Origin of the sequence: Streptomyces sp. NPDC059567 (genome assembly GCF_042735655.1) — a bacterium.
In the GTDB taxonomy this organism is placed as follows: Bacteria; Actinomycetota; Actinomycetes; order Streptomycetales; family Streptomycetaceae; genus Streptomyces.
Genome location: NZ_JBHWBS010000045.1, coordinates 1 through 53,467 on the forward strand (window position 1 = coordinate 1; position 53,467 = coordinate 53,467).

47 protein-coding genes are annotated in these 53,467 nt (G+C 72.5%); 18 read left to right on the top strand and 29 right to left on the bottom strand.

The genetic code is table 11. The annotated features are described in order from the left end of the window. The 6 genes from ACFVZW_RS20740 to ACFVZW_RS20765 form a co-directional block, all read right to left on the bottom strand. On the bottom strand, positions 1-805 hold an 805-nt coding region (locus tag ACFVZW_RS20740; RefSeq protein WP_384523290.1), incomplete at its 3' end, for a carboxyl transferase domain-containing protein. After that, a complete protein-coding gene (locus ACFVZW_RS20745; RefSeq protein ID WP_384523292.1) occupies positions 798-2,273 on the bottom strand; it encodes an acyl-CoA synthetase in 1,476 nt (491 codons plus the stop codon). The genes ACFVZW_RS20745 and ACFVZW_RS20740, both read right to left, overlap by 8 nt. Positions 2,274-2,322: 49 nt before the next feature. Further along, the gene (locus ACFVZW_RS20750; protein WP_384523374.1) at positions 2,323-3,510 is read right to left on the bottom strand and encodes a nitrate/nitrite transporter; all 1,188 of its coding nucleotides are present in this window, start codon (positions 3,508-3,510) and stop codon (positions 2,323-2,325) included. A gap of 143 nt (positions 3,511-3,653) precedes the next feature. After that, positions 3,654-5,177 carry a GAF domain-containing protein gene (locus ACFVZW_RS20755; RefSeq protein WP_384523294.1) on the bottom strand — a complete coding sequence of 508 codons (1,524 nt, stop codon included), beginning with the start codon at positions 5,175-5,177 and terminating at the stop codon, positions 3,654-3,656. Between the two features lie 36 nt (positions 5,178-5,213). Further along, positions 5,214-6,257, bottom strand: coding sequence for a rod shape-determining protein (locus ACFVZW_RS20760; protein WP_384523296.1), 1,044 nt, complete (start codon positions 6,255-6,257; stop codon positions 5,214-5,216). Positions 6,258-6,662: 405 nt separating this feature from the next. Next, on the bottom strand, positions 6,663-7,214 hold the full coding sequence (locus ACFVZW_RS20765) for a hypothetical protein (protein WP_384523298.1): 552 nt from the start codon (positions 7,212-7,214) through the stop codon (positions 6,663-6,665). A gap of 122 nt (positions 7,215-7,336) precedes the next feature. On the opposite strand from ACFVZW_RS20765, the gene ACFVZW_RS20770 reads away from it, so the two are divergent. After that, on the top strand, positions 7,337-8,158 hold the full coding sequence (locus ACFVZW_RS20770) for a hypothetical protein (RefSeq protein WP_384523300.1): 822 nt from the start codon (positions 7,337-7,339) through the stop codon (positions 8,156-8,158). Between the two features lie 49 nt (positions 8,159-8,207). Here ACFVZW_RS20770 and ACFVZW_RS20775 read toward each other — a convergent pair whose 3' ends face one another. Next, positions 8,208-8,642 (bottom strand): MarR family winged helix-turn-helix transcriptional regulator, encoded by a 435-nt coding sequence (locus ACFVZW_RS20775; RefSeq protein WP_384523302.1) that lies wholly within the window; start codon positions 8,640-8,642, stop codon positions 8,208-8,210. Between the two features lie 94 nt (positions 8,643-8,736). Here ACFVZW_RS20775 and ACFVZW_RS20780 point away from each other — a divergent pair, with 94 nt between their 5' ends. Both ACFVZW_RS20780 and ACFVZW_RS20785 read left to right on the top strand, forming a co-directional pair. After that, positions 8,737-9,756 carry an NADP-dependent oxidoreductase gene (locus ACFVZW_RS20780; protein WP_384523304.1) on the top strand — a complete coding sequence of 340 codons (1,020 nt, stop codon included), beginning with the start codon at positions 8,737-8,739 and terminating at the stop codon, positions 9,754-9,756. A gap of 63 nt (positions 9,757-9,819) precedes the next feature. Next, positions 9,820-10,242: an organic hydroperoxide resistance protein gene (locus ACFVZW_RS20785; protein ID WP_352189301.1), complete on the top strand. Its 423-nt coding sequence runs from the start codon at positions 9,820-9,822 to the stop codon at positions 10,240-10,242. Between the two features lie 84 nt (positions 10,243-10,326). Here the strand turns inward: ACFVZW_RS20785 and ACFVZW_RS20790 are convergent, their stop codons facing one another. Further along, positions 10,327-12,855 carry a M14 family zinc carboxypeptidase gene (locus ACFVZW_RS20790; protein ID WP_384523307.1) on the bottom strand — a complete coding sequence of 843 codons (2,529 nt, stop codon included), beginning with the start codon at positions 12,853-12,855 and terminating at the stop codon, positions 10,327-10,329. Positions 12,856-12,955: 100 nt separating this feature from the next. Here ACFVZW_RS20790 and ACFVZW_RS20795 point away from each other — a divergent pair, with 100 nt between their 5' ends. Continuing rightward, the gene (locus ACFVZW_RS20795; protein ID WP_384523309.1) at positions 12,956-13,780 is read left to right on the top strand and encodes an EI24 domain-containing protein; all 825 of its coding nucleotides are present in this window, start codon (positions 12,956-12,958) and stop codon (positions 13,778-13,780) included. Positions 13,781-13,787: 7 nt separating this feature from the next. On the opposite strand, the gene ACFVZW_RS20800 is transcribed toward ACFVZW_RS20795, so the two are convergent. The 3 genes from ACFVZW_RS20800 to ACFVZW_RS20810 form a co-directional block, all read right to left on the bottom strand. After that, positions 13,788-14,501 (bottom strand): carbon-nitrogen hydrolase family protein, encoded by a 714-nt coding sequence (locus tag ACFVZW_RS20800; RefSeq protein ID WP_384523310.1) that lies wholly within the window; start codon positions 14,499-14,501, stop codon positions 13,788-13,790. Between the two features lie 48 nt (positions 14,502-14,549). Further along, complete coding sequence (locus ACFVZW_RS20805; RefSeq protein ID WP_384523376.1) at positions 14,550-15,740, bottom strand: pyroglutamyl peptidase; 1,191 nt, start codon at positions 15,738-15,740, stop codon at positions 14,550-14,552. A gap of 128 nt (positions 15,741-15,868) precedes the next feature. Then, positions 15,869-16,438: a TetR/AcrR family transcriptional regulator gene (locus ACFVZW_RS20810; protein WP_384523378.1), complete on the bottom strand. Its 570-nt coding sequence runs from the start codon at positions 16,436-16,438 to the stop codon at positions 15,869-15,871. A gap of 156 nt (positions 16,439-16,594) precedes the next feature. Here ACFVZW_RS20810 and ACFVZW_RS20815 point away from each other — a divergent pair, with 156 nt between their 5' ends. Next, positions 16,595-19,057: a glycoside hydrolase family 3 protein gene (locus tag ACFVZW_RS20815; RefSeq protein ID WP_384523312.1), complete on the top strand. Its 2,463-nt coding sequence runs from the start codon at positions 16,595-16,597 to the stop codon at positions 19,055-19,057. 60 nt (positions 19,058-19,117) lie between these two features. Here ACFVZW_RS20815 and ACFVZW_RS20820 read toward each other — a convergent pair whose 3' ends face one another. Continuing rightward, complete coding sequence (locus tag ACFVZW_RS20820) at positions 19,118-20,050, bottom strand: aldose epimerase family protein (protein ID WP_384523314.1); 933 nt, start codon at positions 20,048-20,050, stop codon at positions 19,118-19,120. 11 nt (positions 20,051-20,061) lie between these two features. Then, positions 20,062-20,961, bottom strand: coding sequence for an SGNH/GDSL hydrolase family protein (locus ACFVZW_RS20825; protein ID WP_384523316.1), 900 nt, complete (start codon positions 20,959-20,961; stop codon positions 20,062-20,064). Positions 20,962-21,222: 261 nt separating this feature from the next. Here ACFVZW_RS20825 and ACFVZW_RS20830 point away from each other — a divergent pair, with 261 nt between their 5' ends. Together ACFVZW_RS20830 and ACFVZW_RS20835 are read left to right on the top strand one after the other, a co-directional pair. Further along, positions 21,223-21,717: a DUF3145 domain-containing protein gene (locus ACFVZW_RS20830; RefSeq protein WP_137989482.1), complete on the top strand. Its 495-nt coding sequence runs from the start codon at positions 21,223-21,225 to the stop codon at positions 21,715-21,717. A 440-nt stretch (positions 21,718-22,157) separates the two neighbouring features. Continuing rightward, positions 22,158-22,583: a hypothetical protein gene (locus ACFVZW_RS20835; protein ID WP_384523318.1), complete on the top strand. Its 426-nt coding sequence runs from the start codon at positions 22,158-22,160 to the stop codon at positions 22,581-22,583. 126 nt (positions 22,584-22,709) lie between these two features. Here ACFVZW_RS20835 and fabF read toward each other — a convergent pair whose 3' ends face one another. From fabF to fasR, 5 genes are all read right to left on the bottom strand, one after another. Further along, on the bottom strand, positions 22,710-23,972 hold the full coding sequence (fabF, locus tag ACFVZW_RS20840; RefSeq protein ID WP_384523320.1) for a beta-ketoacyl-ACP synthase II: 1,263 nt from the start codon (positions 23,970-23,972) through the stop codon (positions 22,710-22,712). Between the two features lie 79 nt (positions 23,973-24,051). Then, positions 24,052-24,300 (bottom strand): acyl carrier protein, encoded by a 249-nt coding sequence (locus ACFVZW_RS20845; RefSeq protein WP_362366823.1) that lies wholly within the window; start codon positions 24,298-24,300, stop codon positions 24,052-24,054. Positions 24,301-24,356: 56 nt separating this feature from the next. Continuing rightward, on the bottom strand, positions 24,357-25,388 hold the full coding sequence (locus tag ACFVZW_RS20850) for a ketoacyl-ACP synthase III (RefSeq protein ID WP_384523323.1): 1,032 nt from the start codon (positions 25,386-25,388) through the stop codon (positions 24,357-24,359). A gap of 17 nt (positions 25,389-25,405) precedes the next feature. Further along, positions 25,406-26,323, bottom strand: a complete 918-nt coding sequence (locus ACFVZW_RS20855; RefSeq protein WP_384523325.1) for an ACP S-malonyltransferase — start codon at positions 26,321-26,323, stop codon at positions 25,406-25,408. Between the two features lie 89 nt (positions 26,324-26,412). Continuing rightward, entirely contained in the window at positions 26,413-27,594 is a 1,182-nt protein-coding gene (gene fasR / locus ACFVZW_RS20860; RefSeq protein ID WP_384523327.1) for a fatty acid biosynthesis transcriptional regulator FasR, read from the bottom strand. A gap of 290 nt (positions 27,595-27,884) precedes the next feature. Here fasR and ACFVZW_RS20865 point away from each other — a divergent pair, with 290 nt between their 5' ends. Next, positions 27,885-28,544, top strand: coding sequence for a pirin family protein (locus ACFVZW_RS20865; protein ID WP_384523329.1), 660 nt, complete (start codon positions 27,885-27,887; stop codon positions 28,542-28,544). A 462-nt stretch (positions 28,545-29,006) separates the two neighbouring features. Here ACFVZW_RS20865 and ACFVZW_RS20870 read toward each other — a convergent pair whose 3' ends face one another. After that, positions 29,007-30,203, bottom strand: a complete 1,197-nt coding sequence (locus tag ACFVZW_RS20870) for an Ig-like domain-containing protein (RefSeq protein ID WP_384523331.1) — start codon at positions 30,201-30,203, stop codon at positions 29,007-29,009. 190 nt (positions 30,204-30,393) lie between these two features. Between ACFVZW_RS20870 and ACFVZW_RS20875 the strand changes: the two genes are divergently transcribed. The 5 genes from ACFVZW_RS20875 (at position 30,394) to ACFVZW_RS20895 (ending at position 36,154) form a co-directional block, all read left to right on the top strand. After that, positions 30,394-31,572 carry a lipid II:glycine glycyltransferase FemX gene (locus ACFVZW_RS20875; RefSeq protein WP_384523333.1) on the top strand — a complete coding sequence of 393 codons (1,179 nt, stop codon included), beginning with the start codon at positions 30,394-30,396 and terminating at the stop codon, positions 31,570-31,572. After that, positions 31,569-33,209, top strand: coding sequence for a murein biosynthesis integral membrane protein MurJ (gene murJ, locus ACFVZW_RS20880; protein ID WP_384523335.1), 1,641 nt, complete (start codon positions 31,569-31,571; stop codon positions 33,207-33,209). Before ACFVZW_RS20875 ends, murJ begins: the two co-directional genes overlap by 4 nt. A 67-nt stretch (positions 33,210-33,276) precedes the next feature. Beyond that, entirely contained in the window at positions 33,277-33,960 is a 684-nt protein-coding gene (locus ACFVZW_RS20885) for a response regulator (protein WP_384523337.1), read from the top strand. A gap of 26 nt (positions 33,961-33,986) precedes the next feature. After that, entirely contained in the window at positions 33,987-35,405 is a 1,419-nt protein-coding gene (locus ACFVZW_RS20890; protein WP_384523339.1) for an ATP-binding protein, read from the top strand. After that, positions 35,402-36,154 carry a hypothetical protein gene (locus ACFVZW_RS20895; protein ID WP_384523341.1) on the top strand — a complete coding sequence of 251 codons (753 nt, stop codon included), beginning with the start codon at positions 35,402-35,404 and terminating at the stop codon, positions 36,152-36,154. Before ACFVZW_RS20890 ends, ACFVZW_RS20895 begins: the two co-directional genes overlap by 4 nt. A gap of 56 nt (positions 36,155-36,210) precedes the next feature. Here the strand turns inward: ACFVZW_RS20895 and ACFVZW_RS20900 are convergent, their stop codons facing one another. After that, a complete protein-coding gene (locus ACFVZW_RS20900) occupies positions 36,211-37,032 on the bottom strand; it encodes a serine hydrolase domain-containing protein (protein WP_384523343.1) in 822 nt (273 codons plus the stop codon). A gap of 52 nt (positions 37,033-37,084) precedes the next feature. Between ACFVZW_RS20900 and ACFVZW_RS20905 the strand changes: the two genes are divergently transcribed. After that, positions 37,085-37,489: a MerR family transcriptional regulator gene (locus ACFVZW_RS20905; RefSeq protein WP_384523345.1), complete on the top strand. Its 405-nt coding sequence runs from the start codon at positions 37,085-37,087 to the stop codon at positions 37,487-37,489. Then, entirely contained in the window at positions 37,486-38,502 is a 1,017-nt protein-coding gene (locus ACFVZW_RS20910; RefSeq protein ID WP_384523347.1) for an aldo/keto reductase, read from the top strand. Before ACFVZW_RS20905 ends, ACFVZW_RS20910 begins: the two co-directional genes overlap by 4 nt. 55 nt (positions 38,503-38,557) lie before the next feature. On the opposite strand, the gene ACFVZW_RS20915 is transcribed toward ACFVZW_RS20910, so the two are convergent. The 7 genes from ACFVZW_RS20915 to ACFVZW_RS20945 all read right to left on the bottom strand — a co-directional run bounded on the left by ACFVZW_RS20915 (position 38,558) and on the right by ACFVZW_RS20945 (position 46,526). Continuing rightward, the gene (locus tag ACFVZW_RS20915) at positions 38,558-39,754 is read right to left on the bottom strand and encodes an acyltransferase (protein ID WP_384523349.1); all 1,197 of its coding nucleotides are present in this window, start codon (positions 39,752-39,754) and stop codon (positions 38,558-38,560) included. Then, positions 39,751-40,731: an alpha/beta hydrolase gene (locus ACFVZW_RS20920; RefSeq protein WP_384523351.1), complete on the bottom strand. Its 981-nt coding sequence runs from the start codon at positions 40,729-40,731 to the stop codon at positions 39,751-39,753. The genes ACFVZW_RS20915 and ACFVZW_RS20920 overlap by 4 nt, the downstream gene beginning before the upstream one ends. Positions 40,732-41,290: 559 nt before the next feature. Further along, complete coding sequence (locus ACFVZW_RS20925; RefSeq protein ID WP_384523353.1) at positions 41,291-41,977, bottom strand: response regulator; 687 nt, start codon at positions 41,975-41,977, stop codon at positions 41,291-41,293. Continuing rightward, positions 41,974-43,239, bottom strand: a complete 1,266-nt coding sequence (locus ACFVZW_RS20930) for a sensor histidine kinase (protein WP_384523380.1) — start codon at positions 43,237-43,239, stop codon at positions 41,974-41,976. The genes ACFVZW_RS20925 and ACFVZW_RS20930 overlap by 4 nt, the downstream gene beginning before the upstream one ends. A gap of 275 nt (positions 43,240-43,514) precedes the next feature. Further along, positions 43,515-44,378, bottom strand: coding sequence for a DUF4429 domain-containing protein (locus ACFVZW_RS20935; RefSeq protein WP_384523355.1), 864 nt, complete (start codon positions 44,376-44,378; stop codon positions 43,515-43,517). A 74-nt stretch (positions 44,379-44,452) separates the two neighbouring features. Further along, positions 44,453-45,664 (bottom strand): alpha/beta hydrolase, encoded by a 1,212-nt coding sequence (locus ACFVZW_RS20940; protein WP_384523357.1) that lies wholly within the window; start codon positions 45,662-45,664, stop codon positions 44,453-44,455. A gap of 229 nt (positions 45,665-45,893) precedes the next feature. Further along, entirely contained in the window at positions 45,894-46,526 is a 633-nt protein-coding gene (locus ACFVZW_RS20945; RefSeq protein WP_384523359.1) for a TetR/AcrR family transcriptional regulator, read from the bottom strand. A 126-nt stretch (positions 46,527-46,652) separates the two neighbouring features. On the opposite strand from ACFVZW_RS20945, the gene ACFVZW_RS20950 reads away from it, so the two are divergent. Together ACFVZW_RS20950 and ACFVZW_RS20955 are read left to right on the top strand one after the other, a co-directional pair. After that, positions 46,653-48,275, top strand: a complete 1,623-nt coding sequence (locus ACFVZW_RS20950) for an MFS transporter (RefSeq protein ID WP_384523361.1) — start codon at positions 46,653-46,655, stop codon at positions 48,273-48,275. Positions 48,276-48,427: 152 nt separating this feature from the next. Continuing rightward, positions 48,428-48,910, top strand: coding sequence for a peptidase inhibitor family I36 protein (locus ACFVZW_RS20955; RefSeq protein WP_384523363.1), 483 nt, complete (start codon positions 48,428-48,430; stop codon positions 48,908-48,910). Here ACFVZW_RS20955 and ACFVZW_RS20960 read toward each other — a convergent pair. Both ACFVZW_RS20960 and aceE read right to left on the bottom strand, forming a co-directional pair. Next, positions 48,891-49,730, bottom strand: coding sequence for a potassium channel family protein (locus tag ACFVZW_RS20960; RefSeq protein ID WP_384523365.1), 840 nt, complete (start codon positions 49,728-49,730; stop codon positions 48,891-48,893). The two genes, ACFVZW_RS20955 and ACFVZW_RS20960, sit on opposite strands and share 20 nt — an antisense overlap. A gap of 66 nt (positions 49,731-49,796) precedes the next feature. Then, complete coding sequence (gene aceE / locus ACFVZW_RS20965) at positions 49,797-52,529, bottom strand: pyruvate dehydrogenase (acetyl-transferring), homodimeric type (protein WP_384523367.1); 2,733 nt, start codon at positions 52,527-52,529, stop codon at positions 49,797-49,799. A 400-nt stretch (positions 52,530-52,929) separates the two neighbouring features. Between aceE and ACFVZW_RS20970 the strand changes: the two genes are divergently transcribed. Further along, positions 52,930-53,352: a DUF3052 domain-containing protein gene (locus tag ACFVZW_RS20970; RefSeq protein ID WP_137989507.1), complete on the top strand. Its 423-nt coding sequence runs from the start codon at positions 52,930-52,932 to the stop codon at positions 53,350-53,352. Positions 53,353-53,467 lie beyond the last annotated feature (115 nt).

Here is a 53,467-nt window from a genome sequence, read left to right on the forward strand (position 1 = left end):
CGGGCTCGCTGGGAGACGTCCCGCCGGACGCGCCGCCGGACGCGCCGCCGGACGTCCCGCCGGACGCGCCGCCGGGCTCGCTGGGAGACGTCCCGCCGGACGCGCCGCCAGACGCGCCGTCGGGCTCGCCGCCCCTCAGCAGCCGCAGCCACAGGGCGAGCGTCGACCGAAGGTCCTCCGGTGCGACGAGCGCGTCCACGTGTCCGTACTCCCACTGGCTCTCCGCCGTGTACGCGGCCGGGTCGGCGTCCTGCGGGCGGACCCGCGAGCCGGCGAAGGCCACCTGGGCGGAGGGGAGGGCGAGCACGACGTCCGCGCCCGCGCCCACCGTGGCCCAGCCGCCGCCGGTGGACGGATCGCGCAGGACCGCGACATGGGGGACGCCGGCGCCCCGCAGCCGTACGGTCGCCTCCGCCACACGCTGGAGCTGGGCCAGGGCGATCATGCCCTCCTGCATCCGGCTGCCGCCCGTCGCCACGAGCGACACCAGCGGGACCCGATCCGCGAGCGCGGTGCGGTACGCGGCGACGAGCCGGTCGCCGGCCGCCTGTCCCAGCGAGCCGCCGAGGAAGCCGAATTCGAAGGCGACCACGACCACCCGTCGACCGTCGATCGTCGCCCTGCCGTGCAGGACGGACTCCTCCTCGCCGGTCTTCGCGGCCGCACGCGCGCGTGAGGCGTCGTATCCGGCCCAGCCGATCGGACCGTCCGGGCGCGGCGAAGCGACGGCGGCCGGGGTCCGCAGCGGGGTGAAGTCGTCGGTGACCAGTGCGATCACCTGACGGGCCGTGAGGCGCTCAGTCATGGAGGGCCTCCGGGAGGGCCTTCTTCAGGAGCTTGCCCATGTCGTTGCGGGGCAGCGCGCGGAGGAAGTGGACGGTGCGCGGGCGCTTGTGCGGGGCGAGGAGCCCGGCGACGTGGTCCGCCAGCTCCTCCGCCGTCGGCGGCTTCTCCGCGTCCGCCGGCACCACCCAGGCCACGATCCGCTCCCCGAGGTCCGGGTCCGGCGCGCCGGTCACGGCGGCCTCCCGCACCGCCGGGTGGTCCAGGAGCGCGTTCTCTATCTCGCCGGCGCCTATCTTGTAACCGCCGCTCTTGATCAGGTCGGTGGCCTTGCGGCCCACGATCCGTACGTACCCGTCGGGTTCACGGACGGCCATGTCCCCGGTGCGGAACCAGTCCCCGTCGAACGCTGCCGCCGTCGCGTCCGGCCGGTTCAGATACGCGGAGAAGAGGTTCGGGCCCTTGACCTGGATCTCGCCGACGCTCTCCCCGTCGTACGCCCCCATCTCCGTGCCGTCCTCCTCCACCAGGCGCAGCCCCACGCCCCGGAGCGGCAGCCCGACGGACCCGGGGCGCGGGCGGGAGCCCACGGGGACGGAGGTGTTCATCAGCGTCTCGGTCATTCCGTACCGCTCGATCACCGTCCGGCCCGTCGCCGCCGTGATCCGCTCGTGGTCGTGGACCGGCAGCGCCGCCGATCCCGAGACCAGCAGCCGGGCCTCGGCCAGCGCCCGTGTCAGCGCCGGATCGTCCTCCAGCGTGTCCGCGATCCGGTGGTACATGGTCGGTACGCCGAACAGCATCGTGCCGCCGCCCGCGCCGAGTTCCCGGGCCACGCCCTCCGTCGAGAACGCGCCGAGGTGGGTGACCGATCCGCCGCGCCGCAGCGGGCCGAGGATCCCCAGGATGAGCCCGTGGACGTGGAACAGCGGCAGCGCGTGCACCAGGACGTCGTCCTCGGTCCACGCCCAGGCCTCCTCCAGAGCGTCGAGGGAGGCGGCGATCGCCCGGTGGGAGAGGACGACGCCCTTGGGCGGTCCGGTGGTGCCGGAGGTGTAGACGATCAGGGCGGGCGACTCGGAGTCGTCCGACCCGCCGGTGGCGGCGAAGGCCGCGGCGACCGGGCCGACGTGCGTCACCGTCGTCTCGACATCGATCCGGGGCAGTTCCGCGAGCCCCGCCGGCAGCACGTCCTCCGGCCCGGCCAGGACCACGCTCGGAGTGCTGTCGCCGAGGATGTGCGCCAGCTCCCGCTCCCCGGTGCGCGGGTTGAGCGGGATCGCCGGTACGTCGGCCAGCAGCGCGGCCACCACCGCGACCGCCGTCCGTGCGGTCGGTGTGGCCCAGACGGCGACCCGCCCCGCGCCTTTGATCCGTGCCGCCAGGGCCCCGGCGGCACCGGACAGTTCCCCGTAGGTCAGGGCGTCCGCGCCGAAGCGCAGTGCGGGTCGGTCCGAGCCGGCCACCAGGGCCGGGAAGAGCGCGCTCAACGGTCGTCCTCCTCGCGTAGCGGGATGCGAGAGGCATTCTTCCCCCGTCTCAGGAGGGGCGCGCTGCGACCTTGCTCACCTCCGGGGAGCCGCCGCCGTCCTCGGTCGGCCGGAGCGTCCGCATCCGCCCGTACGCGTAGACGCAGCCGGCGAGGGCCAGGTCGGACAGGAGCATGAAGCCGATCGAATAGGAGTCCTTGGCGCTGTAGATCGCGCCCATCACCAGTGGTGGCACGAAGCCGCCGAGCCCGCCCATCGCGCCGACGATGCCGGTGACACTGCCGACCTGCGGCTGCGGGGTGACTTGGGAGACCAGTGCGAAGATCGAGCCGCTCGCCGTGCCGAGTCCGGCGGCCATGCAGAGCAGGGCGATCGTGCCGCCCGGATTCAGCGGCGGGTCGAAGGCCTGGACGATGGCGAAGAGGGCGGCGAAGCCGAGCGCGGCGGCGGTGACGAGGGCCGGGTGGATCCGGTCCGAGAGCCAGCCGCCGATCGGCCGGAAGACGACGGTGACGAGGGCGAAACCGGCCGCCTTGGTGCCGGCGTCGGTCGGGTCGAGCTCGTACCAGGTCTTCAGATACGTCGGCAGGTACACCCCGAACGCGACGATGCCGCCGAAGCCGATGGCGTACAGCGCCGACAGCTCCCAGGTCACCCGCAGCCGGCCCGCCTTGCCCAGCCGGGATCCGAGGGAGGCCGTGGGCACCGGCCGGTCGGGGCGGTCGGTGATCAGGAACACGGCGAGGACGGCGTACGCGGCGAGCGCGATCGCGACGACGACGAACGGCAGGTTCTCCCCGTGCTTGGCGATGCGCGGGGTGAAGTAGCCGGAGAGCGCGACACCGCCCATGCCCATGCCGAAGACCCCGAGCGCCAGACCCCGCTTGGCCGGTGGGAACCAGGAGTTGACCAGGGGGATGCCGATGGCGAACGTCGTGCCGCCGAGGCCGAGGAGGAAACCGACGGCGAGCATCGCGCCGTACGAGTTCTTCGCCGGGATCAGCAGCAGCACGGGCACGATCGTGAGCGCCGAGACCAGGGGGAACATCACCTTGGCGCCGTAGCGGTCGGTGAGCGCGCCGGCCGGGATCCTGCCCAGGGAGCCCACCAGGACCGGGACGGCGACGAGGAGCGACTGCTGGAACGAGCTGAGATTCAGCCGGTCTCCGTAGTCACCGGCCAGCGGCGCGATCAGGTTCCACGCCCAGAAGGTGAGCGTGAATCCGATCGTGGCCATGACCAGGTTCCGGTAGGCGGTGCCGGAGGGCTTCTCGAGGGGGTCCACGTGATCAGTCAATGTCGCGCGGCAGGGCGGGGCGCGCCGGATTGGGCCGTACGGGCGGCGGCCACGGCCGGTTCACGGCCGTGGGGGTGCGGCGGCTACGGCCAGTTCACCGTCGTGGGCGGGTGGCCGTCGTCCGCCACCACCAGATGCGGGCCCTCCTGGGTCGCCGCCACCTCGACCGTGATCGCGGCGACCCCCTCCCGGCGATGGGCCGCCGCCAGCGCGCCGCGCAGCACGGCGAGGAGCCGTTCGGCGTCGGCCTCGTCGATGAGCGTGTCGACCGCGCCCGAGAAGTGCACCGAGGGCTGGAAGCCCAGCAGGACCGCCGCGCCGCCCGTCTCGCGCAGCACCCGCCCCCGGAAGGTCGCCGGCGCGTCGGCGGGCGGCTGCTGGAGGGCGAAGATGGTCGTCCGCACCTCCTGGATGGTGGAGTCCAGCTCGTCCACCGCCCGCCCGAGCAAGGTGCTCTCGTCGCTCGACTCCGCCGCTCGCCGCCGCGTCGACTCCAGCATCATCTCGGTGGCGAACAGCCGCTGGACGACGAGGTCGTGCAGGTCGCGGGCGATCCGGTCGCGGTCCTCGTACACCGCCAGCTGCTCGCGGTCGTGCTGCGCGTCCGCGAGGACCAGGGCGAGGGCGGCCTGGGAGGCGAACTGCGAGGCGAGGAGGCGGTCCACCGCCGTGTAGGGGCGCCCGCCGCGCCGCCGGGGGAGGGCGAGGGTGCCGATGAGCCGGCCGCCGCTCTGCAGCGGCAGCATCATCGAGGGCCCGAACCGGGAGCGTACGTGGGTGGTCATCCGTGGGTCGGTGGCCGAGTCCTCCACGAAGACCGGCTCACCGCCGAGCAGTTGCACGAGGACGGGCGAGCCCGGCGCGATCGTCGTACCGACCAGGTCACCCGGGTCGCCGGTCGTCGAGGCGGCCACGATCTCCATCCCGCCCTCCTCGGTGGGCTGCAGGACGACCCCGGCCGAGGCGTCCGCGAGCAGCCGGGCCCGCTCGGCGACCGTCATCAGCGCGTCCTCCGCCGGCTTCCGGGTGAGCAGGGCCGTCGTCACCGCCGCCGCGCCCTCGATCCAGCGCTCGCGCTGACGGGCGGTCTGGTACAGCCGGGCGTTGCCGATGGCGATGCCGGCCTGCGAGGCGAGGACCCGCAGCAGGGCGAGGTCCTCCTCGGTGAAGCTCCCCTCGCGCTTCTCGGTGAGATAGAGATTGCCGAACACCTCCGTGTGGACGCGGATCGGCACACCGAGGAACGAGCGCATCGCGGGATGGCCCTCCGGGACCCCGCTGGAGCGCGGATCGGCCGTCAGGTCGTCGAGCCGCAGCGGCTGCGGGTCGTGGACGAGGACGCCGAGGAGTCCGGTGTGGCCGTCGGGGAGCCGGGGGATGCGCTGTCGCTCGGCCTCCGTCATTCCGGCCGTGATCAGTTCGGTGAGCCGGTGGCGCTCGGGGTCGACGACCCCGAGCGCTCCGTAGCGCGCGCCGGTCAGTTCGACCGCGGAGTCCACGAGGTGCTGGAGCGTGGTCCGCAGTTCGAGATCGGTGCCGACACTCAGGACCGCTTCCAGCAGCATCGGCAGACGGGGAGCCGGGTCGTCCTGGTTTATGAGCGACATGCGCTTATCGTCGTACAAACGGGAGGGATGTGACGATCATTCGGAATCGGCCAGCGGGTCGAGGACCATCGGCTGGATCCTGCCCTCCAGCATCGCGCCCAGCCCGAGGATCGCGCAGACGTCCGGCCGCTCGGCGATGTGCACCGGCATCCCGGTCGCCTCGCGGAGCATCTGGTCGAGCCCCGGGAGCAGGGCGCTGCCGCCGACCATCATGATGCCGCGCTCGGCGAGGTCGGCGACGAGGTCGGGCGGGCACTCCCGCAGGATCTTGCCGATGCCGTCGAGGACGGCGGTCAGCGGGGTGTGGATCGCGTCCCGTACGGCGGCGGTGTCGACGGTCACCGAGCGGGCGAGGCCGGTGGCCACGTCGCGGCCGTGGATCTCGGTGGAGGTCGGGCCCTGGAGGGTCAGGCCGTTGCCGCTGAGGGCGAGTTGCAGCGGGCGGACGGACTGGCTGGGCAGCATCAGCTCGTGCTGGTGGCGCAGGTGCTGGATGACCGCGTGGTCGATCGCGTCGCCGCCCACGGGGATGCGCTCGGCGGTGACGATGGAGCCCAGGGAGAGCACGGCGACCTGGGTGGTCGCCGCACCGCAGACCATGATCATGGTCGCGGTGGGCTGCTCGACGGGGAGTCCGCAGCCCACGGCCGCCGCGATCAGGGTGTCGACCAGCTCGACCCGTCGGGCGCCGAGCCCGACGAGGGTCTCCACGGCGGCGCGCTGGGCGAGCGGGTCGCTGTCGTGCGGGGTGCTGGCGGCGGCGCGCAGCCGGGGCTTGCGGCGCAGTTGGCGACGGAGCTTCTCGCCGAGGAGGTGGCGGAGCATCCGCTGGGCCATGTCGATGTCGACGACGGTGCCGCCGGAGACGGGGCGCATGACGCGGATGTAGTCGGGGGTGCGGCCGGTCATCTTCTCGGCGAGCGCGCCGACGGCGATCAGCGCGCCGGTACGGGTGTTCACAGCGGCGACGCTGGGCTCGTCGACGACGAGCCCGGCGCCCTTGACGAAGACCCGGGTCCGGGCGGCCCCTAGGTCGACGGCGACATGGCAACGACGCAGCTGCTCAAGGCTGACGGTCACGGCAGATCCTCCGGAGTGCGGTGCTGGCACGGGCGAGGGTGGTACGCCGGTTTGCTTCGGCGTTCTGTTCGCATCGTGCGACCCCCACGGTCAAGCCGCGCGCTGGGCTGCGCCGCCCGGGGGTGCGATGCCGTCTGACGGCGGGTCGGCGCGGGGTACGAACTCGGCGCGGCCGGAGCTCGGACCGCTCGTGGCCCGGGGCCCGAGCTCGGCGCGGCGGGTGCGCCGCCGGGCGCGGGCGGACTTGGCTCGGACGCCGTGCGGGTCGCCCGGGACTCGCGGTGCGGGTGCGTCGCCCAGCGTGGCGCCGGGGCCCGTGGGCGGACTCGGTGCGACAGCGGGGTTCGTTCGCCGTTGCGGCACGGGCCGTCGTGGCGGTGCACGGCCACCACCCCGCCCCGGCCGTCAGAGCAGGCGTTGCAGGAGGCCCCAGGTGAATTCGGCGGCTCGGGGGGTTCCGTCGGGGAGGGTGAAGTCCAGGCGGAGGCGGGTGGGGGCGCTGCCGTCCCGCGCCTGGGCCGGAGGGAAGGCGTTGCCGACCTCGGGGAGGGTGCAGCTCCACGGGCGCAGGTCGGCTTCGGTGCGCAGCTCGGGGACGGGGGAGCCGGGCGCGCGGACAAGGCCGCTGCCCCAGACCGCCGTCGGCCTTCCCACGATCACCTGCCAGCGCAGCTCCGGCCAGAGCGGGAGCTCCCACTCCAGGAGCTCGGCGTCCAGCCGGGGGACCGCGCGGCGTGCCACGGGCTCGCCCAGGACGGAGCGGTAGCGGGCCGCCTCGCCAGGGCCTCGGCGGCCGTGCGCCCACGCCTGCCAGCGGCGGTTCGCCTCACGCGACTCGGCCCGCGTCGCCCCCAGTGACCTGAGCGCGTCCTCGACCAGCTCCGGCTGGTGGTCGGCCATACGGCGCAGCAGGACGAGCTGGAACTCGCGTGGCCCGAAAGGCTCGGACGGTGTCATGAGCCCATCCTGCCCGAAGCGGGAGAATCACGACGACACGCCGTCGACCTGGGGTTTCCTCACAGGATCCTCACGTTCCCGCCTACCTCTGGTGTCCTGTCGACACATACTCTGCGGCAGCCATGGACTACTGCCACCAGTGCCGACGGCACCTCAACGGCGCACTCGCCTGCGCCGGATGCGGGACCCCCGTCGAGGAGCTGCGGTACGAGACCCCCCAGCCGGCCGCCGCGCGCGCCGTCGCGGCCCAGCGCGTCGAGTACGTCGAGCCCACTGCGCGTGTGCAGCACGAGGAGCGGGCCGAGCACATCTACGAACTGGACCCGCTCGAACCACCGCGCACGGCCGCTCCCGGCGGCCGGGCCGCCGCCCGCCGTGGCGCGGGGTCGGGCCGGGGCGGTGCCCGTCGCAGCCGGCGGGCGCGCAGCCGCAAGGGGCGCAACGTCCTGGTGGGCACGCTCGGCATCGTCCTCGCGGCGGGCGCCCTGAGCATGGCCAAACTGGCCCTCGAGCCCAAGGACGAGGGCGGCGCCGCCACCGCCGTACAGGAGGAAGAGGTCGTCGAGACCTCGCTGCCGCCGCTGCCCTCGGACAGCGCGACGGCCCCGGAAGGGCCGACCCCGGTCACGGTGACGAAGTCCGCCACCCCCAAGGACTCGGACGCGCCCGCGCCCGGCCACACGGGCATACCCGGCCAGGGCTCCGGCGGTCAGGGCTCCGGTGGCTCGGGCAGTGGCGGCGGCTCACAGGGCTCCGCAGGCGGGCCTCCGGGCGGTGCGCCATCCGGCTCGCCCTCCGCCTCGGCCTCGCAGACCGGCCCCACGCCGACCGGCTCCGGTAGCACCACCGCGACCCCGCCCGGCGGTTCGCCGACGACCGCCACGCCCAGCCCCACGCCGTCTCCGACGCCGACGTGCACGTGGATCATCTTCTTCTGCGTCTAGGGCGTGTCCGGTGGACGCGCCCCAGGGCTCCCCGAGTGCGGGGAAGGCGTCAGCCCGCGTCCTCGCCCAGCATCCGCTTCAGCAGGTCCCGCAGCAGCGCGCGCTCGTCCGCCGTGAGCCGTCCGAGCGGCTCGCGCGCGAAGTCCAGCGAGTCGCGCAGCCGGCCGGCGGTGTCCAGGCCCTCCGGGGTGGGCGCGGCCAGCTTGACGCGGCGGTCGGCCGGGTCGGGGCGGCGCTCCACCAGGCCGCGCGATTCGAGCCGGTCGATGATCCCGGTGACGTTCGACGGCTCGCACTTCAGCTTCTGGGCGATCTTCCGCATCGGGACCGGCTCCAGGGTGAGCAGTCCGAGGACCCTCGCCTGGGCGCCGGTCAGCGCGTGCTCCGCGGCCGCCTGCTCGTACTCCGCGTAGTACCGCGCCACGACCGTGCCGATCAGCTCGACGACTTCGCGGGTGAGGGGGTCTGAGGGTGAGGTGGCCATGGGCTCCATCCTACCCAGATACTTGACAACATGAAATATCCAGGAGCATGGTTGTTTCAGGTAGTGAAACATTCTGTTCCAGGAGGCCGTACCGATGTCCGTAATCCCCGCGTCCAGCCGTGAGTGGCACCTCGTCGCCCGTCCGCACGGCTGGCCGACCCCCGCGGACTTCGCGCTCCGTGAGACCCCCGTCGCCGAGCCCGCCGAGGGCCGGATCCTGGTCAAGAACCTGCACTTCTCGGTCGACCCGTACATGCGCGGCCGGATGAACGACGTGAAGTCGTACATCCCGCCGTTCAAGCTCGACCACCCCATGGACGGCGGCGCGGTCGGCCAGGTCATCGCGTCCAACGCGGAGGGCTTCGCCGTCGGCGACCACGTCCTGCACGGCCTCGGCTGGCGCGAGTACGCCGACGTGCCCGCCCAGCACGCCACCAAGGTCGACCCGGAGCTGGCCCCCCTCTCCAGCTACCTCGGCGTCCTCGGCATGACGGGCCTCACCGCCTACGCCGGTCTCTTCGAGGTCGCCTCCTTCAAGGAGGGCGACGCGGTCTTCGTCTCCGGCGCGGCCGGCGCCGTCGGCGGCCAGGTCGGCCAGATGGCGAAGCTCAAGGGCGCCTCCCGGGTCATCGGCTCCGCCGGCTCCGACGAGAAGGTCAAGCTCCTCATCGAGGAGTACGGCTTCGACGCCGCCTTCAACTACAAGAACGGCCCGGTCAAGGACCAGCTCCGCGAGGCCGCCCCGGACGGCATCGACGTCTACTTCGACAACGTCGGCGGCGACCACCTCGAAGCCGCGATCTCCTCGCTCAACGTGCACGGCCGCGCCACCATCTGCGGCATGATCGCGCAGTACAACGACACCGAGCCGGTGCCGGGCCCGCGCAACATGGCCGTGATCATCGGCAAGCGGCTGCGCCTCCAGGGCGTCCTCGTCGGCGACCACTACGGCCTGCAGCCGCAGTTCGTCCAGGAGGTCGGCGGCTGGCTGCGCTCCGGCGAGCTGAAGTACAACGAGACCGTCGTCGAGGGCATCGAGAACAGCGTGGACGCCTTCCTCGGCCTGCTCCGCGGCGACAACACCGGAAAGATGATCGTTTCGGTGACCGGCTAGTCTTCCCTCAGCCGTCGCGATCGTGGGCGCGAGTCGCGGCGAACCAGCAGAAGGAAGACCCGCATGTCCATTCAGCAGTCCGACGTCCTGTACACCGCCGTCGCCACCGCCGAGAACGGGCGCGACGGCCGTGTGGCCACCGACGACGGTCAGCTCGACGTCGTCGTGAACCCGCCGAAGGCCATGGGCGGCTCCGGTGCCGGCACCAACCCCGAGCAGCTCTTCGCCGCCGGGTACAGCGCCTGCTTCCAGGGCGCGCTGGGCGTCGTGGCCCGTAACGAGAACGCCGACATCTCGGGCTCGACGGTCACCGCCGAGGTCGGCATCGGCAAGAACGACGACGGCTTCGGCATCATCGTCAAGATCTCGGCGACCATCCCGAACGTGGACGTCGAGACCGCGAAGAGCCTGATCGAGAAGGCTCACCAGGTCTGCCCGTACTCCAAGGCGACCCGCGGCAACATCACGGTCGAACTGGCCGTCTGATTTTGCGCGTACGCTTGATGTGGGCCGCACCCCGACCGACCGGGGTGCGGCCCTCTTGCGTCGGCGCATCCGTCAGCGCACCGGTCAGCGCGTCAGCAGAGCCCGGCCGACCTGCGCGAACGCGCCCTTCGGATGGTTCCGGAAGAGCGGCTCCGTGCCGAACAGGACCACCGGCGCACCGTGCGCCGCCGTCCCGCTGACCACCGACGCCCGCCCGGCCGCGTCACCCGGACCACCCCGGCCGTCCGCGCCGGGCCGCCAGTGCCCGGAGACGAGCGGATCGGCCGCCGCGTAGGACTGCTCGGTCCGCACCCCCGCTCCCAGCCCCGTGAACCACATCGGCGCGTAGACGAAGCTGTGCCCGGGAGCGCCGCCCGTGATCGCGCCGCCCGCGTTGCGGACCGTCACGACCCCGTTCGCGTCCCCGTTGCCCGCCACCGCCGTGGCCGGGAGCAGCCCCGCCGCCGCGTTGAACGCCGCGCCCGCCGAGCCGATCCCCACCACACCCGCACCGCTCGCCCGCAGCGCCTCCCGCGCGGCCGGGGCGAGCTTCCCGTACTCCAGGCCCCGCGACACGAACAGCACGTCGGCCGTCGACCAGTCGAAGCCCGCGTTCAGGATCTCCGTCGAGACCGGGACGACCTCGAAGCCCATCTCGCGCAGTGCGAACAGCTCACCGGCCGTCACCGAGGCGGCGACCCTGGTCCGCGCCAGCGGCGCCGCGCCCCGCTCCTTCGTGGCCCGGAACACCACCCCGTACCGGTCCGCGAGCACCCGCGCCGCGCCTCGCGCCGACGCCGGCACCACCGCCGCGCCGTCGGCCGTCCGGCGCACCTTCACCCCCTGCGCCAGCAGCGTGTTCACCGCGGCCAGCTCCTTCGGGTCGTCGAGCCGCAGCAGCAGGTCCCCGAAGGGCGCGACCGAGCCCGTGGGGGCCGCTGCGTGGACCGGACGCACCACGCGGGGCACCGGACCGTGCTCGATCCTGCGCACCGTCGCACCCCACAGCAGCCCGAGGCTCCAGCCGGAGATGTCGTACATCGTCGACACGTCCGCGCTGATGTCGCGGCCCTCCGCCAGGATCACGTTCGCCATACCGCGCTTGGGCTGGCGCATGTCGACGACGTACGAGCCGTCGACGGCCCGCCCTACCCGCACGTCGTTGGCGACCAGATGGTCCACGAGCCGTGCCGCGGCCACCGCCGAGGCTTGGGACCGCCCCGCCGGAATGACGTACGCGCGCGGGAACGTGGTCGTGTACACGTCCTCCGGACCGATCCCCGGCACCCCGGGCACCGTCTCCTCGGAGACCGGCCGCTGCGCCTCGCCCGCCGCGCCCCGCCGGAACGTCTCGATCTGGTCGGCGAGCACCGACGCGCGATGCGTGTCCGTGTGGTCGAGCGTGGCGCGCATCGCCGCGCCCGCGATGTCGACGTTGATCGCCGCCCGGCGGCGCAGCTCCGCCTCCGGCAGCGTGTCGTACGCCTGGTTGTTCACCGTCATCGGGAACTCGATGGTGTGCGCGGCCACGGCGCCCTGGAACGGCATGTACTGCGGGGTGAAGATCGGCGGCCAGTCGTCCCAGCCCTCCTGTTCGTCGCGGAAGGGGATGACCGCCGGGCGGACCCCGTCCTTCGCGGGCGTGTAGCCGAGTCCGTTGACCGCCTTCTCCATGCCGAGCGCGTTGGCGTAGGCGTTCTTCAGGAACAGGTCGTACTCGTAGTTCTCGCCGTGCGGCGGGGTCGTCGGCTCGATCAGCGTGCCGTTGACGTACCCGTGCAGATCCAGCATCACGGCCGGCTGCTTGTCGATGGCGATCCGGCGGATCGCGCGCGCCTCGGGCTGCGAGGCGGTGATGAAGTCCCGGTTGAGGTCGAAGCCGTTGCCGTTGGCGCGGGTGCCGGCGATCCGGCCGTCCGGGTTGGCGGTGACGTTCAGATAGACCCGGGTCCTCGCGAGCAGCCCGGCGGTCTTGCGGTCGGTGGCGGTGGCCAGTTCCTCGATGAGCTCCAGGGCGGCGTCCGTGCCCTCCCACTCGTTGCCGTGGATGTTGTTGTTGATGAAGACAGGCGTCTTGTACGCGGCCTTCAGCCGGGTGTCCTTGGCCGCGGAGGCGGGTGCGTTCTCGATCCGCTCGCGCATCCGCTCCTGCTCGCGGGTCTCGCGGGCGCTCTCGGGGGCGGTGACGGTCACCAGATACAGCTCGTGGCCGCCGGCCGACCGCCCGGCGACCTCGACGCTCACGCGGTCCCCGAGCTTCTGCAGCGCGTTGAGACGCGGGGCGAGGGAGTGGTACGGCGCGAGCCCCAGCTTGATCGACTTGTCGGCCGGGTCGACGGGCGGGACCGCGAGGTCCGTCCGCCGCGGAAAGCCGTCGCCCGTGCGGAGCGGGGTGTCGGCCGGGGCGGGGGAGGTGCGTGCCGCGAACGTGCGCGGCGGCGCGGCCGCGGTGTCACGCCCGGCCCCTTCGCGTACGGGACCGGGCTCGGACGCGCTGCCGGGCCCGTGCGCGAAGGGGCCGGGCGCGGCGCTCGCGGGCAGCGCGGTGAGGACCAGCGCGCCGAGGAGCGCGCCGCAGACGGTGGTGATCAGGACGGGTCCGGGTTTCGCCATACGTACGCAACCTCCGTAAGTGATCAGTACGCAGGGGTCTACCCTGTCGTGCCCCGGACAACAAGAGGGCCTTCGGCGCGGGCCCGATAGGGTGATCCTCATGCGTGATTTCGGGGCCGGTCTCGGTTATCTGGTACAGGGTCAGAAGTGGGTGGGCCGGCACGGCCGATGGTTCGGGTTCGGGCTGCTGCCCGGTCTCGTGACCCTCGTGCTGTACGTCGGCGCGCTCGTCGGCCTGGGCTACGGAGCCGACGACCTGACGGCCTGGGCGACCCCGTTCGCCGACGACTGGTCCTCGCCCTGGCAGGGGCTCCTGCGCACCACCCTGACCGTCCTGACCTTCGGCTTCGGGCTCTTCCTCGCGGTCGTCACCTTCACCGCCGTGACCCTGCTGGTCGGCCAGCCCTTCTACGAGTCGCTGTCCGAAGAGGTCGACCGCACCGAGGGCGGCGAGGTCCCCGAGTCGGGCCTGCCGCTCTGGCGCGAGCTGTGGATCTCCGCACGCGACAGCCTCAAGGTCGTACTGCGGGTCGCGTTCTACGGCGTGCTGCTCTTCGCCTGCGGCTTCATCCCCGTCGTCGGTCAGACCGTCGTGCCGGTGATCGGCTTCTGCGTCTCCGGCTTCTTCCTCGCCGAGGAGCTGTCCGCCGTCGCCCTCCAGCGCCGCAGCGTCGAGCTGAAGGAGCGGCTGCGGATGCTGCGCGGCCGCCGGATGCTGACCCTGGGCTTCGGCGTCCCGCTGACCCTGGCGTTCCTGGTGCCGTTCGTGGCCGTGTTCCTGATGCCGGGCGCGGTCGCGGGCGCGACGCTGATGGTCCGGGACCTGCGCGGGGAGAACGCGGACGACGCCGAGCCGGCCGCGGCCCCGGCCTCCGCGGCGCCCGCCCCCGTCCCGACGCCGGGCAACCCGTACCGAAAGGCATAGCGGGGGCTCAGCCGACCTCGGCGAGCGCGTACCCCGCCTCGATGCTCCCCGCGTCGGCGAGGCGCTCGCCGTCCGGGCCCCAGGCTCCGGCGGCGCCGCAGGCCACACCGTCCTCGTTGGCCCCCAGCGCGTTGCCGAGCACCACGTACAGGCCGAAGTCCCGGGCCCGTACCGGATAGACCTTCTCGAACGAGTCGTTGTCGGCGGCCAGTACCGAGCTCGCCAGATAGACCGTGCAGCCGTCGGCGGCGGCCCGCCGCGCGAGCTCAGGGAACCGGTTGTCGTAGCAGGTGGCCGTCGCGAACCGCACTCCGTCGAGGGTGAAGCGGCCGTCCGTCCCGCCCGGCGCGAAGACCTCCTGCTCGACGCCGTACAGATGCCGCTTGTCGTAGCGGGTGAGCAGCGAGCCGTCCGCTCCGATCACCAGCGAGGTCACCCCGGTGCCGCCGTCGGCGGTGCGCACGGGGCCGTTGACGACGGCCGCCGCACCGGCCGCGCGGCAGGCCTCCCGGACCGGTTCGAGGCGCTCGTCGTCCTCGGAGAGCACCAGCGCCGGGGTGTCCCGGACGAGGCTGGGCTCGTAGCCGGTCAGGCAGAGCTCGGCGAAGACGACCAGCCGTGCGCCGTCGCCGCCCGCCGCCCTGATCAGCCCGGCGATGGTACGGACGTTGGCGTCGATGTCCCCGGCGACCGGGGCGAACTGCGCTGCTGCGACGATCATGGCCCCCATCATCTCGCGCGCCCCCGCCGACGGGGAACCCCGGGACGGCTACCGAGAGGCGGCCACGGCGATGATCGTCCGGACCTGGGCGATGATGTCCAGCCGGTTGCGGACGAACTCCGGGTCGGTGACCGTGCCCGTCGCCGGGTCCGTGTTGCCCGCGCCGAACTGCAGCACCGGGGTGTGGACATGGCCGCCGGGCAGCTCCCGCAGACCGAGCCGGTCGCGCAGCAGGGTCGCGCGGTAGGCGATCTCGTTGGAGAGGTAGTCCCCGCCGCCGCCCGAGCGCGCCGTGGAGCCCGGCGTCGGACCACCCGGGCGGGATACGGGAGTGCTCGACCCGGCCGGGATCTCGGTCACCGCCGTGTTGTCGTACACCGGGAAGCGCCCGGTGCTCGCGGCGACGATCGAGGCGTACGGGAGGGTGGTCGTCGTCCACTGGGGCTGGGTGGCGGGGTCGGTGACCGGGACGGTCTCCGTCCGCGAGAGGTTCTCGTTGTCGGGGAATCCGCCCCGCCAGGCACCGTTGAACCGCTCGATGTCGAAGCGGCCGATCCGGCCCTGGCTGACCGTGGTGACGAGGTCGGCCTTCGGCAGCTGGTCCCGGAGCGTCCGCTCGACGGTGCCCTCGGCGAAGTCCTGCCAGCGGACCGGGAAGACGGCCGTCTCGATCCGTGCGAGGCTCCCGTCGGCCGTGCGGATCCAGGTGCCGTCCAGGGCGAGCGCGGTGGCCCCGGACGGGTTGCTGATCCGCACGTCCCGGTCGAGCGTGAACGGGTCGAACCCGGTCATCAGGATCCGCTTCACGCCCTTGCCGACCGGGAAGCGGATCGAGTCCTGGCCGCGGGAGGAGCGTTCGAGCCGGTCGAGCAGCCGGGCCCGACCCTCGTCGGAGAGCGCGAACTCCGGATGCCAGGAACGCAGTTCCCGGGTCAGACCCAGCCGCGCCCAGTACAGCGGCCGATCGTCGTCCTTGCTCAGATCGCCCCGTACGCGATGCCCCTGCGCCCGGTCGACCGCGTCCCGCCAGAGCCGTTCCCCGTGCCGTACGACCGTCCGTTCGGCCTCCTGGTACGACTCGGCGCCGACGAGCGCGCGGGCGAACTCCGGTGCCACGGAGTCGAATCCGGCGCGCCGCAGGATCTCCTGGGGCGCGGCGCGGTCGAGACGGGCCTCCTCGGCCGTGCGCGAGCAGCCCGCGTCGGCGTCGGCGGACGCGGGGGGTGTCGCCACGACCAGCGTGGCCGTGATCAGGGCGAGGCCGAGTGAGGCATGGCGTATCCGGGACAGCACAGCGAGCCCTCCGTCGGGTCGGGAACCGGCCCGCGCAGTATCCCGACTCACCTGCAACTCCCGCTACAGGGCCCTCACTTGTCGCTGCCGTACAGGAGGCGCAGAAAGTCCCGGAACGCCTCCGGCATGTCGACCGCCGCCGGGTCGAGCAGCCACTGGTACTGCAGCCCGTCCATCACGGCCGTCAGGATCGGCGCCGCCCGCTCAGGGGTCAGCCCGCTCGGCAGCCGTTCGCCGAACTCCATGCGCAGGACGTTCGCCATCTCCTCGCGGACCTGGGTGTAGCGCTCGGTGAAGAACGCGCGCGCCGGATGGTCCTCGGTCACGCTCTCGCCGAGCAGGGCCGAGAAGGTCTGCACGATCCCCGGCCGCATGGCGTTGTACTCGACGAGCGAGTCGATCAGATCGAGCCGCCAGCCCTCGCGCGACCCGGCCCCGCTCGTGTCCCACTTGTCGCGCTCCGCGAGGACCGCGACGAGCAGGGCCTCCTTCGTGGGGAAGTAGTGCAGCAGCCCCTGCTGCGTCAGGCCGACGCGCTCGGCGACGGCGCCGAGCGACGCGCCCCGGTAGCCGCGCTCGGCGATCACTTCGAGGGCCGCGCCCACGATGTCCGCCCGCCGCTCCTCGCTCCTGGCCCGCACCATCGCCATGGCCCCCTCTCCCTGTCGCAGCCTGCCGGAAGTCCTTTCCCCCAGGACCGTACGGCATCTTAAGATTACGAAACGATAACGTAACCTACCGCTCTACAGGTAACCGGTCCACCATGGGCGCCACAAGGACTTCAACGAGGAGGTACGGCCATGGCGGAGAACAGCGCGGAGACCGTTCGGGAGCAGGCCGTCGAGGCGGCGCTCGGCAAGCTCGACCTGGACACCAAGGCGCGGCTGCTCGCCGGCCAGGACATGTGGTCGCTCCCGGCCCTGCCCGAGATCGGGCTGGCCTCCCTGGTCATGTCCGACGGACCGATCGGCGTCCGGGGCGTCCGCTGGACCGCCGACGACCCCTCCATCGCCCTGCCGTCCCCGACCGCGCTCGCCGCCGCCTGGGACCCCTCCCTCGCCCGCCGCGCCGGCCGGCTCCTCGCCCAGGAGGCCCGCCGCAAGGGCGTCCACGTCCTGCTCGCCCCCACCGTCAACCTGCACCGCACACCGCTGGGCGGCCGCCACTTCGAGTGCTACTCCGAGGACCCGTACCTCACCGGCGAGATCGGCACCGGCTACGTCCAGGGCGTCCAGGACGGCGGCGTAGGCACCACCGTCAAGCACTTCGTGGGCAACGACGCCGAGACCGACCGCTTCACCGTCGACAACACGGTCGCCCCGCGCCCGCTGCGCGAGCTCTACCTCGCGCCCTTCGAGGCCATCGTCAAGAACGCCCGTCCCTGGGGCATCATGACCGCCTACAACCAGGTCAACGGCGTGACCATGACCGAGCACCACGAGCTCGTCAACGAGGTCCTGCGCGGTGAGTGGGGCTTCGACGGCGCCAACGTCTCCGACTGGATGGCCGCCCGGTCCACCAAGGGCGACATCGAGGGCGGCCTCGACGTCGCCATGCCCGGCCCGCAGACCGTCTACGGCGAGGCGCTCGCCGCCGCCGTCCGCGCCGGCGAGGTCGAGGAGTCGGCCGTCGACGCGGCCGTACGGAACGTGCTGCGGCTCGCCGCCCGCGTCGGCGCCCTCGAAGGCGCCCCGCCGGTCGTCACCGAGACCCCCGACGCCATCGACGGCGACGCGCTCGCCCGCGAGATCGCCCACCGCGGCTTCGTCCTCGTACGCAACGAGAACGAAGCGCTGCCGCTGGCCACGGGCGTCACCGTCGCCCTCTCCGGCGCCGGCGCCCGCGACGCCCGCGTCCTCGGCGGCGGCTCCGCCCAGGTCTTCCCCGACCACACCGTCTCCCCGCTCGACGGCCTCACCGCCGCCCTTCCCGACGGTGCCCTCACCTTCACCGTCGGCGCCGACCCCAGCGACGAACTCACCCCCGCCGACCAGGGCTTCACCCTCCGCGCCGTCTGTCGCGACGCCGACGGCACCGTCCTCGGCGAGGGCACCCTGCCCAACGGCCAGGTCCAGTGGATCGGCGACGACCTCCCGGCCGGCGTCACCCACGAGGCCCTCGCCTCCATCGAGGTCACCGGTACGTTCACCCCGCGCGAGTCCGGCGAGCACTCCTTCGGCACCCGCGGCCTCGGCGCCTTCACCCTCGCCATCGCCGGCGAGACCGTCTTCGACGGCCTCCAGGCGATGGGCCAGGAGACCGACCCCTTCGAGGCGTTCTTCGGCGCCCCCGTCGAGCGCGCCAAGGTCGCCCTCACCGCGGGCGAGACCATCGAGGTGTCGCTGCTCCACCCCCTGGACAAGGAGTTCGCGGCCCCGCTGCCGGCCGTCATGTTCTCCTTCGTCCACCTCGGTCCGCGCCGTGACCCCGACGAACTGATCGCCGAAGCCGTCGAGGCCGCCCGTGCCGCCGACACCGCCGTCGTGGTCGTCGCCACCACCGAGCGCGTCGAGTCCGAGGGCTTCGACCGCAAGGACCTCGCCCTCCCCGGCCGCCAGGACGAACTCGTGCGGGCCGTGGCCGCCGCCAACCCCAACACCGTCGTCGTCGTCAACGCCGGCTCCCCGGTCGAGATGCCCTGGCGCGACGACGTCGCCGCCATCCTGCTCAGCTGGTTCCCCGGCCAGGAGGGCGGCGCCGCGCTCGCCGACGTCCTCACCGGCGCCGCCGAGCCCGGCGGCCGGCTCCCCACCACCTGGCCCGTCGCCCTCGCCGACGTCCCCGTCACCGAGGTCACCCCGACCGACGGGAAACTCGCCTACACCGAAGGCGTGTTCATCGGCTACCGCGCCTGGGACAAGGAAGGCGCCACCCCCGCGTACGCCTTCGGCCACGGCCTCGGCTACACCACGTGGACCTACGACTCCCTGGAGGTCACCCCGGAGACGGCGAGGGTCCGGATCACCAACACCGGCACCCGCACCGGCCGCGAGGTCGTCCAGATCTACCTGGCGCCGACGGACACCGCGTCGAGCGGCCCGCAGGACACGACGGTGAAGCGCCCGGCGCGCTGGCTGGCCGGCTTCGGCTCCGTCGAGGCGGGCGCCGGCGAGTCCGCCGAGGTCGAGATCCCGCTGCCGCGCCGCGCCTTCGAGATCTGGGACGAGGAGGAGAACGGCTGGGCCGTCGTCCCCGGTACGTACGAGGTCAGGGCCGCACACTCGCTCGCCGACGCGCGCCTGACGGCCACGCTGGAGGTCTGACCTCCCATGATCAGCCCCGGGGCGGAACCTGACATCCGTCCCGGGGCTTCACTCCACCGTTCAGCGCGTCCCGAACCGGAAGACGGTGGTCGAGTCGTACACCTCACCCGGGCGCAGCACCGTCGACGGGAACTCCGGCCGGTTGGGCGAGTCAGGGAAGGCCTGCGCCTCCAGGGCGACCCCGCCCAGCTCCGGGCCTGCGTACACCTGAAGCCCGGGCTCGGTGGTCTCCACCGTCACCGTACGGCCGCTCCCCGGCGCGTACAGCTCGGCGACCGCCGAACCCTCGCCGTCCAGGACGAAGTTGTGGTCCAGCGGGATCGTGAGCGGCCGGCCCGCGCGGAAGTCCAGCTCCGTGCCCGCGACCTCGGCGAACGCTCCGGTCGGGATGCCCGTCCCGTCGGTCGGCGTGAAGCGCGAGGCCGCCACCCGCAGCTCCTGAAGCCCGTCACCCAGTTGCCAGTACGAGTGGTTCGTCAGCGCGACCACCGTCGGCGCGTCCGTCTCCGCCCGGTAGCCGATCCGCAGCGCCCCGTCGGCGTCGAGCGCGTACGTCACCGAGACCTCCAGGCGGCCGGGGAAGCCCTCCTCGCCGTCCGGGCTCACCCGGGACAGCCGTACCCCGGACTCGACCTCTTCCGCGCCCCACACCCGCTTGTCGAAGCCGCGCTCCCCGCCGTGCAGACAGTTCGGTCCGTCGTTGCGGGGCAGCCGGTGGACCGCGCCGTCCAGAGTGAAGGCCCCGCCCGCGATCCGATTGGCGTAACGCCCCACCAGAGCGCCGAAGTACGGCTCCGGACGCTTCAGATACCCCTCCAGATCGGGGAAGCCGAGGGCCACGCCATCCGGGACACCGTCCCGGTCCGGCGTCTCGACCGACTGCACGATGCCGCCGTACGTCAGCACCCGTACCCGCACGGCGCCCCGCTGGAGCGTCCAGCGCGTGACGTCCGTACCGTCGACCGAACCGAAGGGCTCACTCGTGATCCTCATGATCCGGAACCCTACGCGGGCGGCTCCGGAGCCGTCACCTGCCGATGCGCGATCTCCGCGAGCCGCGCCTGCCCGTCCTTGCTCGGGTGGAACCAGTCCCACGGGCTGAGCTGCCCGCCGTCGAAGCGGAAGCCGAACACCGCGCCGCCGTCGTACCGGCAGCGCGGGTCCTTCGCGCAGACCTCCTTCAGGACCGTGTTGTACGCCACCACCCGGTCCCGCACCCGCGTCCGGCGCTGTTCGGCCGGCGCGCTCAGATCCTCCGCGTCGGCCAGCATCGAGGCGCAGATCCCCAGCTTCCAGACCTGGCGGCCCATCGGGCTGTCCTTGCCCTGCGACCACAGGCGCTTCAGGTCCGGCACGCTCGACACGTACACCTGCGCCTTCGGCGCCGTCTTCCGCAGCTCGGCGAGGGACGCCTCGAAGTCCGCCCGGAACTCCTCGACCGGGGTCATCAGTTCGGCCCGGTCCCGGCAGGCGTCGTTCGCGCCCATCATCACCGTCACGAGCTCGGGCCTCTCGGCGGCCGCCCGTGCCATCTGGGCCGGGAGCTCCGCCATCCGCGCCCCGGTCCGCGCCAGGTTCCAACTGCGAGCGGCCGTGCCCTGCGCCCCGAGGAGCCGCAGGGCGAGGCTGTTGACGGTGGCGTCCGTGCCGGTCGCCCAGGAGACCTCCGGGCAGTCCGCCAGGACCGAGCAGGCGTCGAAGGCGCGGGTGATGGAGTCGCCGACGGCCGCGACGGAGGCGGGGGAGCGGTCCCAGACGGGCGTGGGCTTCGGTGTCGGCCTGGGCTTCGGAGTGGCGGTCGCCGCGGGGCCGGCCGTCTCACACCCCGTCAGAGTGCCGGCGCCCAGCAGCAGTGCGGCCGCGGCGGAGGCGACGGTGGTGCGAAAACGTTGTCTGCCGCGCATCCCTCGGCCCCTCCTCCGGCGTCTGTTCGGCGTCCTGGCGAGTGAAAGCTTGGTGTCCACCCACCCCCGGACCGACCGTACGTCACCCCAAGGGCGGTGCGGCACGGTAGCTTTTCCCCCGTCGAACCAGAGGCACCTTTGCCAATCGGCTCCGGTAAATTACATCACGTCACATGCTGTCCCTTTTGTGGAGTTTTACTCCCGATGCTGTTTACTGAGGCCGCTGGGAAAGGCGAACCTCGTCCCACACTGGAGGTCCCGGTGACGACACGTGGAGTCCTGTACGTTCACTCCGCACCGCGCGCGCTGTGCCCGCACGTCGAATGGGCGGTCGCGGGTGTCCTCGGTGCGAGAGTCCAGCTCGACTGGATCCGCCAGCCGGCGTCCCCCGGCACCTGGAGAGCCGAGTTCTCCTGGCAGGGCGAGACCGGCACCGCCTCCAAGCTCGCCTCCGCCCTGCGCGGCTGGCAGATGCTCCGCTTCGAGGTCACCGCGGAACCCTGCCCCACGGCCGAGGGCGAGCGCTACAGCGCCACGCCGGAGCTGGGCATCTTCCACGCCGTCACCGGAATGCACGGCGACATCCTGATCCCGGAGGACCGCCTGCGCGCCGCACTGGCCCGCTCGGTGCGCGGCGAGACGGAACTCGAGGCGGAGATCGCCAAGCTCCTCGGCAAGCCCTGGGACGACGAACTGGAGCCCTTCCGCTACGCCGGCGAGGGCGCCCCCGTCCGCTGGCTCCACCAGGTGGTCTGACGCGGGTTGATTCCGCCACGGGGGGCGCGCAGGGGGCGCGCCCGGGGTGGGGGTTGTGGTGGCGCGTGCACGCGCGGCGGCCGAGAGGGCCGTCGTTCTGCTGTTGGTGGCGATGTGGGCCGTCGAGGCGGTGCTGATCGCCGGGTTCGTGTTCCTGGTGGTGACCGAGGCGCCCGCGGAGTGCGGCGGCGACGACTGTCCACCGGGGTTCGTGGGCATCATGCTCACGGCCATGGGGCTGGGGCTCTTCGCGGCGCTGGTGATGCCGGTGATCCTGGAGTGGCTGCGCCCGGACGACGAGGCGTCACCTGGGGCGGGCACGGAGGGGGACGCCGAGAAGAACGGCGGTCCCAGGGACGGACGGCGGACGGTGGCCTCCGTCCTCCGCGCCTCTCTCGGCGCTCTCGCGATCCTCGCCGGGCTGGCAGACGTACGGGTGGATGCGCGGCCCGCACGTGGAGGTCGCCTGGCAGGCTCCCGCCGACGCCGGCCCGGCCGATGCGCGGGTACTCGGCGTGTGGGACCTCGGCGGAGGCGTCACCCGGATCCGCGCCGACGGCCTCACCGCCTACGGCACCCGGGACGGCGGCGAGCGCCGGCGCACACCCGCCCCGGCCCGGGAGTCCGTCTGCGCGCTGAGCGCCCGCACCGAACAAGGGATGGGCCTGGTCGCGTACGGCCGGCACGGGAAGCCCTGTGCGGTGCTCGCCGCCGTACGGACGGACGACGGCCGGACCGTGCGGCGACAGCCGGTCGGAGGCGCCGGCGTCATGCTGCCGGGGCTCGCCCTCGGCGGAGGCACCGTGGTCGCCGCGGAGGACCGGGTCGTACGGGCCCGCTCCACCGAGGCGGGCAGCGAACAGTGAAGCGGCCGCTGGCCGACAACTGCCGGATCGTCGCCCCAGGCACCGACGCCGCACCGGCCATGGCCCTCTGCTGAACGCCGAGAGGCCCACCCCGGGTGTGGGGTGGGCCTCGCAGGTGAGTGTGGATCAGACCGTGCGGAACGCCAGGACCACGTTGTGGCCGCCGAAGCCGAACGAGTTGTTGATCGCGGCGATCGTGCCCTGCGGCAGCTCGCGGGGCTCGTCGCGGACGATGTCCGCGTCGACCGCCGGGTCCAGCTCGTCGACGTTGATCGTCGGCGGGGCCAGACGGTTGTGGAGCGCCAGGACCGTCGCGACGGTCTCGATGCCGCCCGCGCCACCCAGGAGGTGACCCGTCATCGACTTCGTCGCCGAGATCGCGACGTGGTCCAGGTCGTCGCCCAGCACCTTGCGCAGCGCCTTGATCTCCGCGACGTCACCCTGCGGCGTCGACGTCGCGTGCGCGTTGAGGTGGACGACCTCGGAGGGCTTGAGGTCCGTCGAGTCCAGCAGGTTCTGCATCGCCGCGGCGATGCCCCGGCCGGTCGGCTCGGGCTGCGCGATGTGGTGGCTGTCGGCCGACAGACCCTGGCCCAGCACCTCGCAGTAGACGCGGGCGCCACGGGCCTTCGCGTGCTCCTCGGACTCGAGGATCACCACGCCCGCGCCCTCGCCGAGCACGAAGCCGTCACGGCCCGTGTCGTACGGACGCGAGGCCTTCGTCGGCTCGTCGTTGTTCTTGGACATCGCCATCATGTTGGCGAAGGCCGCGATCGGCAGCGGGTGGATCGCCGCCTCCGTGCCGCCGGCCACGACCACGTCGGCCCGGCCGGTACGGATCATCTCGACGGCGTAGCCGATCGCCTCGGCACCCGACGCACACGCGGAGACCGGGGTGTGGACGCCCGCCCGGGCGTTCACCTCCAGGCCGACGTTGGCGGAGGGGCTGTTCGGCATGAGCATGGGCACGGTGTGCGGGGAGACACGGCGAACGCCCTTGTCCTTCAGCACGTCGTACTGGTCGAGCAGAGTCGTGACACCGCCGATGCCGGAGGCGATGACGGAACCGAGCCGCTCGGGCGCGATGCTCTCGTCCTCACCTGCCGGGGCGGTGTAGCCCGCGTCGGCCCACGCCTCGCGGGCCGCGATCAGCGCGAACTGCGCCGAGCGGTCCAGCTTGCGGGCGAGCGGGCGGGGCAGAACGTCGCCCGGGTCGACAGCGGCGAGCGCCGCGATCTGGACGGGCAGTTCGGCGAATCGTTCGCCCTCGAGGGGCTTGACGCCGGAGCGTCCCGCGATCAGACCTTCCCAGGTCGATGCGGAGTCGCCACCCAGCGGTGTGGTTGCGCCGATACCGGTGACGACCACGGTGCGATTGGTCGAGCTCACAGGAATTCTTTCTCCACGTGTGTGATGGTCGAAAAACGGCGCCACCGCCGGGTGGCTGACCGAGTCAGCAGGGGCCGAATCAGCCCTGGTGCTTCAGGATGTAGGCGGTCGCGTCGCCGACCGTCTTGAGGTTCTTGACGTCCTCGTCCGGGATCTTGACGTCGAAGCGCTCTTCGGCGGCGACAACGACCTCGACCATGGACAGCGAGTCGACGTCGAGGTCGTCCGTGAAGGACTTCTCGAGCGCGACGTCCTCGGTCGGGATGCCGGCGATCTCGTTCACGATCTCGGCGAGACCTTCGACGATCTCTTCCTGGGTGGCGGCCATGGTGGCGCTCCTTCTGTGATTGCTTAGGTAAGGGGCTTCCGGAGGACCCGGAGTGCCTAGGGGAGGGTAACGACCGTCGCGGCGTAGACGAGACCCGCCCCGAAGCCGATGACGAGCGCGGTGTCGCCGCTCTTCGCCTTCCCGGTCGCCAGGAGCCGCTCCATCGCGAGCGGAATCGAGGCGGCCGAGGTGTTGCCGGTGGTCTCGACGTCACGGGCGACCGTCACGTGCTCCGGCAGCTTCAGAGTCTTCACCATCGAGTCGATGATCCGCATGTTCGCCTGGTGCGGGATGAAGACGTCCAGGTCGTCCGCCGTGATTCCGGCGGCGTCCAGCGCCTGCTGGGCGACCTTCGCCATCTCGAAGACGGCCCAGCGGAAGACCGCCTGACCCTCCTGCGTGATGGCGGGGAACTTGATCTCGCCCTGCTGGTTGAGGGGGAGCTTCGAGACGTCGCCCACCTGGAACTCGTTCCACGGGACGGTCTGCTTGATCGTCTCGGACTTGTCGCCCTCCGAACCCCAGACCGAGGGGCCGATGTGCGGCTCGTCGGAGGGACCGACGACGACAGCGCCGGCGCCGTCGCCGAACAGGAAGGCCGTCGCGCGGTCCTCCAGGTCCGTCAGGTCGCTCAGCCGCTCCACGCCGATCACGAGGACGTACTCGGCCGAACCCTCGACGATCATGCCCTTGGCGAGGGTCAGGCCGTAGCCGAAGCCCGCGCAGCCGGCGGAGATGTCGAACGCGGCAGGCTTGCCGGCGCCGATCTTGTCGGCGATCTCGGTGGCGACGGCCGGGGTCTGCTTGAAGTGCGAGACCGTGGAGACGATCACGGCGCCGATCTGCTCCGGGTCGATCCCGGCGTCGGCGATGGCCTTGCCGGAGGCCTCGACCGACATCGCGGCCACGGTCTCCTCGGCGGACGCCCAGTGGCGGGTGGCGATGCCGGAGCGCGAGCGGATCCACTCGTCGGACGAGTCGATCTTCTCGAGGATCACCTCGTTCGGCACGACCCGGGTGGGGCGGTAGCCGCCGACACCCATGATCCGTGCGTACGGGGCGCCCTTGCTGGGCTTGATCTTCGACATGCTCTACGGCTCCTTACTCAGGCTGCAGTGTGCTCGGCGACGAGCGTGCGGGCCGCGTCGAGGTCGTCGGGGGTCTTCAGGGCGACGGTGGGGACGCCCGGCAGGGCGCGCTTGGCGAGACCGGTCAGGGTGCCGCCGGGGCACACCTCGATCAGCGCGGTGGCGCCCAGCTCCTTGAAGGTCTCCATGCACAGGTCCCAGCGGACCGGGTTGGCCACCTGGCCGACCAGGCGCGCGATGACCTCCGCGCCCTCCGTGACGACCCGGCCGTCCTTGTTGGAGACGTAGCGCACCGTCGGGGCGCCCACGGTCAGCTCCTTCGCGGCGGCCTCCAGCTTCGCCACCGCGGGCGCCATGTGGTGCGTGTGGAACGCGCCGGCGACCTTCAGCGGGACGACCCGGCGGACACCCTCGGGCTTGTCCGCCTCCAGGGCGGCCAGCTGCTCCAGGGTGCCGGCGGCCACGATCTGGCCGGCGCCGTTGACGTTCGCCGGGGTCAGGCCGAGCTTCTCCAGGTGCGCGACGCTCGCCTCGGGGTCGCCGCCGAGCAGCGCGGACATGCCGGTCTCGGTGATCGCGGCGGCCTCGGCCATCGCCAGACCACGCGTCCGTACGAGACGCAGGGCGGCGGTGTCGTCGAGGACGCCGGCGAACGCGGCGGCGGTGATCTCGCCGACGCTGTGACCGGCGACGGCGCCGGGGGAGAGGTCGCCGAGCGCGGCGGCGGACAGCAGTCCGGCGGCCACGAGCAGCGGCTGGGCGACGGCGGTGTCACGGATCTCGTCCGCGTCCGCCTTCGTGCCGTAGTGGGCGAGGTCGAGCCCGATGGCGTCGGACCAGGCCGCGAGGCGGTCGGCGGCACCGGGGAGTTCGAGCCAGGGGGTCAGGAAGCCGGGCGTCTGGGCGCCTTGGCCGGGAGCGACGAGTACGAGCACCCTCACACTCTCTCTTGGGGACGGCTCTGAGCGCCCGTGGGGACTAGGACGAAGAACCGTCAGGGGAATTGTTGGTGTTCGACAAAAGTCTAGGACTGCGAATCTCCGTCGGCCAAGCGCCCCAGGATCAGGGCGATCCGCAGCGTGAACGCGGAGCGGACATCGGAGGGTGACCATCCGGTGACGTCTGTCACACGTCGAAGCCGGTAGCGCACGGTGTTGGGGTGGACGAAGAGCATCCGTGCGGCGCCCTCCAGGCTGCTCGCCTGCTCCAGATAGACACTCAGTGTTTCCAGGAGCGCCGAGCCCGCTTCCTCCAGCGGTCTGTAGATCTCCTCCACCAGTTGCTCGCGGGCCGAGGGGTCGGAGGCGATGGCGCGCTCCGGGAGAAGATCGTCCGCCAGAACCGGGCGGGGGGCGTCCTGCCACGCCGAGCACGCCTTGAGTCCGGCCGCGGCGGCCTGCGCGGAGCGGGTCGCGGCGAGCAGGTCGGGCACGACGGGGCCGGCGACGACCGGCCCGGCGGCGTACGGGCCGATCAGGGCCTTCGCCACGGCCAGCGGGTTGTCGTTGCCGCCGGCGATGACGACGAGCCGGTCGCCGAGGACACCGGTGAGGACCTGCAGCTTGGCGTGGCGGGCGGCGCGGCGGATCGCCTCGACGGTCAGCTCGCTGTCGCCGTCGGGGGCGGTGCCGAGGACGACGCAGACGTGCTCGGGGGAGTTCCAGCCGAGGGCGGCGGCCCGGGAGACGGCGCCCTCGTCGGCCTCGCCGGAGAGGACCGCGTTGACGACCAAGGACTCCAGGCGGGCGTCCCAGGCGCCGCGGGCCTCGGCGGCCTGGGCGTAGACCTGGGCGGTCGCGAAGGCGATCTCGCGGGCGTAGACGAGGAGCGCCTCGCGGAGGATCGACTCGTCGCCGGGGGCGGCGACCTCATCGATCGCGGTCTCCATGACCTCGATGGTGGTGCGGACCATCTCGACGGTCTGGCGCAGCGTGATCGCGCGGGTCAGCTCGCGGGGCGCGGTGCCGAAGACGTCGGTGGAGATGGCCTGCGGGGTCTCCGGGTGCCGGAACCACTCGGTGAACGCGGCGATACCGGCCTGGGCGACCAGACCGATCCACGACCGGTTCTCGGGCGGCATCGCCCGGTACCACGGCAGCGTCTCGTCCATGCGCGCGATGGCGTTGGCGGCGAGCCGCCCGGAGGACTGTTCGAGGCGCTTCAGGGTCGCGGAGTGAGGATGGGAGGCGTTCGTCGGTTCAGACACGGACTAAGGGTGCCTCATCGAGCCAGGGGCATGCGGCTCCGGGTGCGACGATCCGTCCCACCGGGTCCCGCCGGTCCTCTCGTGGGCACCACCCGACCACCGGCCCGCACGGGTCGCGCAGCATGCCCGGGCGCGGGGCCGGGAACGGTACCGGGGGTCGTGGGCCGTGCACGGGTGCGGGGCCGGGAACGGTACCGGGGGTCGTGGGCCGTGCACGGGTGCGGGGCCGGGAACGGTACCGGGGGTCGTGGGCCGTGCCCACGGCCGGGGGCCGGGGATACCGTGACCCTGTGATTCGTATTCAGCGCGCCGCCGACCGCTACCCCGGTGGTGACCCCGCGGCCGGGATCGAGAGCCGCCACGCTCTCTCCTTCGGCGCGCACTACGACCCCGACAACCTCCGCTTCGGCGCGATCCTCGCCTGCAACGAGGAGCGGCTCGCTCCCGGCGCCGGGTTCGACGAGCACCCGCACAGTCACACCGAGATCGTCACCTGGGTCGTGGAGGGCGAGCTGACCCACCGTGACTCGGCCGGTCACACGACCGTCGTCCGCCCCGGGGACGTCCAGCGGCTCAGCTCGGCGGCGGGCGTGCGGCACGAGGAGCGCAACGACGGGGACGTGCCGCTGGTCTTCGTCCAGATGTGGCTCGCACCGCTGGAGCCGGGCGGTGACCCCTCGTACGAGATCGTGCGGGGCATCGCCGACTCCACCCCGTACGCGCTCCCGGAGGCGGCCTCGATGCTCCATGTCCGCCGCCTGGAGTCCGGCGAACGCACCGCCGTCCCGGACGCGGACTTCGTCTACGCCCACGTGGCGCGCGGCACGGTCCGCCTGGCAGGCGAGGAACTGTCCCCCGGCGACGCGGCCCGCATCACCGCCGCCCGCGACCTGGCGATCATGGCCACGTCGGACGCGGAACTCCTCCTCTGGGAGATGCCCGGCCCCTGAGCCGCCCCGGGGCCGGCCACGGCCCGGCAGGGCGGGCGTGCTCCCCCTGCGACATCGGCGCGGCCGCCCCGGCGGGGCTCGCGTGCCTTCACGCCGCCGGGCTCGCGTATCCCCACGCCCCGGGCGCGTGCCCTCACGCCGCCGGGCTCGCGTACCCTCACGCCCCCGGGCGCGTGCCCTCACGCCGCCGGGCTCGCGTACCCCCACGCCCCCGGGCGTGTACCCCCACGCCGCCGGGCTCGCGTACCCCCGCGCGGCCAGGGCGCGGTCCTCACGCCGCCTGGCGCGTAACTCCAGCCTGCCGGGCATGAACCTCCACGTCGCCGGGGGCTTGGACACTCACGCCCCCGGGCACGTACCCCCACGCCCCCGCGCGGCCGCCCCGGCGGGCGGCCGGGCCCGCGCACCGCAGTCACCGCCCCCGCTCCCCGTCGGAAGTCACCGCCCCCGCTCCCCGTCGCGTCAGCGGCCCACCGCGCTCTTCGCGCGCCATGCCTCCCAGCTCACGTTCCACGCCCCGTAGCCGTTCCCCTCCGCCACCGTGCCCTTCGTGTCCGCGCCGCGGATCTCGAAGGGGTCGCCCGGGCGGACCTGGGCGTAGAACCAGGCCGCGTCGGCGTCGCTCATGCCGATGCAGCCGGAGCTGCGGTTCGCGCGGCCGAAGTACTTCGCGTTCCACGGCGCCGCGTGGGCGTACATGCCCGACCACGTCAGCCGCATCGAGTGGTCGACCATCTTGTCGTAGGCGTCGCCGAGCCCGACCGTCTCCGAGTTCATGTTGATCGTGCCCTCCTTCGCCATCAGCACCGCCGTCCCCCGCCACGACCGCTTGTCGCCTCCGGGCGTCCCGCCCGACACGGGAATCGTGCGCACCTCTCGCCCGTCCCTCTCCAGCACCAGCTTCTTCCGGTCGAGGTCGACTTTCACCACCTGCGCCCCACCCCCGACCGTGAAGCCCGTGCGGTAGTCCCGCACGAACCAACCCCCGCCCGAGTCCGTCCCGTTGAGCGTCGCGTCCAGCGTGACCTTCGTACCCGGCTTCCAGTACTCCCGCGGCCGCCAGTCCACCCGGTCCTTGCCCGACCAGTCCTTCAGCCAGCCCCAGGATCCGACCGTCCCGTTCGACGTCGTCACCTTGAGCTGCTTCTCCACGTCCGCCTTGTTGGTCACCGGCCGGTCGAAGACGATCGAGAGCGGATGGCCGACCCCGACCGTGCTGTTCTTCCCGGGCGCCAGCGTCACCTTGTTGACCTGCGCGGCCTTCGCCGTCGAGAACGTCGACCGGGTCGTCGTCTGCTTGCCCCCGGCCGTACGGGCCGTCGCCTCCACGCGGTACGACGTGCCCGGCGCCGCCTTGCGGTCCGAGACCCACGACGCCCCGCCCGTCGCGGTACGGCCCGCGAGCACGCCGCCGTCCGTGTCCACGACCTTCACCGTCGTCAAGGTGCCGCCGGTGGCCGTCACGGTCACCGTCCGCCCGGCCGCCGGGGTCACCACGGTCACCTTTGCCGGCACGTCCGGGGCATCCGGGGCCTTCGTACCGTCCGTCGCGCGAGGCGCGCCCGCCGCCCCCGACGAACAGGCGGCAAGCGAGCCGCAGAGGGCAAGGGCCGCCAGTGCCGGGCGTATTCGGGTGCGGGCACGGGTGCGTACGGACATCACGGAAGCCTCCGGAAAAGATGTGGGATGCCCGGACTGTAGGCCGCCGAAAGCACGCCGAACGCTTTGTGACAAGGGCTGGAGAGAAACGGTCATCGTCCGGTCACACGCGACGCGCGGCACGGTCAAGGACCGCTGTGAGGCTCCTGTGCGCCCCACGACCGAGGGGCGGAACAAGGAGGCTCACGTTGTGTCAGCCCTGCTCGTGACGGCCGCACTCCCGCGGACCACCCGGCTGGAGCCCGTCACCCCCCACGCGTACCGGACCTTCCTCGCGACGGCGGGCGCGGGGCACGGCCCCAGCTTCCTCCAACTGCCGTCCTGGGCGGACGTCAAGGACGGCTGGCGTCCGCAGTTCCTCGGCTGGGGGCCGGGAGACGGCACGCTCACCGGTGTCGCCCTCGTCCTGCTGCGCCCGTTCCCCGGCACCCGCAAGTACTTCGCCTACCTCCCCGAAGGGCCCGTCGCCGACTGGTCCGACCCCGACATGGACGGCTGGCTCACCCCGCTGCTCCAGCACCTCAGGGCCGCCGGCGCCTTCGCCGTACGCATCGGGCCCTCGCCCGCCTTCCGCCGCTGGAACGCCCGCACCCTCAAGGCGCACACCGGGCCGGGCCGCCGTCTCGCCGACGTCCTCGCCGACGACGTCGACCCCCTCGGCACCGCCGTCGCCGAACGGCTCCGCTCCCGCGGCTGGCGCCGCTGCGGCGGCGACTCAACCAGCGACTCCGACGGCGCCGACGCCCAGCCCCGGCACGTCTACCGGGTCCCGCTCGCCGACCGCACCACGGACGACCTCTGGAACGGCCTCAACCAGGAGTGGCGGCGCAACGTCCGCAAGGCCCGCAGGTCCGGCGTCGAGATCGTCGTCGGCTCGGCCGCCGACCTGCCCGAGTTCTACCGGCTCCTGGGGATCACCGAACAGCGCGACGGCTTCCGGCTCGGCCGCTCCCTCGCCTATTACGAGCGGCAGTACGCGGTCCTCAACGCCGAGGAGCCCGGCCGGATGAGGCTCTACCTCGCGCGCCACGAGGGCGAGACCCTCGCCGCCCACACGATGATCACGGTGGGGCGGCGGGTCTGGTACCAGACCGGCGCCTCCGCCGACCACCGCCGCGAGGTGCGCCCCTCCAACGCCCTGCAGTGGCGCATGATGCTCGACGCCCACGCCGCCGGGGCCGACGTCTACGACATGCGCGGGATACCCTCCACTCTTGATCCGGACGACCGCGCCCACGGTCTGCTGCGCTGGAAGCTCGGCACGGGCGGGCAGGCCGTCGAGACGCTGGGGGAGTGGGAGACACCGTTGGGCGGCACGACGAACCACGCGCTGTACCGGGCGTTCCAGGCGTATCTGGCCCGCCGATGACGGCGACGCTCACGGAGTCGAAGCCGCGCACACCCTCGATGCTGCGCAGCGGCGCGCTGATGGCCGCCGGATCGCTGGTCTCGCGCGCCACCGGCTTCGTCCGCTCGGCGATCGTCGCCGCGGCCCTCGGCATCGGAGGGATCGCCGACGGGTACGCGGTCGGCAACTCGATCCCCACCATCGTCTACATGCTGCTCCTGGGCGGAGCCCTCAACGCCGTCTTCGTGCCCGAGCTGGTCAAGGCGGCCAAGGAACACGAGGACGGGGGCGTCGCCTACACCGACCGTCTCCTGACGGTCTGCGTCCTCGCGCTGCTCGCGCTGACGGTGGGCGCGGTGCTCGCCGCGCCCGCCATCATCGACGCGTACACCGACTACACCGGCGCCCAGGAGTCGATGACGGTCGCCTTCGCCCGGTACTGCCTGCCGCAGATCTTCTTCCTGGGGCTCTTCACCCTGCTCGGGCAGGTGCTGAACGCGCGGGGCAGGTTCGGCGCGATGATGTGGACTCCGGTCCTCAACAACGTCGTCGTCACCGCCGTCTTCGTGCTGTACCTGGTGACGGCCGACGGCAGGGCGCTGACCGGCCGGGAGACGGCGCTGCTCGGCTGGGGCACGACGGCCGGCATCGCGGTCCAGGCCCTCGCGCTCCTCCCCTCCCTGCGGGCGGCCGGCTTCCGCTGGCGCCCGCGCTTCGACTGGCGGGGCAGCGGACTCACGACACCGCTGCGGTCGGCCGGGTGGCTGGTGCTGCTCGTCCTCACCAACCAGGCCGCGTACTGGGTGACGACGAAGCTGGCGACGGCCGCGGGGACGCGGGCGGAGGAGCTGGGGGCGGGCGGGGGCTTCGGCTTCGCCGCGTACAACAACGCGTATCTGCTGTGGGCCGTGCCGCACGGCATCGTCACCGTCTCCCTGATGACCGCCCTGCTGCCCCGGATGAGCGGGGCGGCGGCGGACGGCGACCTGGCGGGGGTGCGGAAGGACGTCTCGTACGCGCTCCGGAGCAGCGCGGCGGCCGTCGTACCGGCGGCATGCGCGCTGTTCGCGCTCGCGGTGCCGGTGATGAGCGTCGTCTTCGAGCACGGCGTCACCGGCGCCGACGACGTCCGGGCGATGGCCTGGATCCTGATGGCCTTCGCCCCGGGCCTGATCGCCTTCTCGGGCCAGTACGTCTGCACCCGCGCCTTGTACGCCCTGCGCGACACGCGCACGCCGTTCCTGCTGAACCTGGTGATCACCGGCCTCAACGCGGGCCTGTCCCTGACCGCGTACACCCTCCTCCCGCCGACGTGGGCGGTGGCGGGCGTGGCGGCCGCGTACTCCCTGGCGCTGTGGGTGGGCTGGGCACTGACGGCGTACGTGCTGCGCCGACGACTGGCCGGGACCGAGACGGGCCGGGAGCGGGCCGGGTCCGCGTTCGCGCGGCTGCTGGTGGCGGCCGTACCAGCGGCCGCTCTCGGACTGCTCGTCGCCCACGCGACCGCCCCCGCGGGCGCACCCGCGGCGGGCGCCGCCGGCGGCCTCACCATCCTCGCGGTCTTCGCCCTGCTGGCCCGCCCGCTCAAGCTCACGGAGGTACAGGCCCTCCTGGCGGGCGCGAGCCACCGCCTGCTCGCCCTCGCCCGACGCCGCTGACGCACCTCCCCGCGCTCCCCCCTGTCCGGTGGGCGAGCCCTCCGACCCACCTTGGGATACTGCTCGAATGCCTCGCGTGCTCCTCATAGAAGACGACCCCTCCGTCCGCGAAGGGGTCGAACTCGGGCTCCGGCGCCGTGGGCACGAGGTGCGGACCGCCGCGACCGGGGAGGCCGGGCTCGCCCTGCTCGGGGAGTTCCGGCCCGATCTGCTGCTGCTCGACCTGATGCTGCCCGGCATGAACGGCGTCCAGGTCTGCCGCCAGGTCCGCGAGACCAGCCAGCTGCCGATCATCATGCTCACCGCCCGCGGCGACGACTTCGACGTCGTCGTCGGCCTGGAGGCCGGAGCCGACGACTACATCGTCAAGCCCGCCCGTACCGAGGTCATCGAAGCCCGCATCCGGGCCGTGCTCCGGCGGATCGAGGAGCCCGGCGCCGGGCGGCCCTCCGTCGAGTTCCACGGCGAGCTCGCCATCGACCGGGTCGGCCTCACCGTCGCCAAGTCCGGCGAGCGCCTCGCCCTCGCCCCCTCCGAACTCAAGCTCCTGCTCCATCTGACCGCCGCCCCCGAGCAGGTCTTCAGCCGTCAGCAGCTCCTCGAACACGTCTGGGAGCACAGCTACCACGGCGACGCCCGCCTCGTGGACGCCTGCGTCCGCCGCCTGCGCAACAAGATCGAGGACACCCCCGGCGCCCCCCGCTACATACAGACCCTGCGCGGCTTCGGCTACCGCTTCGGGCCGCTGTGAGCCGCCGCCGCGCCCTGCGACGCCGCATGAGGCCCTTCGGGCTCCGCACCCGGCTCGTCCTCGCCTTCCTCCTCGTCGCCGCCGTCGGCTGCGGCACCACCGCCGCCCTCACCTACCGCGCCGCCCGCAACGCCATCCTGGAACAGGCCCAGAACACCGCCGTCTCCGCCTTCCGCGAGCAGGTGGACAGCGTCAGCGTCGACCTGCCGCTCAAGGCGGAGTCCCTGCGCGGCGACCTCCTCCGGATCGCCCGGCAGGGCAAGCCCCGCCCCTGGCGCGTCTACGCCGAGTACGGGAACGTCAGCGTCTCCTCCGGCGACCGCCCCAGATCCACCGTCATCACGCCCGAACTCCGCGCCCGCGCCAAGGACTCCGCCCACGGGAGCTTCCAGCGGGTGGTCAAGAACGGCAAGCCCTACCTCGCCATCGCCGTCCCCACCGTCTTCAGGGCGCACACCCCGGCCACCGCCGTCCACCGCACCGGAGTCGTGCTCTACGCCGTCATGGAACTCGACGAGGAGGAGGCCAACGTCGAGGCGATGGTCCTCGCCGCCCGCGACGGAGCCCTGCCCGCCCTGGCCATCGCCCTGATCCCGGCCCTGCTCGCCGCCCGCAGCGTGCTCCGGCCGGTACGGGAACTGCGGCGCGCCGCCGACTCCATGGGGCGCGGCCGGCTCGACACCCGTATCCATGCCAAGGGCAGCGACGAACTCGCCGACCTCGCCCACGCCTTCAACGAATCCGCCGCCGCGCTCGAACGTTCCGTCGTCGAGCTCCGGAACGCCGAGGCCCGCGCGCGCCGCTTCGCCTCCGACGTCTCCCACGAGCTGCGGACGCCGCTCGCCGGGATGCTCGCCGTCACCGAGGTCCTCGACGAGGACGCCGACGGCCTCGACACCGACACGGCAAGGGCGGTACGGCTCATCAGCGCCGAGACCGGCAAGCTCGCCGTGCTCGTGGAGGACCTCATGGAGATCTCCCGCTTCGACGCGCGCGCCGCCGAACTCCACGTGGACGAGGTGGACGCGGCCGACAGCATCCGCAAGACCCTCCAGCACCGCCACTGGACCGACCCCGCCCTCGTCCGCGCCGAACTGCCCGTCGGTGTACGCGCCCGGCTCGACCCGCGCCGCTTCGACCTCGTCGTGGCCAACCTCGTCGGCAACGCGCTGAAGCACGGCGCACCGCCGGTGACCGTGCGGATGTGGGCCGAAGCCGACTGGCTGGTTACCGAGGTCGCCGACCAGGGGCCGGGCATCGCCGAAGCGGCCCTGCCGCACGTGTTCGACCGCTTCTTCAAGGCGGACCCGGCCCGTGCCCGCTCCGCCGGAAGCGGACTCGGCCTCGCCATCACCCTGGAGAACATCCGGCTGCACGGCGGCACCGTCACGGCCGCGAACCAGCCCGACGGCGGAGCCGTCTTCACGGTGAGGATCCCGCGATGAGGCGCGCGATCCGAATCGGCGCGCTCGTCGCGGGCGGGCTCGCGCTCGCGGGCTGCGGCATACGGCAGAGCGACGTCGTGGAGGTCGGCGGACCGGCGACCGTCGCGGTCGCCCCGGGCGAAGGCGGCCGGATGCTGCTCTTCTACGTCGACACCGACGGCAGGCTGATGCCGGTCGCCCGCGAGATCGGCGGACCGATCGACGGCTGGGAGGAATACCGGATGCCGTTCGGCAAGCCGCCGCCCACCTACCCGCTCGGCAGCGGGATCGTCGGCTCCAGGGCGCTCGCCGCGCTGCTGGAAGGCCCGAACAAGGAGGAGAAGGCGGCCGGCCTCGCCACCCGGCTGCCGGGGCCGGGCGGGTGGACGGACAAGGAGATTCCGCAGATCCTGCCGGAGCCCGACACGACCGACGTGAACGGCGAGCGCACGCTACGGATCCGGCTCCCCTTCAGTGTCGGCGAACTGGACGGTGCCGCGATCCGCCAGCTGGTGTGCACGGTCGCCTACAACGAGGAGACCGACGGCCTGGCGTCCGTCGTCCTGACGGGACCGGGCGGCGCACTCCCCGCCGAGCGCTGCGACGACGTCCGGGTCGGCTCCGCCGTGAGGGACGCGTCCGACGGCCCGGACGACACGGAAAGCGCCACGCACGGTACGGGTCGGACGGGCACGGGCGGCACTGGCCCCTCGGGCGCCACGACGCCCTCCACGACGGCGCCCCCGCCGCGGCATACGCCTACGCCCTGAGCTCCGCGCCGCTACGCCTTGGTTCCGCCCCGACCCACGCCCCGACCTGCGCTCCGCTACGCCCTGAGCTCCGCGAGCACCGCGTCCGTGAACGGCGGCCATGCGTCGACCGCCCACGGCCCGAAGGCCCGGTCCGTCAGCGCCACGCACGCGGCGCGCGCGTCCGGGTCGATCCACAGGAACGTGCCCGACTGCCCGAAGTGCCCGAACGTACGCGGCGAGGACGAAGCCCCCGTCCAGTGCGGCGACTTGGAGTCCCGGATCTCGAAGCCGAGTCCCCAGTCGTTCGGCCGCTGGTGGCCGTAGCCGGGCAGGATGCCGGTCAGACCGGGGTACGTCACCGTCATCGCGTCGAGGACCGTACGTGCGTCGAGCAGCCGGGGCGCCTGCACCTCCGCCGCGAACCGCACCAGGTCGTCGACCGTCGAGACGCCGTCCTTGGCGGGCGAGCCCTCCAGCGACGTCGAGGTCATCCCCAGCGGCTCCAGGACGGCCTGGTGCAGATACTCGGCGAACGGGATGTCCGTCGCCTTGGCGACATGGTCGCCGAGCGCTTCGAACCCGGTGTTGGAGTAGATCCGGCGGGTGCCCGGCGCGGCCATGATCCGCTGCTCGTCGAAGGCCAGACCCGAGGTGTGGGCCAGCAGATGGCGGACGGTCGCGCCCTCGGGCCCGGCGGGCTCGTCGAGGTCGATCGCCCCCTCCTCGTACGCGACGAGGACGGCGTAGGCCGCCAGCGGCTTGGTGACGGAGGCGAGGGGGAACCGCTGTCCGGTGGGGCCGTGGGACCCGGCCAGGGTGCCGTCCGCGCGCACGACGGCGGCTGCCGCGGTGGGGACGGGCCAGTTCTCGATCATCGCCAGGCTCTGCAGGAACATGTGACCGAGCCTACTTGCTTCGAGTGCACTCTAGGGTTCTAGCGTGGAGGCCATGAGCGTGATCGAGAGCAGCGCCCGCTACACCATCAGCGAGGTGGCCGCCCTGACCGGGCTGTCGGCTCACACCCTGCGCTGGTACGAGCGGATCGGGCTGATGCCGCACGTCGACCGTTCGCACACCGGCCAGCGCCGCTTCTCCCAGCGCGACCTGGACTGGCTGGCGTTCGTCGGCAAGCTCCGGCTGACCGGGATGCCGGTCGCGGGGATGGTGCGGTACGCGGAACTGGTGCGGGAGGGCGATCACACCCGGGACGAACGGCGCGAGCTCCTGGAGAGCACCCGCCGGGACGTCCTCGCCCGGATCACCGAGCTCCAGGACGCGCTCGCCGTGCTCGACATCAAGATCGGGCACTACGGAACCATCTGCGGACCCACAAGCGGAGGCACGACCTCATGACCACCAGGATCGACACCGTACGGCTCGGCGGCCAGGACGGACCCGAGATCGGCGTCCAGGGCTTCGGGGCCATGGGCATCAGCGAGTTCTACGGCGACACCGACGAGGCCGCCGCCCGCGACACCCTCGACGCGGCCCTGGAGGCCGGCGTCACCCTGATCGACACCGCGGACGTCTACGGCAGCGGCGCCAACGAGGAGTTCCTGGCGCCGTTCGTCGCCGCGCACCGCGACGAGATCACCCTCGCCACCAAGTTCGCCATCGAGCGGCGCGCCGACGACCCGCACCACCGGGGGATCCGCAACGACCGCGCGTACATCCGCCAGGCCGTGGAGGCGAGCCTGCGCCGCCTCGGCATCGAGACGATCGACCTCTACTACATGCACCGGCGCGACCCGGAGGTCCCCCTCGCGGAGTCGGTCGGCGCGATGGCGGAGCTCGTACAGGAGGGCAAGGTCAAGCAGCTCGGCCTGAGCGAGGTGACCGGCGCGGAGCTGCGCGAGGCGTACGCGGTGCACCCGATCGCCGCCCTCCAGTCGGAGTGGTCCCTCTTCTCCCGCGACGTGGAGCGCAGCGCGGTGGGCGCGGCGGCCGAGCTGGGCGTGACCTTCGTGCCGTACTCCCCGCTGGGCCGGGGCTTCCTGACGGGCGCCTTCGCGGACGCGTCGAAGGACCTGTCGGGCGGCGACTACCGTCAGTACCAGCCCCGCTTCACGGGCGAGAACGCGGCGAAGAACGCGGCGCTCCTGGAGCCGGTCCAGAAGATCGCGGCGGCGCACGGGGCGTCGGCGGCCCAGATCGCCCTGGCGTGGGTCCAGCAGCGAGCCTCGGTCCACGGCCTGACGGTCGTCCCGATCCCGGGCACCCGCAAGCGCACCCGCCTGGAGGAGAACGCGGCGGCGACCCGAATCACCCTGACCGAGCAGGAACTGGCGGAGCTGGAGCCGATCGCGGCCCAGGTTGCGGGGGACCGCTACCCGGACATGAGGTCCACGTCGGCGGCGCGGGAGTAGCCGGAGGGGTCCCCGTCCGGGGCGTCCGGGTGTCCCCCTCGCGGGGGCACCCCCCTCACGCCAGTCCCAGGGCGAAGACCGCGAAGCCCGCCGCGAGGAGGCCCGCCGCGGTGCGTCGGGTGCGGCCCGTACCCGTCCACGGGGACTCGAAGCCGCGGGCGTACCGGCCGATCAGGACCAACAGGCCCGCGAACAGCGGCATCCAGGCCAGCCGGGCGAGGATCCAGCCCACCGAGTCGGGCGCGCCGACCAGGCCCGGGACCTCGCCGACGTAGGCGGCCGGGATCGCGGCGGCGAGCATCGCCGTCTGGTGCCAGCACAGGATGGTCATCGCGGACAGGTTGACGACGACGACCGGCGCCCACAGCGCGGGCCGCTTCAGCAGCTTGCCGAGCCGGTCGCGGAGCAGGATCGCCGCGCCGCTCTGCGCGGCGGCCAGGGCGAGGACGAGCAGCGACGGCGGGTGGGAGTTGGTGCGGGCCTCGCCGGGGACGCCGACCATCGACGCGGGGTAGCCGAAGGCGAGCAGCAGGGCGGCGAAGAGCGCCGCGCCGCCGAGCAGCAGCCCCCAGGCGTGCCGCCGGGTGACCCGGCCCTCGCCCCAGGAGACACCGAGCTGGTAGGCGAAGAGCCAGCCGGGCAGGATGTTGAGCAGGCTCAGCCAGGACGGCACGGCGTCGGCGTACGGCCCGTAGCGCAGGAAGTCGACGACGGCGACCGAGGCGAGCAGCGGGGCCGCCGCCCACACGCCCGCCCGGCGGGCGGCACGCACGCACAGCGGGGTCAGGGCCGTGACGACCGTGTACACCCCGACGAACCAGAGCGGCTGGATCACGAGCGTGGAAGCCGTCCGCAGCGTGTCGCCCGGCACTCCGAACCCGTAGTGGAGGAGCGGCAGCAGCACCGCCCAGACGGCCGTGACCCCGAGGACGGGCCGGCCGAGCCGGGCCAGGCGCCCCTTGAGCCAGTCGCCGGTGGAGCCCTTCCGCTTCCGGTACGAGAGCACCGAGGCGTAGCCGCCGACGAGGAAGAAGATCCCCAGCATCTGCAGGATCCAGCTGACGGGGGCGAGTCCGCCGAAGGTGCCGAGCGGGCTGGCGTTGTGGATCGCCCCGTCGGAGGAGAGCGTGAACCCGCCGAGCAGCCAGTGCCCGGTGGGCACGGCGAGCAGAGCGAGGGCGCGCAGCCCGTCGATCGCCCGGTCGCGGTGGACGGGAGTGCGGGCCTCGATGCGTTCGACGAGCGCGTTCATCGGACATCCCCCTGGGCGATGGCGGCGAAGGTACGGAGGGACTGCGTGCCGGGCGCGAAGTAGCCGTTGTGGCCACGGGCGTCGTCGGCGGGGACGCGGCGGGCACCGAACGCGGGGTCGGCGGGGTCCTCGCCGTGCCCGAGGCCCACGAACGAGACGTTCGGGACCTTGTCGATCCAGTCGGACGGGTCCTTGGCGGCCCACACGCGGGCGGAGGTGCGCAGATCCCCGACGTTCGCGGCGCGCATCCCGGGGGAGCCGAAGACGACGAGGTCCTTGGCCTTGAGGTCCTGGGCGGCCAGGCCGCAGACGACGGAGCCGTAGCTGTGGCAGAAGACCGACGGGGCGGGGACTCCGGTCGCGGCCAGTCCGTCGGTCAGCCGGGTCAGCCGCTCCGCGCCGGCTTCGGCGAGGTCCCCGGTGGCGGCGTCGAGGCCGACGCCGACGGGGGTGGTGTAGCCGGCCCAGGAGATGACGGCGGTGCGGCCGTGCGTGGCGCGGCGCAGGGCCTCGGCCATGTCGGTGAGCGGCCGTACGTTCCCGGCGTCGATGTCCGAACCGGGCACGATCACGGCCACGCTCTCGGCCTGGGCCAGGTCGCCGTGGACGAGGACGATCTGGCCCCGGCCGCGCGGGTCGGAGGCGAGGACCTGCTGTCCGGCGTACTGGGCGCCGAGGGTACGGGCGTTCGCCTCGTACCGCAGTCGCAGCGGAGCGCCGTCGAGGTTGCCGACGACGGAGGGGTGCTCGCGGACGAGCCCCTGCTGCCGACCGGGCGTCAGGCCCTGGAAGAAGGCGGCGACTTGGGAGGGCGAAATCCGCTCCGGGTCGGGCAGTCCGTCCGCCCGCCAGGCCTCCGTGCCGACCGGGGCCCCGGTGACGGCCTGCTGCCCACTCGCGGAAGCCCAGCCGGCCGTCCCGGCGATCACCGTCGTGGCGAGCGCGGCGGCGACCAAGGTCCTCGTGTAGCGGCGCATGTGGGGGCCCTCCCTCTTCGTGTCTCTCGTCCGTGGCGAGAGGAAGGTAGGAAGAGGACGGGTGACGACACGTCACACCGGGGGGCCAACTCCCCGCTGATACCGGGGTAGGGGGTGGACGAGGGGCAGGCACCAGGCCAGGGGTGGGGATTTCCCCCGGTGGGGCGGGGGCGTCGGGGAGGGGCTGCCCCCAGCGGGTGCAGGGGAAGCACGGTGGATCCGGCCTGCCCCATGGGCGGCCTGCGCGGCGGCCCGCCCGCCCCCAGAACCGCCCCGCGAGCCTTCAGGGAGGGGCCCGCGGCGGCGAAGCCCGAAGGCAGAGCCGGCAGACCGACCACCCTCGTGCACAGCGCCCCGCCTCGCCGGAGGCGAGGGCGCCGGCGCGGCGCGAGCCGCCACTCCGAGCGTGGGGGCCCGCGGGCCTGCCCGGGCTTCCCGCCGGGTGGGGCCGGTCCCGACCCATGCGAGTCGGCAGTGCCCCCGGGGGCCCGGGGGCCTGCCCCCGGTTTCGGGAAGGGGCGGGGTGGGGGAGAGGTCCGCGCAGTGGACCCCGTCCGCGTCAGCGCCCCGCGTCCCCCGGCGTCACCAGCCCCGACTCGTACGCGAAGATCACCGCCTGCGCCCGGTCGCGCAGATCCAGCTTGGCCAGCACGCGCCCGATGTGCGTCTTGACCGTCTGTTCCGCCAGGACCAGCCGCCCCGCGATCTCCTGGTTCGAGAGCCCCCGCGCGATCAGCTCAAGGACCTCCGTCTCACGCGGCGTCAGACCGTTGAGACGCAGCGCCGCCCGGTCCGCCCGCGGCGCCGGCTTCGACGCGGCGAAGTCGGCGATCAGCCGGCGCGTCACCGACGGCGCGAGCAGCGCCTCGCCCGCCGCCACCACCCGTACCGCCGCGATCAGATCGGCCGGCGGCGCGTCCTTCAGGAGGAAGCCCGACGCGCCCGCGCGCAGCGCCTCGTACACGTAGTCGTCCACGTCGAAGGTGGTCAGCATCAGCACCTTCGGAAGGTGCGTGACCCCCACCGGCGGGTTCAGGATCTCCCGCGCCGCCGCCAGCCCGTCCATCTCCGGCATCCGTACGTCCATCAGCACCACGTCCGGGTGCGTCGACCGCGCCACCTCCACGCCCTGCTTCCCGTCCGGCGCCTCGCCCACCACGTCGATGTCGGCCTGCGCCGCGAGGAGTGCGGCGAACCCCGCCCGCACCATGGCCTGGTCGTCGACGATGTTCACGCGGATGGTCAAGACACGTCCTTCGAGGTCAGCGGGGTCTTCGAGGTCAGCGGGAGCCGGGCCGCGACCCGGAAGCCGCCGTCCGGCAGCGGCCCGGTGTCCAGCGTGCCGCCGGTCAACCGTACGCGCTCCCGCATCCCGATCAGCCCGTGTCCTGTCCCGTCCCCGCCCTCGAGGGGCGAATGGCGTCCGGCGACCGGGGCGTTGACGACCAGGACCGTCAACCAGCCGTCGTCCGAACGGATCGAGACCCGGGTCTCGGCGCCCGGCGCGTGCCGGACCACGTTCGCCAGCGCCTCCTGCACGATGCGGTACGCCGACAGATCCACCGCCTGCGGTACGTCGCCGAGGTCGGCCGCCAGCGACAACTCGGCCGGTACGCCCGCCCGTACCGTCGCCTCGATCAGCTGCTGCACCCGGTCGAGGCCGGGCTGCGGGGCCCGTTCGCCCTCCGTGCCCTCGCTGCGCAGCACCACGAGAAGCCGTCGCATCTCGGCGAGCGACTCCCGCGCGCTCGCGGCGATCGAGGTGAACTCCTCGCGCGCCGCCTCCGGAAGGTCGGGGATCCGGTACGGCGCCGAGTCCGCCTGGACCGTGATCACGGACATGTGGTGGGCGACGACGTCGTGCAACTCGCGCGCGATCCTGGCCCGCTCCTCGAGGAGGGTGCTGCGTGCCCGTTCGGCGGCGCTGCGGCGCTCGGCGTCCCCGCGTTCGCGGAGCGCCGCGGTGAGGAGCAGGATCCCTCCGCTCAGCACGAAGAGGAGGATGTGGATGCCGTCGGCGTTCTTCGGCGAGACCGCGGTGAGGACGAAACCGGCCGCCCCGGTCGCCAGCCACACGCCGAGCAGGGTCCGGCGCGGTTCGCGCAGCCCGAGGGCGAGCATCAGGGCGAGGTAGCCGACCACGATCATCGGCGTCCACGGCCAGCTGCGGCCGTCGACCCCGCCCGGGACCAGCATCACCAGCGCTCCGGCGACATCGGCGACGCCGATGATCCACCACGCCTGGAGCGGGCGGGTCACGGCGAGCAGCAGCGGCGCGGTCTGGGCGGTGGCGAGGGCACCGGCGAGAGCGCCGTTGACCTGGTAGTCGTTGAGGAGCACCGTGACGGTGACGGGGAGCAGCGAGGCGACGAAGGCGACCGCGATGGCGTAGGGGAGCATCCTCAGCCAGCGCGAACGCGCATCGGCGAGCAAGGGGGCGCTCGGCTCCGTCGGGGTCGCGAGGGCGGTACCGAAGGACCGCATCACTCCTCGGACGGGTGCGAGCATCCGGGCGACGTGGCGGTCGGCTCCGAGGGAGCGTGTCTTGTTCATGGCCCGCCCAGGTTAGGCAGCGGGACACCCGGGGGGCGTCATACCGAGGACTCGGTCGGGGGGTGATACCCGGGTATGACGGCAGGGGCAGGGGCAGGGGCAGGGGCAGGGGCAGGGGCGAGGGGCGGGGGCGGGGGCGACGGCTAGGGCGAGGGCGAGCGCGCGCTCCGGGGCGGTGCCTGCCGAGGCCACTCAGGGGCGAGCCCGCCGCCGCCCCGAGTGCCGCCCCCTCACAGCTCCGCCAGCAACTCCGCCTTCTTCGCCGAGAACTCCTCGTCCGTCACCAGACCCGCCGAGTGCAGCTCCCCCAGGTGCCGGATCCGCTCCGCGACCCCCGCCGGGTCGCGCAGCTCCGCCTCCGGGAGCGCGGCCGTCCGGCCCGCCCCGCGGACCGCCGCCAGGACCGCCGCGGCGAACGGCAGGGACTCGTGGACCGGGCCGTAGCCGAGGCCGAAGACGACGGCCGCCGGGTCGCGGTCCGCCTGGGCCGGCCGGGGCTCCCCGGACCGGGGCAGCAGGCGCAGGTACCCGTCGAAGACGTCCGGCGAGCGCCACTCGACCCCGCTGAGCTCCCGTACCGGAAAGGTCTGGTCGCCCGCCTTCCACTTCTCCGAGGACGCACCCGTCCAGAACCAGCGGAACGACACCTGCGACGTACCGTCGAAGCTCGCCTTCCCGTCGTACGCCTTGAAGGACTGCGGCCCCTGCGGCGCCGCCACGAGGAAGCCGTCCGACGGCCCGTCCGACAGTCCGTCCTCCGGCGTGAGCATCGCCCGCAGTTCGTCCCGGTAGTACTCCGCAAGCGTCTCCCGCTCGGCCGGCAGCACCAGTCGGTACGGGTCGCTCCCCTCCTTCAACTGCCCCGCGGCCGCCTCCATCAGAGGATCGGCGCCCGGTCTCGGCACCGCATGCAGCACGACCGTGCCCCGCTTGCCCGGGGCCAGCGTCACCTGCGTCAACGCCTCGTGCGGGATACGGCGTTCACGCAGCGTCTGGAACAGCTTCGGTGTGCGGATCCCCCGATCGAAGCGGATGACGACGGCGTCGCTCTCGAACTCCCAGGTGGCATGAATTCCGGCCAGCACATCACCCATGTGCCTCATCGTATGCGGCGTGCGCCCGCGCGTCGCCCCTGTGCGGGGGGCCGAACTGCCGTGCTCTACGCGCGTCAGACGCCTTCCGCGCCGGAGATTCCGTTGCGGCAGGCGCTGTCGACGCTCGCGCAGGCCAGGCTCTGGTACGCACCAACGCCTATCGCCGCGAAGTTGCGGAGGCTCTCGGTGCCCGGCTCGAAATAGCCGGTGTGGCCGCTCGCGCCGGCCGCCGAGAGCAGCCGCGCGCCGAACTCCGGCTCCACCGGGTCCGCCCCGTGCCCGACCCCGCCGACCGCGAGGTGCGGTACGTCCTGGATCCAGTCGTCCGCGTCCCGCATCGCCCACACACGGGCCCGGGTGGACAGTTCGGCGGCGCGTTCCACCCGCATCCCGGGGCTTCCGGCGACGGCCACGTCGGTCACCCGGGAGGGCAGCCGGGCGGCGGCGACCCCGCAGAGCACGGAGCCGTAGCTGTGGCAGAAGAGGCTGACGCGGGAGGCGCCGGGCAGGGCGGCGGTCATGTCGACGAGCCGTAGCGCGCCCGCCGAGGCGAGACGCCCCATCGCGGCGTCGATGCCGACGCCGACGGGCGCCGTGTAGTCCGCCCAGGCGATGACGGCCGTACGGCTTTCTGGGGCGGCCCGGCGTTGCGCGGCGTAGAGCGACTGCGCCATGCCCGCCGGAGCCGTGTACCTGCGGCTGGTCTTCTGGAAGGTCAGCAGATTGGTGTCGACGCCGGGCACGATCACCGAGACCCGCCGCGCACGCTCCAGATCGCCGAGCACCTCGGCCGTCCGGCCGCCGCCGGTCGGGTCGAAGGCGAGGATCTGGCGGTCCTGACGCATCAGCGAGGTGAAGCGGTGCGCGCGTCGCAGTGCCTCGTGCCGGCCGTCGGCGCTGAGCCTGGGGTCCTCGACCCTGTCGCGCTCGGAATCGAGGGCGCGGGCGAGGGCGAGCCGGTTGGCGCGGTAGCGGAGGGTGACCGGGGCGCCGTCGAGATTGCCGACGACGAGCGGGTGCGCGTCGGCGAGGAAGGTGCCCTGTGCGGGGCCTATCGAGTCGAAGAACGCGGCGATCGTACGGGCGGGGGCGGCCGGGTCGGGCAGGGCCCGTTGGCCGATCCTGCCGTGCAGCCAGGAGGCGAGCGCGGCCTGCCGCGACTCTCCTGGCCCGCGCTGATGCTGGATGGTCGTCCAGCCGGTGGTCGCGAGGAGCACGAACACCACGGCCAGCGCGAGCGTCATGCGCCAGACGGTGAGGGTGGGGGAGGAGTCGAAGGAAGTCACTGCGCCACACCCTAGGAGACGGGTGCGGGGCACCGGGCGGGCGAGTGACGTGGATCACCTGTGAGGTGGGGCGTCGTGACGTTCCGTGCGCGGGGGCGTACGCCTCGCACGTCCGGACTCAACGGCTCCGCAGCGCGTCAGGACCCATCGCCTCGGGCCATACGTCGCGTCAGGACCCATCGCCTCGGGCCACGCGTACGGAGTCATCGGCTCCGCCATGCTTACGCGGTCACCGGCTCCGCCACTCCGGTTCGAGAGCCGGGCCGAGGTGGTCCAGGTAGTACTCGGTCATCTCGCGCATCCCCTCCAGCGTCGGGTCCTGGCCCCGGCCCCAGAGCTGACCGGTCACCTTCATGACGCCGCTGAACGCCGCCACCGCGATCCGTGGGCGCGGGTCCTCGTCGACGTCCAGGCCCTCGCGCTCGGCGATCAGTCGGGCGATGGCCTCCTCCATCTCGCTGGAGCGGCGCAGGTGGACGGCGAGCAGCGCGGGCGTCGACTCGATCATCTGGAAGGTCCGCAGATACAGCTCGAGGGGGACGACCTCCATGATCGCCTCGCCGATGGTGTCCCAGGACGCGAGGACGGCGTTGCGCATCGCGTCGAGCGGGCCCTCCTCGGCGGGCCGTTCGGCCAGCGCCTGGACGAAGCGTTCCTCCACCATCTGCTGGACGGCGAAGGCGGCCTCCTCCTTGGAGGAGAAGTAGCGGAAGAAGGTGCGCTGGGAGACCTCGACCGCGTCGGCGATCTCGTCGACGGTGGTCTGCTCGTACCCCTGGGTCGTGAACAGCTCGAGGGCGACGCGCAGCAGCGCGTCCCGTGTGCGCTGCTTCTTTCGTTCCCGCAGACCGGAAACCGTCACCGCATGGCCCTCTTTTCGCCACTTTCCAAGGCTTCGTGCAGCTCAGGGTACCTGTGAGCTACGTGACAGTTACCGGCGCGTGAATCGCTTTGTCAATTGTCAGCGACTGACATTAGCCTCAGCCGCATGACTAGTCAGACCACCGTGGAAAAGGCCCCGCAGGGTCAGGGGGGTGACCGGAGCCCCGCGCCGGTTCCGGCGAAGGGCCTGCGAGGCCACCCTTGGCTGACGCTGTTCGCCGTGGCGGTCGGCGTGATGATGGTCGCGCTCGACGGCACGATCGTCGCCATCGCCAACCCCGCCATCCAAGCCGACCTCGGCGCCACCCTCGACCAGCTCCAGTGGATCACCAACGGGTATCTCCTGGCGCTCGCCGTCGCCCTGATCACGGCCGGCAAGCTCGGTGACCGCTTCGGCCACCGCCAGACCTTCCTGATAGGCATCGCCGGCTTCGCCGCCGCCTCGGGCGCGATCGGCCTCTCCGACTCGATCGCGTTCGTGATCGCCTTCCGCGTCCTGCAGGGCCTCTTCGGCGCCCTGCTGATGCCGGCGGCGCTCGGCCTGCTGCGAGCCACGTTCCCCGCTGAGAAGCTCAACATGGCCATCGGCATCTGGGGCATGGTCATCGGTGCCTCCACCGCGGGCGGCCCGATCCTCGGCGGCTTCCTCGTCGAGCACGTCAGCTGGCAGTCCGTCTTCTTCATCAACGTGCCGGTCGGTGTCCTCGCGCTGGTGCTCGGCCTCGTGATCCTCAAGGACCACCGCGCCGAGAACGCCCCGCGCTCCTTCGACGTCCTCGGCATCCTGCTGCTCTCCGGCGCGATGGGCGCGCTCATCTGGGGCATCATCCAGGCCGGTGCGGACTGGGGCTGGGCGAGCGGCAACACCTGGGGCTGCATCGGTGGCGCGATCCTGCTGTTCGCGCTCTTCGCCCTGTGGGAGGCCAAGGTCAAGGAGCCGCTCATCCCGCTGGGGATGTTCCGCTCCGTGCCGCTCTCGGCCGGTGTGGTCCTGATGGTCCTGATGGCCTTCGCGTTCATGGGCGGCCTGTTCTTCGTGACCTTCTACCTCCAGGGCGTGAAGGGGCTCGGCCCGATCGACGCCGGACTCCACCTGCTGCCGCTGACCGCGATGATGATCGTCTCCTCGCCGCTGGCGGGTGCGCTGATCACCAGGTTCGGCCCGCGGATCCCGCTGGTCGGCGGCATGGTGTGCACCGCGGCCGCGATGTTCGGCATGATCACGCTCACCGAGGGCACCGGGACGCTCGCGATGTCCCTCTGGTTCGCCCTGCTCGGCCTGGGTCTCGCGCCGGTCATGGTCGGCGCCACCGAGGTGATCGTCGGCAACGCCCCGCTGGAGCTCTCCGGCGTCGCGGGCGGACTGCAGCAGGCCGCGATGCAGGTCGGCGGCGCGCTCGGTACGGCCGTGCTCGGCGCGGTCATGTCCTCCAAGGTCTCCGGCGAGTTCGCGGGGAACTGGACGGCCGCCGGAATCCCGGGCCCGCCCGCGCCCGGTCTGGAGCAGGCCGCCGAGTTCGGCATGGTCCCGCCGGAGCTCGCGAAGGCGCCCGGCATGACCCCGGACCTGCTCGACCGGATCGGCGGCGTCATCCATGACACCTTCATGGACGGCATGGGCCTGGCCTTCACCGTCGCCGGTGTCGTCGCCGTCATCGCGGCCGGCGTCGCCACGCTCACCAAGCGCGGCGCGAACGCGGAGGCGGGTTCGGGCGGCGCCCACATCTGACATCCGCCTGGTGAAACGACAGCCCCGCCGGACCAGGTCCGGCGGGGCTGTCACCTCTTCGGGTGAACCGACCTTTGGCCCCTTCCCAACGCGCTGTGATCTCCGTCAGAGTTCTGATTACAGAGAGTTACGGAATCGGGGGGTTCACCGATATGTACACGAAGCACGTCAGCTGTCAGGTCCGCCATCACACACACCACCGCGTAGGCCGCCACGCACTCCAGCGCGTCGTTCTGGCCGTACTGGCGGCCACCTTGCTCACCGCCCTGCCCGCCCTTCCCGTGGCGGCCGCACCTCAGGCGGCTCACCCGGCGCAGGCCGCCTCGTCGGCTCAGGCCGCTCCGCCGCCCAAGCTCGGGGCCTGTGCGCCCGGTCAGTTGTGCCTGTGGCCCAGGGCGGACTTCCGGGGCACGGGATGGACGCACGAGCTGGCCGACACGGACATCGAGAGCTGTGTCGCCCTGCCGCCGGGCGCGAGCGCCCAGGCGCTCGCCAACCGCACCGGGCGGCCGGTCACGACCTACCAGTCCGCGGAGTGCGCCGAGACCGGGGAGTTCGAGACCTATCCCGGGCGCGGGACCTGGGTGCCCCAGAGTCCGTACCAGGTCAGAGCCTTCAAGATCTGGGAGAGGTAGGGACCTCGCCCTGCGGCGGCACCGAGGCCGTCGAGGAAGCCGGCGCGGGGCCCGGCGCGGCGGCCGGCACCGAGGCCGACGCGGGGCTCGACGCGGGGCCTGGCACCGAGGCCGGCGCGGAGAGCCGCGCGACCTCGCCACGCAGCTCCTGGACCTCCCGGGTCAGGGCCTCCAGGAGTTCCGTCTGCCGGCGGTCCTGCGCGTCGTCACGCTCGAAGCGGGAGATGAACCAGGCCGCGATGTTGGCGGTCACCACACCGAGCAGGGCGATCCCCGAGAGCATCAGGCCCACGGCGAGGACGCGGCCGAGACCCGTGGTCGGGGCGTGGTCGCCGTAGCCGACGGTCGTCATCGTGGTGAACGACCACCACACCGCGTCGCCGAGCGTCTTGATGTTGCCGTTCGGAGCCGTGCGCTCCACGTGCAGCACGGCCAGCGAGCCGAACATCAGCAGCCCGACCACCGCGCCCGCCACGTAGGTGGTGAGCGTTATCTGCGGGGCCATCCGGGCCCGGCGGCCCACCAGAAGGAGCGTGGAGACCAGTCGCAGCAGCCGCAGCGGCTGCACGAGCGGGAGCAGGACAGCGAGGAGGTCGAGCGGATGTCCGCGGACGAACTGCCACTTTGCCGGGGCCAGCGTCAGCCGTACGGCGTAGTCGACGGCGAACGCACCCCACACCACCCACTCCATGGCCAGACACAGCTCATGGACCCGGCGATCGGCATCCGGCGCCACGATCGGAATGGCGTACGCAATGCCGAACGCCACTGCCAGGACCAGCAGTGGCGTCTGGGTGCGCTTCTCCCAGCGTTCCTTCATGCCGGGAATCGTATGGCGGGTGCGGGGGCCCATTCGCCCTCGCACCCGGGCCACACGGATGTGCCGTTACGCGTCGCCTCCGGCGGGGCCCGGGTCCGCGGCCGCCACGTCGAGCAGCTGGTAGCGGTCCACGGCCTGCTTCAGGACCGACCGGTCGACCTTGCCCTCGCGGGCGAGCTCGGTGAGGACGGCGAGCACGATCGACTGGGCGTCGATGTGGAAGAACCGACGGGCCGCACCCCGCGTGTCCGCGAAGCCGAAGCCGTCCGCGCCCAGCGAGGTGTAGGTGCCCGGCACCCAGCGGGAGATCTGGTCAGGAACGGAGCGCATCCAGTCGGAGACGGCGACGAACGGGCCCTGGGCCGAGGCCAGCTTCCGCGTCACGTACGGGACGCGCTGCTCCTCGTCCGGGTGGAGCAGGTTGTGCCGGTCGACCTCGACGGCCTCGCGGCGCAGCTCGTTCCAGGACGTCGCGGACCAGACGTCGGCCCGTACGTTCCACTCCTCGGCGAGGATCCGCTGCGCCTCGACCGCCCATGGCACGGCGACACCGGAGGCCATGATCTGCGCGGGGATCGCGCCGGCCTCGCCCGCCTTGTAGCGGTAGATGCCCTTGAGGATGCCCTCGGCGTCGACGTTCTCGGGCTCGGCCGGGTGCTGGATCGGCTCGTTGTAGACGGTCAGGTAGTAGAAGATGTCCTCGGCGTCCGGGCCGTACATCCGCTTCAGGCCGTCCTGGACGATGTGCGCGATCTCGAAGCCGAAGGCCGGGTCGTAGGCGACACAGCCCGGGTTCGTCGAGGCCAGCAGGTGCGAGTGGCCGTCCGCATGCTGGAGGCCCTCACCGGTCAGCGTCGTACGGCCGGCGGTCGCACCGAGCACGAAGCCGCGCGCGAGCTGGTCGGACATCTGCCAGAACTGGTCGCCGGTCCGCTGGAAACCGAACATCGAGTAGAAGACATAGACCGGGATCAGCGGCTCGCCGTGCGTGGCGTAGGCGGAACCCGCCGCGATCAGCGAGGCCGTGCAGCCGGCCTCGGAGATGCCGTCGTGCAGCATCTGGCCGGTCGGGGACTCCTTGTACGCGAGCAGCAGCTCGCGGTCCACGGCTTCGTACTGCTGGCCCAGCGGGTTGTAGATCTTGGCGCTCGGGAAGAACGAGTCCATGCCGAACGTGCGGTACTCGTCCGGCGCGATCAGCACGAACCGCTTGCCGATCTCCTTGTCCCGCATCAGGTCCTTCAGCAGCCGGACGAACGCCATCGTGGTGGCGATCGACTGCTGGCCGGAGCCCTTCTTCACCGGGGCGTAGGTCTTCTCCTCGGGCAGGACCAGCGGCTTCGCGCGCACGACACGCGTCGGGACGTACCCGCCGAGCGCCTTGCGGCGGTCGTGCATGTACTGGATCTCCTCGGAGTTCCGGCCCGGGTGGTAGTACGGCGGCAGACCGCCCTCCAGCTGCGCGTCCGTGATCGGGATGTGCAGCCGGTCGCGGAAGCGCTTGAGGTCGTCGACCGTCAGCTTCTTCATCTGGTGGGTCGCGTTGCGGCCCTCGAAGTTCGGGCCCAGCGTCCAGCCCTTGACGGTCTGCGCGAGCACCACGGTCGGCTGGCCCTTGTGGGCCTTGGCCGCCGCGAAGGCCGCGAAGATCTTCTTGTGGTCGTGGCCGCCACGGCCCAGGTGCAGGATCTGGTGGTCCGACATGGACTCGACCATCGAGCGCAGCCGCTGGTCGTCGCCGAAGAAGTGGTCGCGGATGTACGCGCCGGTCTCCGTCGCGTACGTCTGGAACTGGCCGTCGGGCGTGGTGTTCAGCTTGTTGACCAGGATGCCGTCGCGGTCCTGGGCGAGCAGCGGGTCCCAGGAGCGGTCCCAGATCAGCTTGATGACGTTCCAGCCGGCGCCGCGGAACTGCGACTCCAGCTCCTGGATGATCTTGCCGTTGCCGCGCACCGGGCCGTCGAGCCGCTGCAGGTTGCAGTTGACGACGAAGGTCAGGTTGTCCAGGCCCTCGCGGGCGGCGATGGACAGCTGGCCGAGCGACTCCGGCTCGTCCATCTCGCCGTCGCCGAGGAACGCCCAGACGTGCGACTTGGAGGTGTCGGCGATGCCGCGCGCCTCCATGTAGCGGTTCATCCGGGCCTGGTAGATCGCGCCGAGCGGGCCGAGACCCATCGAGACGGTCGGGAACTCCCAGAAGTCCGGCATCAGCCGCGGGTGCGGGTACGAGGAGAGCCCGTTCGGGAATTTCGACTTCTCCTGGCGGAAGGCGTCGAGCTGCGTCTCGTTGAGCCGGTCGAGGAGGTAGGCGCGGGCGTAGATGCCGGGGGAGGCGTGGCCCTGGAAGAAGATCTGGTCGCCGCCGTCGCCCTCGTCCTTGCCTCGGAAGAAGTGGTTGAAGCCGACGTCGTACAGCGAGGCGGAGGAGGCGAAGGTGGCGATGTGGCCGCCGACCCCGATGCCGGGGCGCTGGGCGCGCGAGACCATCACGGCCGCGTTCCAGCGGGTCGCGTTGAGGACCTTGCGCTCGATCTCCTCGTTGCCGGGGAAGAAGGGCTCGTCCCTGGTCGCGATCGTGTTGACGTAGTCCGTGCTGCGCATCTCGGGCACGGCCACGCGCTTCTCGCGGGCCCGCTCGATCAGGCGGAGCATCAGGTAGCGGGCTCGCTCACGGCCCCGCTCGTCGACGGCGGCGTCGAGGGAGTCGAGCCATTCCTGGGTCTCTTCGGGATCGAAGTCCGGGACCTGGCTGGGAAGGCCGCCAATGATGATCGGGTTGCGATCGGATCCGGAAGCCACGCTGTTCCTTCGCTGTTCGGTGGAGCCCACGGGAAGGCCGGGATGTCCATCGTGTACCCCGTCGGTGTCAAACGTCATCTCTACCGAGGGGTAACCCCCGCTGGGCGCCTGGTTGGGTCAAATCGCAACCTTACGCCCAACCCGCGCATGCGTTTCGTCACCGCGTTCGGCAGACTGAAGCCGCGGAAGAACGCAAAGTGGGACGAAGCGTGTGCGCTATGTCACGGAGCGAAGTGGAACCGGACCGGAAGATGCGGCGAGACGGCCCCAAACGTCACCGTTTCGGCGGTCTCGGGGGCCGGGTACTTGCGCGATCCGCCCAGCCCGTGTGGACTACGGCCAGCGCCGCGCGTACGCACGTGGCCGAAGCATTTTCCGATACATGATCAGGAGGCAAGCCGTGAGCGCGACCGCGGACCACGCGGAGGAGCGGACCAACCCGGCAGCGAGGCTGGGGTTCGAGCCCGGACAGGTGGTCCAGGAGATCGGTTACGACGACGACGTCGATTTCGATCTCCGCGAAGGCATCGAGTCCATCATCGGGTCGGACCTCGCTGACGAGGACTACGACGACGTCGCTGACGCCGTCGTGCTCTGGTTCCGCGACGAGGACGGAGATCTGACGGACTCCCTGGTCGATGCCATTGGCCTGCTGGAGGACGGCGGGGTCGTTTGGCTGCTGACGCCGAAGACGGGCCGAGACGGCTACGTCGAGCCCAGCGACATCAGTGACGCCGCGCAGACCGCCGGCTTCTCCCAGACCAAGAGCATCAGCGTGGCCAAGGACTGGTCGGGCAGCCGACTGGTCGCCCCCAAGCGCTGATCCCCAAGCAGCAGGAGCCCCCCGCGGCCCCGCCCGCGGGGGGGGGGGACCAGATCACCCCCCGCCCCCACGCCCCCCCCCGCCTGCCCCCCCCCGGGCAGCCCACTCGCGCCCC

Excerpts from the sequence above, each read along its gene's own strand:
- ACFVZW_RS20935 (WP_384523355.1), bottom strand. The coding sequence starts at position 44,378 with ATGGGTGATGTGCTGGCCGGAATTCATGCCACCTGGGAGTTCGAGAGC.
- ACFVZW_RS20755 (WP_384523294.1), bottom strand. The coding sequence starts at position 5,177 with ATGTCGCTCATAAACCAGGACGACCCGGCTCCCCGTCTGCCGATGCTG.
- ACFVZW_RS20890 (WP_384523339.1), top strand. The coding sequence starts at position 33,987 with ATGAGGCCCTTCGGGCTCCGCACCCGGCTCGTCCTCGCCTTCCTCCTC.
- ACFVZW_RS20885 (WP_384523337.1), top strand. The coding sequence starts at position 33,277 with ATGCCTCGCGTGCTCCTCATAGAAGACGACCCCTCCGTCCGCGAAGGG.
- ACFVZW_RS20765 (WP_384523298.1), bottom strand. The coding sequence starts at position 7,214 with ATGACACCGTCCGAGCCTTTCGGGCCACGCGAGTTCCAGCTCGTCCTG.
- ACFVZW_RS20915 (WP_384523349.1), bottom strand. The coding sequence starts at position 39,754 with ATGAACGCGCTCGTCGAACGCATCGAGGCCCGCACTCCCGTCCACCGC.
- ACFVZW_RS20850 (WP_384523323.1), bottom strand. The coding sequence starts at position 25,388 with ATGTCGAAGATCAAGCCCAGCAAGGGCGCCCCGTACGCACGGATCATG.
- ACFVZW_RS20750 (WP_384523374.1), bottom strand. The coding sequence starts at position 3,510 with ATGGCCACGATCGGATTCACGCTCACCTTCTGGGCGTGGAACCTGATC.
- ACFVZW_RS20795 (WP_384523309.1), top strand. The coding sequence starts at position 12,956 with ATGCGTGATTTCGGGGCCGGTCTCGGTTATCTGGTACAGGGTCAGAAG.
- ACFVZW_RS20775 (WP_384523302.1), bottom strand. The coding sequence starts at position 8,642 with ATGGCCACCTCACCCTCAGACCCCCTCACCCGCGAAGTCGTCGAGCTG.
- ACFVZW_RS20910 (WP_384523347.1), top strand. The coding sequence starts at position 37,486 with ATGACCACCAGGATCGACACCGTACGGCTCGGCGGCCAGGACGGACCC.
- ACFVZW_RS20810 (WP_384523378.1), bottom strand. The coding sequence starts at position 16,438 with ATGGTGCGGGCCAGGAGCGAGGAGCGGCGGGCGGACATCGTGGGCGCG.
- ACFVZW_RS20900 (WP_384523343.1), bottom strand. The coding sequence starts at position 37,032 with ATGTTCCTGCAGAGCCTGGCGATGATCGAGAACTGGCCCGTCCCCACC.
- ACFVZW_RS20905 (WP_384523345.1), top strand. The coding sequence starts at position 37,085 with ATGAGCGTGATCGAGAGCAGCGCCCGCTACACCATCAGCGAGGTGGCC.
- ACFVZW_RS20800 (WP_384523310.1), bottom strand. The coding sequence starts at position 14,501 with ATGATCGTCGCAGCAGCGCAGTTCGCCCCGGTCGCCGGGGACATCGAC.
- ACFVZW_RS20895 (WP_384523341.1), top strand. The coding sequence starts at position 35,402 with ATGAGGCGCGCGATCCGAATCGGCGCGCTCGTCGCGGGCGGGCTCGCG.
- ACFVZW_RS20960 (WP_384523365.1), bottom strand. The coding sequence starts at position 49,730 with ATGAAGGAACGCTGGGAGAAGCGCACCCAGACGCCACTGCTGGTCCTG.
- ACFVZW_RS20815 (WP_384523312.1), top strand. The coding sequence starts at position 16,595 with ATGGCGGAGAACAGCGCGGAGACCGTTCGGGAGCAGGCCGTCGAGGCG.
- ACFVZW_RS20780 (WP_384523304.1), top strand. The coding sequence starts at position 8,737 with ATGTCCGTAATCCCCGCGTCCAGCCGTGAGTGGCACCTCGTCGCCCGT.
- ACFVZW_RS20870 (WP_384523331.1), bottom strand. The coding sequence starts at position 30,203 with ATGTCCGTACGCACCCGTGCCCGCACCCGAATACGCCCGGCACTGGCG.
- ACFVZW_RS20930 (WP_384523380.1), bottom strand. The coding sequence starts at position 43,239 with ATGCTCGCACCCGTCCGAGGAGTGATGCGGTCCTTCGGTACCGCCCTC.
- ACFVZW_RS20950 (WP_384523361.1), top strand. The coding sequence starts at position 46,653 with ATGACTAGTCAGACCACCGTGGAAAAGGCCCCGCAGGGTCAGGGGGGT.
- ACFVZW_RS20790 (WP_384523307.1), bottom strand. The coding sequence starts at position 12,855 with ATGGCGAAACCCGGACCCGTCCTGATCACCACCGTCTGCGGCGCGCTC.
- ACFVZW_RS20845 (WP_362366823.1), bottom strand. The coding sequence starts at position 24,300 with ATGGCCGCCACCCAGGAAGAGATCGTCGAAGGTCTCGCCGAGATCGTG.
- ACFVZW_RS20770 (WP_384523300.1), top strand. The coding sequence starts at position 7,337 with ATGGACTACTGCCACCAGTGCCGACGGCACCTCAACGGCGCACTCGCC.
- ACFVZW_RS20820 (WP_384523314.1), bottom strand. The coding sequence starts at position 20,050 with ATGAGGATCACGAGTGAGCCCTTCGGTTCGGTCGACGGTACGGACGTC.
- ACFVZW_RS20785 (WP_352189301.1), top strand. The coding sequence starts at position 9,820 with ATGTCCATTCAGCAGTCCGACGTCCTGTACACCGCCGTCGCCACCGCC.
- ACFVZW_RS20825 (WP_384523316.1), bottom strand. The coding sequence starts at position 20,961 with ATGCGCGGCAGACAACGTTTTCGCACCACCGTCGCCTCCGCCGCGGCC.
- ACFVZW_RS20955 (WP_384523363.1), top strand. The coding sequence starts at position 48,428 with ATGTACACGAAGCACGTCAGCTGTCAGGTCCGCCATCACACACACCAC.
- murJ (WP_384523335.1), top strand. The coding sequence starts at position 31,569 with ATGACGGCGACGCTCACGGAGTCGAAGCCGCGCACACCCTCGATGCTG.
- ACFVZW_RS20835 (WP_384523318.1), top strand. The coding sequence starts at position 22,158 with ATGCGCGGCCCGCACGTGGAGGTCGCCTGGCAGGCTCCCGCCGACGCC.
- ACFVZW_RS20920 (WP_384523351.1), bottom strand. The coding sequence starts at position 40,731 with ATGCGCCGCTACACGAGGACCTTGGTCGCCGCCGCGCTCGCCACGACG.